The 56,752-nt window shown below is 47.6% G+C and carries 58 protein-coding genes, 1 tRNA gene and 2 riboswitches (2 of these 61 cut by a window edge); of the genes, 18 read left to right on the plus strand and 41 right to left on the minus strand.

Annotated elements, in window-relative coordinates:
- Positions 1 to 270: the 5' portion of a hypothetical protein gene (locus tag KNP62_RS12465; protein WP_074033021.1), read on the minus strand. 102 nt of this gene lie to the left of the window's left edge; the window shows 270 of its 372 coding nt (coding positions 1-270); the start codon lies at positions 268 to 270; the stop codon falls past the left edge of the window.
- A gap of 102 nt (positions 271 to 372) precedes the next feature.
- Between KNP62_RS12465 and KNP62_RS12470 the strand changes: the two genes are divergently transcribed.
- Positions 373 to 786 (plus strand): VOC family protein, encoded by a 414-nt coding sequence (locus KNP62_RS12470; protein ID WP_371743058.1) that lies wholly within the window; start codon positions 373 to 375, stop codon positions 784 to 786.
- A gap of 12 nt (positions 787 to 798) precedes the next feature.
- On the opposite strand, the gene KNP62_RS12475 is transcribed toward KNP62_RS12470, so the two are convergent.
- Positions 799 to 1,845 (minus strand): NAD(P)/FAD-dependent oxidoreductase, encoded by a 1,047-nt coding sequence (locus tag KNP62_RS12475; protein ID WP_214785731.1) that lies wholly within the window; start codon positions 1,843 to 1,845, stop codon positions 799 to 801.
- Positions 1,846 to 2,024: 179 nt separating this feature from the next.
- Here KNP62_RS12475 and KNP62_RS12480 point away from each other — a divergent pair, with 179 nt between their 5' ends.
- Positions 2,025 to 2,579 carry a methyltransferase family protein gene (locus KNP62_RS12480; RefSeq protein ID WP_214785732.1) on the plus strand — a complete coding sequence of 185 codons (555 nt, stop codon included), beginning with the start codon at positions 2,025 to 2,027 and terminating at the stop codon, positions 2,577 to 2,579.
- Between the two features lie 34 nt (positions 2,580 to 2,613).
- Here KNP62_RS12480 and KNP62_RS12485 read toward each other — a convergent pair whose 3' ends face one another.
- Together KNP62_RS12485 and KNP62_RS12490 are read right to left on the minus strand one after the other, a co-directional pair.
- Positions 2,614 to 3,423, minus strand: a complete 810-nt coding sequence (locus tag KNP62_RS12485) for a DUF368 domain-containing protein (RefSeq protein WP_074033017.1) — start codon at positions 3,421 to 3,423, stop codon at positions 2,614 to 2,616.
- 73 nt (positions 3,424 to 3,496) lie between these two features.
- Positions 3,497 to 4,072, minus strand: coding sequence for a GNAT family N-acetyltransferase (locus KNP62_RS12490; RefSeq protein WP_214785733.1), 576 nt, complete (start codon positions 4,070 to 4,072; stop codon positions 3,497 to 3,499).
- Between the two features lie 100 nt (positions 4,073 to 4,172).
- Here KNP62_RS12490 and KNP62_RS12495 point away from each other — a divergent pair, with 100 nt between their 5' ends.
- Positions 4,173 to 4,922: a sugar nucleotide-binding protein gene (locus KNP62_RS12495; protein WP_214785734.1), complete on the plus strand. Its 750-nt coding sequence runs from the start codon at positions 4,173 to 4,175 to the stop codon at positions 4,920 to 4,922.
- Between the two features lie 56 nt (positions 4,923 to 4,978).
- Here KNP62_RS12495 and KNP62_RS12500 read toward each other — a convergent pair whose 3' ends face one another.
- Positions 4,979 to 6,211 carry a cytochrome P450 gene (locus KNP62_RS12500; RefSeq protein WP_214785735.1) on the minus strand — a complete coding sequence of 411 codons (1,233 nt, stop codon included), beginning with the start codon at positions 6,209 to 6,211 and terminating at the stop codon, positions 4,979 to 4,981.
- Positions 6,212 to 6,298: 87 nt separating this feature from the next.
- On the opposite strand from KNP62_RS12500, the gene KNP62_RS12505 reads away from it, so the two are divergent.
- Positions 6,299 to 6,664 (plus strand): potassium channel family protein, encoded by a 366-nt coding sequence (locus KNP62_RS12505; protein WP_015880779.1) that lies wholly within the window; start codon positions 6,299 to 6,301, stop codon positions 6,662 to 6,664.
- Between the two features lie 17 nt (positions 6,665 to 6,681).
- Here KNP62_RS12505 and KNP62_RS12510 read toward each other — a convergent pair whose 3' ends face one another.
- Positions 6,682 to 8,034, minus strand: a complete 1,353-nt coding sequence (locus KNP62_RS12510; RefSeq protein WP_214747338.1) for an alanine/glycine:cation symporter family protein — start codon at positions 8,032 to 8,034, stop codon at positions 6,682 to 6,684.
- Between the two features lie 129 nt (positions 8,035 to 8,163).
- Complete coding sequence (yidD, locus tag KNP62_RS12515; protein ID WP_015880777.1) at positions 8,164 to 8,433, minus strand: membrane protein insertion efficiency factor YidD; 270 nt, start codon at positions 8,431 to 8,433, stop codon at positions 8,164 to 8,166.
- 192 nt (positions 8,434 to 8,625) lie between these two features.
- Here yidD and KNP62_RS12520 point away from each other — a divergent pair, with 192 nt between their 5' ends.
- Complete coding sequence (locus tag KNP62_RS12520) at positions 8,626 to 9,414, plus strand: pyrroline-5-carboxylate reductase family protein (protein ID WP_251125704.1); 789 nt, start codon at positions 8,626 to 8,628, stop codon at positions 9,412 to 9,414.
- Positions 9,415 to 9,448: 34 nt separating this feature from the next.
- On the opposite strand, the gene KNP62_RS12525 is transcribed toward KNP62_RS12520, so the two are convergent.
- The 6 genes from KNP62_RS12525 to KNP62_RS12550 form a co-directional block, all read right to left on the minus strand.
- Complete coding sequence (locus KNP62_RS12525) at positions 9,449 to 10,147, minus strand: DUF554 domain-containing protein (protein ID WP_214785737.1); 699 nt, start codon at positions 10,145 to 10,147, stop codon at positions 9,449 to 9,451.
- Positions 10,148 to 10,296: 149 nt separating this feature from the next.
- A tRNA-Val gene (locus KNP62_RS12530) sits at positions 10,297 to 10,369 on the minus strand.
- Between the two features lie 86 nt (positions 10,370 to 10,455).
- Positions 10,456 to 11,013: a GNAT family N-acetyltransferase gene (locus KNP62_RS12535; protein ID WP_214696843.1), complete on the minus strand. Its 558-nt coding sequence runs from the start codon at positions 11,011 to 11,013 to the stop codon at positions 10,456 to 10,458.
- A 71-nt stretch (positions 11,014 to 11,084) separates the two neighbouring features.
- Positions 11,085 to 11,399, minus strand: coding sequence for a DMT family transporter (locus KNP62_RS12540; RefSeq protein ID WP_074033008.1), 315 nt, complete (start codon positions 11,397 to 11,399; stop codon positions 11,085 to 11,087).
- A complete protein-coding gene (locus KNP62_RS12545) occupies positions 11,396 to 11,740 on the minus strand; it encodes a DMT family transporter (protein WP_214747352.1) in 345 nt (114 codons plus the stop codon). The genes KNP62_RS12540 and KNP62_RS12545 overlap by 4 nt, the downstream gene beginning before the upstream one ends.
- The gene (locus KNP62_RS12550; protein ID WP_353047534.1) at positions 11,733 to 12,323 is read right to left on the minus strand and encodes a TetR/AcrR family transcriptional regulator; all 591 of its coding nucleotides are present in this window, start codon (positions 12,321 to 12,323) and stop codon (positions 11,733 to 11,735) included. The genes KNP62_RS12545 and KNP62_RS12550 overlap by 8 nt, the downstream gene beginning before the upstream one ends.
- A gap of 105 nt (positions 12,324 to 12,428) precedes the next feature.
- Here KNP62_RS12550 and KNP62_RS12555 point away from each other — a divergent pair, with 105 nt between their 5' ends.
- Positions 12,429 to 13,211 carry an alpha/beta hydrolase gene (locus tag KNP62_RS12555; RefSeq protein WP_214785738.1) on the plus strand — a complete coding sequence of 261 codons (783 nt, stop codon included), beginning with the start codon at positions 12,429 to 12,431 and terminating at the stop codon, positions 13,209 to 13,211.
- Positions 13,212 to 13,248: 37 nt separating this feature from the next.
- On the opposite strand, the gene KNP62_RS12560 is transcribed toward KNP62_RS12555, so the two are convergent.
- The gene (locus KNP62_RS12560; RefSeq protein ID WP_214785739.1) at positions 13,249 to 14,487 is read right to left on the minus strand and encodes an aminopeptidase; all 1,239 of its coding nucleotides are present in this window, start codon (positions 14,485 to 14,487) and stop codon (positions 13,249 to 13,251) included.
- A 113-nt stretch (positions 14,488 to 14,600) separates the two neighbouring features.
- Between KNP62_RS12560 and KNP62_RS12565 the strand changes: the two genes are divergently transcribed.
- From KNP62_RS12565 to KNP62_RS12575, 3 genes are all read left to right on the plus strand, one after another.
- Entirely contained in the window at positions 14,601 to 15,008 is a 408-nt protein-coding gene (locus KNP62_RS12565) for a YkvA family protein (RefSeq protein WP_074033005.1), read from the plus strand.
- Between the two features lie 75 nt (positions 15,009 to 15,083).
- Positions 15,084 to 15,950, plus strand: a complete 867-nt coding sequence (locus tag KNP62_RS12570; RefSeq protein ID WP_214696834.1) for a YitT family protein — start codon at positions 15,084 to 15,086, stop codon at positions 15,948 to 15,950.
- A 106-nt stretch (positions 15,951 to 16,056) separates the two neighbouring features.
- The gene (locus KNP62_RS12575) at positions 16,057 to 18,672 is read left to right on the plus strand and encodes a putative bifunctional diguanylate cyclase/phosphodiesterase (RefSeq protein WP_353047535.1); all 2,616 of its coding nucleotides are present in this window, start codon (positions 16,057 to 16,059) and stop codon (positions 18,670 to 18,672) included.
- A 31-nt stretch (positions 18,673 to 18,703) separates the two neighbouring features.
- On the opposite strand, the gene KNP62_RS12580 is transcribed toward KNP62_RS12575, so the two are convergent.
- Complete coding sequence (locus KNP62_RS12580) at positions 18,704 to 20,773, minus strand: alpha-amylase family protein (protein WP_214785741.1); 2,070 nt, start codon at positions 20,771 to 20,773, stop codon at positions 18,704 to 18,706.
- Between the two features lie 151 nt (positions 20,774 to 20,924).
- Between KNP62_RS12580 and KNP62_RS12585 the strand changes: the two genes are divergently transcribed.
- Complete coding sequence (locus tag KNP62_RS12585; protein WP_214785742.1) at positions 20,925 to 21,548, plus strand: hypothetical protein; 624 nt, start codon at positions 20,925 to 20,927, stop codon at positions 21,546 to 21,548.
- A 41-nt stretch (positions 21,549 to 21,589) separates the two neighbouring features.
- Here the strand turns inward: KNP62_RS12585 and KNP62_RS12590 are convergent, their stop codons facing one another.
- Together KNP62_RS12590 and KNP62_RS12595 are read right to left on the minus strand one after the other, a co-directional pair.
- Positions 21,590 to 23,635: a heavy metal translocating P-type ATPase gene (locus KNP62_RS12590; RefSeq protein WP_214785743.1), complete on the minus strand. Its 2,046-nt coding sequence runs from the start codon at positions 23,633 to 23,635 to the stop codon at positions 21,590 to 21,592.
- A 108-nt stretch (positions 23,636 to 23,743) separates the two neighbouring features.
- The gene (locus tag KNP62_RS12595; protein WP_214747369.1) at positions 23,744 to 24,106 is read right to left on the minus strand and encodes an ArsR/SmtB family transcription factor; all 363 of its coding nucleotides are present in this window, start codon (positions 24,104 to 24,106) and stop codon (positions 23,744 to 23,746) included.
- Positions 24,107 to 24,258: 152 nt separating this feature from the next.
- Between KNP62_RS12595 and yhfH the strand changes: the two genes are divergently transcribed.
- On the plus strand, positions 24,259 to 24,417 hold the full coding sequence (yhfH, locus tag KNP62_RS12600) for a protein YhfH (RefSeq protein WP_214747372.1): 159 nt from the start codon (positions 24,259 to 24,261) through the stop codon (positions 24,415 to 24,417).
- A 36-nt stretch (positions 24,418 to 24,453) separates the two neighbouring features.
- Here yhfH and KNP62_RS12605 read toward each other — a convergent pair whose 3' ends face one another.
- The 3 genes from KNP62_RS12605 to KNP62_RS12615 all read right to left on the minus strand — a co-directional run bounded on the left by KNP62_RS12605 (position 24,454) and on the right by KNP62_RS12615 (position 26,469).
- Positions 24,454 to 24,795 (minus strand): fluoride efflux transporter FluC, encoded by a 342-nt coding sequence (locus KNP62_RS12605; RefSeq protein WP_214785744.1) that lies wholly within the window; start codon positions 24,793 to 24,795, stop codon positions 24,454 to 24,456.
- Positions 24,792 to 25,184, minus strand: coding sequence for a fluoride efflux transporter CrcB (crcB, locus tag KNP62_RS12610; protein ID WP_214785745.1), 393 nt, complete (start codon positions 25,182 to 25,184; stop codon positions 24,792 to 24,794). The genes KNP62_RS12605 and crcB overlap by 4 nt, the downstream gene beginning before the upstream one ends.
- An 82-nt stretch (positions 25,185 to 25,266) precedes the next feature.
- Positions 25,267 to 26,469 carry an ornithine--oxo-acid transaminase gene (locus KNP62_RS12615; protein WP_214785746.1) on the minus strand — a complete coding sequence of 401 codons (1,203 nt, stop codon included), beginning with the start codon at positions 26,467 to 26,469 and terminating at the stop codon, positions 25,267 to 25,269.
- 155 nt (positions 26,470 to 26,624) lie between these two features.
- Here KNP62_RS12615 and KNP62_RS12620 point away from each other — a divergent pair, with 155 nt between their 5' ends.
- Positions 26,625 to 28,679: a sensor domain-containing protein gene (locus KNP62_RS12620; protein ID WP_214785747.1), complete on the plus strand. Its 2,055-nt coding sequence runs from the start codon at positions 26,625 to 26,627 to the stop codon at positions 28,677 to 28,679.
- Between the two features lie 18 nt (positions 28,680 to 28,697).
- Here the strand turns inward: KNP62_RS12620 and KNP62_RS12625 are convergent, their stop codons facing one another.
- Positions 28,698 to 30,101 (minus strand): basic amino acid/polyamine antiporter, encoded by a 1,404-nt coding sequence (locus tag KNP62_RS12625; RefSeq protein ID WP_214785748.1) that lies wholly within the window; start codon positions 30,099 to 30,101, stop codon positions 28,698 to 28,700.
- 223 nt (positions 30,102 to 30,324) lie between these two features.
- On the opposite strand from KNP62_RS12625, the gene KNP62_RS12630 reads away from it, so the two are divergent.
- Positions 30,325 to 31,950 (plus strand): peptide ABC transporter substrate-binding protein, encoded by a 1,626-nt coding sequence (locus KNP62_RS12630; protein ID WP_214785749.1) that lies wholly within the window; start codon positions 30,325 to 30,327, stop codon positions 31,948 to 31,950.
- A gap of 364 nt (positions 31,951 to 32,314) precedes the next feature.
- Here the strand turns inward: KNP62_RS12630 and KNP62_RS12635 are convergent, their stop codons facing one another.
- The 3 genes from KNP62_RS12635 to ade form a co-directional block, all read right to left on the minus strand.
- A complete protein-coding gene (locus KNP62_RS12635; RefSeq protein WP_214785750.1) occupies positions 32,315 to 33,907 on the minus strand; it encodes a Na+/H+ antiporter NhaC family protein in 1,593 nt (530 codons plus the stop codon).
- A gap of 112 nt (positions 33,908 to 34,019) precedes the next feature.
- Positions 34,020 to 34,194: riboswitch (Lysine riboswitch) on the minus strand.
- A gap of 57 nt (positions 34,195 to 34,251) precedes the next feature.
- Positions 34,252 to 34,536, minus strand: coding sequence for a hypothetical protein (locus tag KNP62_RS12640; RefSeq protein ID WP_015880753.1), 285 nt, complete (start codon positions 34,534 to 34,536; stop codon positions 34,252 to 34,254).
- Between the two features lie 118 nt (positions 34,537 to 34,654).
- Positions 34,655 to 36,364: an adenine deaminase gene (gene ade, locus KNP62_RS12645; protein WP_214785751.1), complete on the minus strand. Its 1,710-nt coding sequence runs from the start codon at positions 36,362 to 36,364 to the stop codon at positions 34,655 to 34,657.
- Positions 36,365 to 36,483: 119 nt separating this feature from the next.
- Here ade and KNP62_RS12650 point away from each other — a divergent pair, with 119 nt between their 5' ends.
- Both KNP62_RS12650 and KNP62_RS12655 read left to right on the plus strand, forming a co-directional pair.
- On the plus strand, positions 36,484 to 37,020 hold the full coding sequence (locus KNP62_RS12650) for a gamma carbonic anhydrase family protein (RefSeq protein WP_214785752.1): 537 nt from the start codon (positions 36,484 to 36,486) through the stop codon (positions 37,018 to 37,020).
- Between the two features lie 109 nt (positions 37,021 to 37,129).
- Positions 37,130 to 37,315, plus strand: coding sequence for a hypothetical protein (locus tag KNP62_RS12655; protein WP_214696806.1), 186 nt, complete (start codon positions 37,130 to 37,132; stop codon positions 37,313 to 37,315).
- A gap of 98 nt (positions 37,316 to 37,413) precedes the next feature.
- Here KNP62_RS12655 and KNP62_RS12660 read toward each other — a convergent pair whose 3' ends face one another.
- From KNP62_RS12660 to KNP62_RS12710, 11 genes are all read right to left on the minus strand, one after another.
- A complete protein-coding gene (locus tag KNP62_RS12660) occupies positions 37,414 to 37,968 on the minus strand; it encodes a nitroreductase family protein (RefSeq protein WP_251125705.1) in 555 nt (184 codons plus the stop codon).
- Positions 37,969 to 38,061: 93 nt separating this feature from the next.
- Positions 38,062 to 39,354, minus strand: coding sequence for a diaminopimelate decarboxylase (gene lysA / locus KNP62_RS12665; protein WP_214785754.1), 1,293 nt, complete (start codon positions 39,352 to 39,354; stop codon positions 38,062 to 38,064).
- Positions 39,324 to 40,412 carry an alanine racemase gene (gene alr, locus KNP62_RS12670; protein ID WP_214747405.1) on the minus strand — a complete coding sequence of 363 codons (1,089 nt, stop codon included), beginning with the start codon at positions 40,410 to 40,412 and terminating at the stop codon, positions 39,324 to 39,326. The genes lysA and alr overlap by 31 nt, the downstream gene beginning before the upstream one ends.
- Before the next feature lie 14 nt (positions 40,413 to 40,426).
- A complete protein-coding gene (locus tag KNP62_RS12675) occupies positions 40,427 to 41,353 on the minus strand; it encodes a branched-chain amino acid transaminase (RefSeq protein ID WP_214747408.1) in 927 nt (308 codons plus the stop codon).
- Between the two features lie 49 nt (positions 41,354 to 41,402).
- On the minus strand, positions 41,403 to 42,110 hold the full coding sequence (dapD, locus tag KNP62_RS12680; protein WP_074032983.1) for a 2,3,4,5-tetrahydropyridine-2,6-dicarboxylate N-acetyltransferase: 708 nt from the start codon (positions 42,108 to 42,110) through the stop codon (positions 41,403 to 41,405).
- Positions 42,088 to 42,837: a 4-hydroxy-tetrahydrodipicolinate reductase gene (gene dapB, locus KNP62_RS12685; protein ID WP_214785755.1), complete on the minus strand. Its 750-nt coding sequence runs from the start codon at positions 42,835 to 42,837 to the stop codon at positions 42,088 to 42,090. The genes dapD and dapB overlap by 23 nt, the downstream gene beginning before the upstream one ends.
- A complete protein-coding gene (dapA, locus tag KNP62_RS12690; RefSeq protein ID WP_214785756.1) occupies positions 42,834 to 43,715 on the minus strand; it encodes a 4-hydroxy-tetrahydrodipicolinate synthase in 882 nt (293 codons plus the stop codon). Before dapA ends, dapB begins: the two co-directional genes overlap by 4 nt.
- A gap of 12 nt (positions 43,716 to 43,727) precedes the next feature.
- Entirely contained in the window at positions 43,728 to 44,723 is a 996-nt protein-coding gene (locus KNP62_RS12695; RefSeq protein WP_214785757.1) for an aspartate-semialdehyde dehydrogenase, read from the minus strand.
- A gap of 12 nt (positions 44,724 to 44,735) precedes the next feature.
- A complete protein-coding gene (locus tag KNP62_RS12700) occupies positions 44,736 to 45,935 on the minus strand; it encodes an aspartate kinase (RefSeq protein ID WP_483299216.1) in 1,200 nt (399 codons plus the stop codon).
- 114 nt (positions 45,936 to 46,049) lie between these two features.
- A riboswitch (Lysine riboswitch) is annotated at positions 46,050 to 46,229 on the minus strand.
- Between the two features lie 77 nt (positions 46,230 to 46,306).
- Positions 46,307 to 46,735 carry a GNAT family N-acetyltransferase gene (locus KNP62_RS12705; RefSeq protein WP_214785758.1) on the minus strand — a complete coding sequence of 143 codons (429 nt, stop codon included), beginning with the start codon at positions 46,733 to 46,735 and terminating at the stop codon, positions 46,307 to 46,309.
- Positions 46,729 to 47,889: an alanyl-tRNA editing protein gene (locus KNP62_RS12710; protein ID WP_214785759.1), complete on the minus strand. Its 1,161-nt coding sequence runs from the start codon at positions 47,887 to 47,889 to the stop codon at positions 46,729 to 46,731. The genes KNP62_RS12705 and KNP62_RS12710 overlap by 7 nt, the downstream gene beginning before the upstream one ends.
- Before the next feature lie 96 nt (positions 47,890 to 47,985).
- Between KNP62_RS12710 and KNP62_RS12715 the strand changes: the two genes are divergently transcribed.
- On the plus strand, positions 47,986 to 48,714 hold the full coding sequence (locus KNP62_RS12715) for a GntR family transcriptional regulator (RefSeq protein ID WP_074032977.1): 729 nt from the start codon (positions 47,986 to 47,988) through the stop codon (positions 48,712 to 48,714).
- 218 nt (positions 48,715 to 48,932) lie between these two features.
- Here KNP62_RS12715 and KNP62_RS12720 read toward each other — a convergent pair whose 3' ends face one another.
- The 4 genes from KNP62_RS12720 to KNP62_RS12735 form a co-directional block, all read right to left on the minus strand.
- Complete coding sequence (locus KNP62_RS12720) at positions 48,933 to 50,036, minus strand: LCP family protein (protein ID WP_214785760.1); 1,104 nt, start codon at positions 50,034 to 50,036, stop codon at positions 48,933 to 48,935.
- 150 nt (positions 50,037 to 50,186) lie between these two features.
- The gene (gene nagB, locus KNP62_RS12725; protein WP_214785761.1) at positions 50,187 to 50,951 is read right to left on the minus strand and encodes a glucosamine-6-phosphate deaminase; all 765 of its coding nucleotides are present in this window, start codon (positions 50,949 to 50,951) and stop codon (positions 50,187 to 50,189) included.
- Positions 50,948 to 52,096: an N-acetylglucosamine-6-phosphate deacetylase gene (gene nagA / locus KNP62_RS12730; protein ID WP_214785762.1), complete on the minus strand. Its 1,149-nt coding sequence runs from the start codon at positions 52,094 to 52,096 to the stop codon at positions 50,948 to 50,950. Before nagA ends, nagB begins: the two co-directional genes overlap by 4 nt.
- Before the next feature lie 116 nt (positions 52,097 to 52,212).
- Positions 52,213 to 53,574, minus strand: a complete 1,362-nt coding sequence (locus KNP62_RS12735; RefSeq protein WP_214696765.1) for an MATE family efflux transporter — start codon at positions 53,572 to 53,574, stop codon at positions 52,213 to 52,215.
- Between the two features lie 39 nt (positions 53,575 to 53,613).
- Between KNP62_RS12735 and KNP62_RS12740 the strand changes: the two genes are divergently transcribed.
- A complete protein-coding gene (locus KNP62_RS12740) occupies positions 53,614 to 54,387 on the plus strand; it encodes a CHAD domain-containing protein (protein WP_214785763.1) in 774 nt (257 codons plus the stop codon).
- On the opposite strand, the gene glsA is transcribed toward KNP62_RS12740, so the two are convergent.
- Both glsA and KNP62_RS12750 read right to left on the minus strand, forming a co-directional pair.
- Complete coding sequence (glsA, locus tag KNP62_RS12745; protein ID WP_074032972.1) at positions 54,384 to 55,325, minus strand: glutaminase A; 942 nt, start codon at positions 55,323 to 55,325, stop codon at positions 54,384 to 54,386. The genes KNP62_RS12740 and glsA overlap by 4 nt on opposite strands.
- A 48-nt stretch (positions 55,326 to 55,373) precedes the next feature.
- A complete protein-coding gene (locus KNP62_RS12750) occupies positions 55,374 to 55,538 on the minus strand; it encodes a hypothetical protein (RefSeq protein WP_214785764.1) in 165 nt (54 codons plus the stop codon).
- A gap of 115 nt (positions 55,539 to 55,653) precedes the next feature.
- On the opposite strand from KNP62_RS12750, the gene hemG reads away from it, so the two are divergent.
- On the plus strand, positions 55,654 to 56,752 hold the 5' portion of the coding sequence (gene hemG / locus KNP62_RS12755) for a protoporphyrinogen oxidase (protein WP_214785765.1). The gene runs 266 nt beyond the window's last position; the window shows 1,099 of its 1,365 coding nt (coding positions 1-1,099); its start codon is at positions 55,654 to 55,656; its stop codon lies off the right edge, out of view.

Below are 56,752 nucleotides of genomic sequence, written 5' to 3' on the forward strand. Positions count from 1 at the left end.
AAATTTGATTTGGCGATCTACGACACTGAACCAATACGTGATGTTCGGTTCATCCTTGAAACGAATCGCATAATTCGATCCATTCAAATGAAAATCGACCTCGGTAGACAGCAACTCTGTCGGACCAATCTGTTTATGGGTGGTTAACCGTTCGAGCACAACTTGCTCTTCATTGATGCGATAATCGACAAACGTCGCAAGCGAGAGTCCAAACACAAATGATACTAGGGCGAACATGCCCACCAATCCCATTGTGATTTTTCCGTTCATTTCGCTGTCCCTCCCTCTCTTATTATATCGGATATGGTCGAAACGTTGTGAAGTGACATTTTGTTCAACTTTAGGCAAACTGAAGATTGAGGAGGAATGTTTATGCAAATCGATCATACTGGAATCGCCGTCCGTGATTTAGACGAAGCAATCACATTTTATACAACTGTGCTTGGTGGAGAACTGATTGACCGTTATACGAATACAGCCATTGGGGTGGAAACCGAGCTAGCTGTCATTCACATCGGTGAAGATGTCATCGAATTGTTGCGACCAACAAGTAATACGAGTCCGATTGCGCGTTTCATGAAAGCACGAGGAAAAGGCGTCCATCACATCGCATATCGTGTAGAAGATTTAGACATCGCCATCGCTACACACAAACAAAATGGCATCACTTTTTTAGAAGATACACTACGTACGACCGCAAAAGGTCGACGTTTGATCTATATGGACCCACGTCATTCAGGTGGTGTCATCACCGAGCTTTGTGATTATCCTACGCAAAAGCAGTAAGAGACGTCTCTCTTACTGCTTCAATAAAGTATCTTCTATGATTTGACGGTTCTTTTCTTTTAGACGTTCGTTATGAGAAGAGACCATTGCCGTAGCGGTCGCATTCGGGTCAATATACGTTTTGGCCCGATTCACCGCATTCGCCGCATCTTGGAATGCCCCTGCAATCAAATGGACCTTTCCTTCATGCGTCAGAATGTCACCTGCAGCATATAATCCCGGAACGGACGATTCACTCCCCGCGTTCCCTTTCACATAAAATCCATTGACCATTTCTACGTTTAATTCACTGTTTCGAAGAAGTTCTGCATCTTGTTCGTACCCATGATTGATGACGACCTCATCGACATCGACCACACTCGTTTCTCCCGTGTCAATCTGTGTTAACAGCACTTGCTGAATCGATTGCCCATCATGAGAAATCAAGTCCGTGACTTTTGACTGGGGGCAACAATCGACTCGGCTTTCTTTAATCTTCTCGACTTGCGCTTCATGACCTCCGAGCTCTTCTTTTCGGTAAACCAAAATGACTTGCTCCGCAATCGGCTCGAGCGCATTGGCCCAATCAACGGCACTATTTCCGCCACCTGAAATCAAGACCCGCTTCCCTTTGAATCGTTCTATTGACTTGACCGTATAATGAAGGTTTGACAATTCAAATCGCTCTGCACCGCTGATTTCGACCTTGTGTGGTTTCAAAATACCGCTCCCGGTTGCGACGATCACCGTTTTGGATACGTGATGACCATTCGACGTGTCGATCCCGAATAATCCATCCTGGCGTTTTGAAATCGACTCCACTTTCTCCCCTAGGATGACTGTCGGCGAAAAGGTGAGGCCTTGTTGGACGAGTTGATCGATCAGATTTGCTCCCGTCGTCGGAAGGAGCCCCCCTACATCCCACACCATTTTTTCTGGATAAACGTGCAGCTTTCCACCTAGTTGAGGTTGAAATTCGATTATTTTTGTTTTCATGCCTCGTAATCCACTATAAAAAGCAGCATATAACCCTGCCGGACCCCCACCGATAATCGTCACGTCGAATTGTTCTTCGCCCATCGTCGTATCCTTCCCTTCTATGTAGATGATCTATTCACCTTAAAAATGATAATCATTCTCATTAGATGATAACCCGTTTCTTTGTCTTTTACAAACTTTTTCCCAACACTATTCGCCTTTGGTTTTTCTTCATCGAAGGTCGGGTAAGGAAAGATGAATCAAAAGGAAGGATGTGCGCTATGGAGTGGATGGATCTTGCATTGATCATCGTGTCCTGTTTTTGGCTTGTGGAGACATGGAAATTTCGTAATCGAAAAGAGGCAACGGACGGTTCCGTCGAGCGAAAAAGCTTTTATTTCGTAGCGTCGACGATGATTGTCATGTTCTCTTTGTCTATCATCTATTCAATCTTTGTTGAGGCGCGTCCATCAATGGCTCAACGCATACTTGCTCTTTCGTTTTACATAGCGGGTGTATCATTACGGTATTGGGGAATTTTCCACCTTCGTCATCAATTCACCCGACACGTTGTCGTTCGTCCTCAAGACGAGCTCGTCAGCTCTGGCCCCTATCGTTTCTTACGGCATCCCTTATACACAGGTTTACTATTCATTACGTTAGGGTTCTCATTGTATTTTCTTCATTGGGCAGTCGCTTTGATCGGTACCGCTCTTACGGCTCTTGCGTTACTATATCGGATTCGGATTGAGGAAGGGATGCTGACCCGTCACTTCGGTCAATCGTATGTATCATGGTCAAAGTCACGCAAACGATTATTTCCGTTTATCTATTAAAAAGGAGTCCGGTGATCCCGGACTCCTTGCTGTTTTATACGGAGTAACGACTGAGCAATCGGACGACAACAATCCCTGCGATGAACGCGATGACACTGAGTGCCCACATGAGACCTGTGGCCGGCACTCCTGGAAATACGACAGCGAGCGAACCCACTACCAATCCGATGATGACCGAAAACGTCATTCCTGGGAAATTCGCCAACAAATAGCGAATCACTTTACTACTAACAATAAAGCCGACCGCAACGCCTGCCCCAACAATTCCGATAATGAGCAAATTGAAGTTCGAGATGGCGCTGATGACTGTCGGGTAGACCCCAATCAGCAACAACACGAATGATCCGCTGATTCCAGGAAGTAACATTGCCATACTTCCTAACCACCCAGACAAGAACAAGAGGAGCGCTGTCCCAAAGGTAACGTCCGTAATGATAGACGAATCAACCGGATTGAGAAACGCCATGCTCGCTACGAGTACCGTTGCTACAATCATGGCAATCACATGGATAGGACGAATCGATGCACGTGACTTAAACTCTACAAAAAGTAACGGAATGATCCCTAAAATCAATCCGATAAAGAAGAATTGTGTCGGCGCATAATATTCGAGCAACAAATACTCGATAATTCGACTTAAGGCGATGATGGCTGTTCCCATCCCAATCGCTAGCGGGATTAAGAAACCAATATACTTTTTCCAATATCGGCTGAATACACCGCTGATTGCTTCAATCAATTGATCATAGATGCCCAAAATAACTGCGATGGTACCTCCACTTACACCAGGAATCAAATCACTCGTTCCCATGGCCATTCCCCGCCAAATATTCTTCCACTCCATAATGTATCTCCTTTACATATATCTTTCCTCAAGCACTTAGTATAGTCGAGAACGAGCGTTTGCGCATCCGCTTTTAGACCGAGAAAGGAGTCGAGCGTGTCTCTTTTTTCATATAGTCAAAACGAGATCCCGAAATCATCATTTCCTTTTCTTTGTGGAATCCGAGTCGCGTATACAAACGATGAGCCGCTTGATTGTCTTGATCCACGTTCAAGGTGACGGCCGGGACACCACGTTCTGCCGCGACAGTACAGATCTGTTCAATCAACTTCGTTCCGATACCACGGCCACCATACGCCTCTAGTACAGCGAGTGAATCGATGTATTGAACGAACCCCTCCGTCTCAACATCTAATTCCACTTTGCTCCCATGCGCTTTTAACCATTCCCGAATCGGGCGATCTAATGCTTCCGCCTCGTCCCCTCGATACGAAATGATCATTCCCGCCACTTCCCCTTCTACATCGGCGACCCATATATTTTCGTGGCTTAAACGATTCTTCGGTTTTTCCACCCACATCGCCAATCGCTCTAATACTTCATCGGTATTCGTTGACCCCGTCAACGTATACGCGATGTCATGAATCGCCTGATACATGAGCGGTGCGATTTGTGTACAATCTTGCTTCGTTGCTTGTCGAATATTCATCATTGATCCCTCCATCACCTAGTCTAGCATAGGCAAACACCTCGATTGTTTGTCCACGCCCGTTTTGTGGCATGATATAGAGAGAAAGGGGCGAAATAAAATGAAAGCAATCATTACTGGAATGAACGGCACGGTAGCACCGGTTGTTGCCGAAGCATTACAGCGTCATGGCATTGAGGGGATTGCATGGAATCGTGAGCAAGTGTCCACGACAGACGAGCAGGAGATGCGACAATTCATTGAAAGCATCCGCCCGGACTATTTTTTACATATCGGTATGGGACCGGTTGAATGGGCCGAGACGCTCGCTCGTTTATGTGGGGAGATGAAGATTCCGTTCTTGTTCACGAGTACAGTGTCGATTTTTTCAGATGATGTGACTGGACCGATTTCACCGGACACGGCGCCAGATGCTGAAGATGACTACGGAAAGTATAAACGTGACTGCGAACGAGCCATCGTTCGTGTCAACCCGGGTGCTCAGATTGTTCGTCTTGGATGGCAGATTGGGGATGAAGCCGGATCGAACAATATGATGGACTATTTTACGAACGAGATGAAACAACGAGGGGTCATACAAGCGAGTGAGCATTGGTATCCATCTTGCTCATTTTTACCGGATACAGCAGAAGCTTTATTTGAAATCTTGACGAAACGCGGGTCCGGTATCTATCAGCTAAACGGGAATGCGAACTATTCGCTTTATGACATTGCCGTCGGACTAAAAGAGCTTCATGACGCCGATTGGCAGATTGAATGCACGGATGAACCGAAACGGGATAACCGAATGATTGACCCGTCCGTCCCAATCCGTCCGATTTCAAAGCGTCTCAATTTACAAACGAAATAAACCGCACTCCATACTAAACGCCTACTCCATCAAGAGTAGGCGTTTGCTTATTCGATTCATTTTACATCAGTCAAACGCAGTTTACTTTTTGGTAGACTCGGCATATCAACGAAACTATAACTCAAGTCTTGAGGAGGAACGGTATACGAGAACTCCTTCGTAAACAACTCAATGACTTGTTCTAGAATCGCAATCGTCACATGCTCCCCTGCACAACGATGTCCAAAATCCACGTCTCCTCCTCCTTGCGGGATAAAATTGAACGGACTCTCCTTCCAGTCCATAAAGCGAGCGGGATTAAATTGATCAGGTTCTACCCAAATCGAGGAGTCGTGGTTCGTTCCGTAAAGATCAAGGAGCGTCAGCGTTCCTTCCGTAAACGTATATCCGTCCCATTCAAAATCGGTTTTGACTCGAGCTGCCGCAACAGGAAAGAACGGATAGAAACGTCTCACTTCTTGGACAAAGGCCTTTTTCGACACCTGTCCTTGCTTTACTTGTTCTCTTTCTTTAGGGAATTGATAAAGCGCTAGAACCGTAAAAAGGACATAGACCGAGATGGCAACAGTCGGTCGTATAATGTTTAACACTTCGACAGCCACTACTTCTTCAGGCAACAACTCACCAGATTCATCTCGATGCCACGCGAACTCATAAAGTGCCGTCTGTTTATTCGGTAATAATCGATTTGACCGTACTTCTTTGACCATCTGTCGAATCCACGCCTCGGCCGAACTTCTTGCCTTCCGCCCTTGCAAATAAGTTGGACCTAACGAAGTACCCGATTCAAATAACAATCTCATTTCATCGGTCCGCTTCGCTACTTCATCTCGCGCAAGTGGAACTCCCGCCCACTCACAGACGGCTTTCATCAATACCTGTTGTGCCTCGTCATATAAAACGATTTCTTCTCCAGCATGTCGGATTTTTTTCCATTCACGGTCCGTCAATCGAAGCAGACGATCGATGTTTTCCTTCGTCATCAATGACATGAACATACGTTTTCGGTGCGTATGTGCCGTTCCATTCAATGTTTGCACCCCATCTTCCCCGAATAGGGTTTTGAGAAGACGTTTCGGCGCGGCATCCTGACGTGTAAATTTGTCCGCATCATAGAACAAGGCAGCAGCGTCCTCTCCTCCGAGACAAATCACGCGTTCTCCGAGCAAACGCGTTTCAAAAATATTCGACTGAAAACTTTTACGTCGATTCGCCACAAACAAATATCCTTCCCGTAGAAAATCGACACTATGGTCGAGCCCTTCTTGCTTTGGAATGACTTTCCCCATCCTACTCACCCTTTCTCTTTTTTCGAACTATAAAGGATGTTCCCCCGTTGTTAGCGAACAAACCTAATATCGAAAGGAGCGAGTGACATGCTACCGTTCTTACTGACATTACGCCGGATTGTCCGCGGAATTTGGCGCGGTCTCCGCGACCCCGAGTTTCAAGTGTTATTTAGCCTTGCCTTTCTTACCGTTCTGTCCGGTACGCTTTTTTACACACGGTTCGAGGCGATGCGTTGGTTGGACGCACTTTACTTCAGCGTCATCACATTGACGACCATCGGATATGGTGACTTCGCCCCACAGACAGATATCGGCAAAATTTTTACAATCGGATATGTGTTAACGGGGGTCGGCATTATGGTCGGTTTCATTACAAAAGTATTTGACCACTTACAAAAAGCACGACTCGATGAATTAGAAGCGAAACAAAAGACGCCACCCTCTGATTCATGAGGATGGCGTCAATGCGTTTAGGATACTTTTCGATTCTCAATTTCAAGCTGTTGATTGAATCGTTTCGTTTCGGCAATGACAACGCCCGACAAGAACAAGAGACCAATCAAGTTCGGAATGGCCATCAAACCGTTGAAGACATCGGATAGCGCCCATACCAAATTCAAGTTTGTCGTCATGGCACCGAGTCCAGCGACGAGCACGAAGGCAATCCGATACGGAAGAATCGACTTTTGCCCAAACAAGTAATGGATGGACCGTTCGCCGTAATACGACCAACCGAGAACGGTCGAGTAAGCGAATAGGACGAGACCGATCGTGACAATGTAGCCACCTGCCGGACCGAGGAACAGTTCGAATGTGGCTGAAGTCAATTCGACTCCTTCTAGTCCTGTCCCGATTTGACCACCCATGACGAGTGTCAACCCTGTCACCGAACAGACGACAAGCGTGTCCAAGAAGACTTGTGTCATCGAGACGAGCGCTTGACGACCCGGCATATCTGTTTTCGCTGCCGCTGCAGCAATCGGAGCGGAACCGAGACCTGCCTCGTTCGAGAAGACACCACGCGCGACACCATATCGAATGGCCGCTCCGATGGCTCCCCCACCGATTGCTTCCGCACTGAACGTACTGCTAAAGATGAGTGCGAACGCATCTGGAATAAGCGAGTAGTTCATAATCATGATCAAGAGACCGCTACCTAAGTAGAAGGCAATCATGACCGGGACGAAGTAGCTGACCACTTTCCCGATCGAACGTACGCCTCCAAGGATGACCGCGCCTGTAAAAATCATGATGAGAATTCCTGATATGTAGAGTGGTACATCGAATGTCGTTTTGAGCGCGAGCGCGACAGAGTTCGTCTGGACCCCATTTCCAATCCCGAACGCCGCAATCGAGGCAAATGCCGCAAACGCTACGGCTAACCAACGTTGATTCAATCCTCGTTCCAGATAATACATCGGTCCACCAGCCATCTGACCGCGTTCATCGGTGACCCGATACTTAACAGCTAGAACGGCCTCCGCATATTTCGTTGCCATCCCAAAGAATCCGGACACCCACATCCATACGATGGCTCCTGGTCCTCCTAATACAACTGCTGTCGACACCCCGACGATATTCCCCGTACCGACGGTCGCCGCAAGCGCGGTCATGAGCGCCTGGAAGTGACTGATATCCCCTTTTGAGGATTGATCCTGATTTTTTGAAAACGCCAACTTCAATGCATACGGTAATTTGGTAATTTGAATACCACCTAGACGCACCGTCAAGTAAATGCCTGTCCCCACAAGCAAAATTAAAAGCGGTGGTCCCCATACAAAATTGGATGCCGTACTCACCCATTCACTAAATGATTGCCCCATACAAAGTATCCCCTTTCCCCGAAAAATAGTGTACATCCCTATTTTTTCAGAATACTTAGAACAATGCAAAAGTATTGTGCTAAAACAACTGTTCGAAACGTACTTCTGTATACAAACAGCGAGACGAACTTAATCGTCTCGCTGTGATTCAGGCTTCTCTCGTTGTAAAGGCGCTTTCCAATCAAATGTATCCGGGACGTAATCGAGCCCACCTGGGTGAAACGGTTGGCAACGGATCAGTCGGCGAGCGGTTAAATAACTCCCTTTGACGGCCCCGTGTTTTTCAATCGCTTCGATCCCATAATGCGAACAGCTCGGATAAAATCGGCATGTCGGCGGCTTTAATGGTGAAATAAAACGTTGATAACCTTGAATCCCTTTTACTAGTACACGTTTCACACGATTTCGCCTCACTCTTTTGAATTAGTGCCATCATAGCGCGATTTGAAACGTTTGTCATGTGCATCGTTTTATGTATCAAATCCTTTTCCATCTCCTTACAAATGAGCAAGATGGGCGATATTCGAGAGCAGGTTTGTTATGATAGTCAACATAACTATTGACCGAATCGAAAAGAAGAGGTGACGGATGATGAAACAATTACTAATGGTCGGCGCAGGATCTATGAGTGAGGCACTCGTTCGAGGATGGATTGACTCTGGGATCGAACCGACAAACATCACGATGACGAACCGAAGCGACCGGGAACGATTGCTCGCACTACAAGACGAACTCGGCGTACACATCGTTGAAGAAGAAAATGTCAACGACTATGAGATCGTCGTATTAGCGATGCAACCGGACGGTGTCATTCCATACGTGGAGTCGAAAGAGTGGAACACCCCACTTCTTGTATCTGTCGCGGCACACATCGAACCGAGTCAATTAGAAGAAGCTTCAGGGCTTCCTGCCGTATGCGCGATGCCAAACACGCCTGTCGCATATCGGAGCGGGATGACAGGCTTATGGTTCGGTCCTGAAACAGATGAGACCGATCGTACAAAAGCGACTGCCCTCTTTGAACGTGTCGGTCGAACGGCCATCACGGATGCGAAGACGATGTCGGCATTCATGGCAGCCGCAGGTTGTAGCCCGGCTTTCTTCTATGAGATTGTCGGTGCGATGACACCGGTCTTGACCGACGTAGGATACGACGAAGCAACGGCTCGTCAAATTGTCGCCCAGGCGATGAAAGGATCTGCAGAGTTGCTGTCACACGAAACACGCGAGACAAACGAACTCATTGCTGACGTCGCTGCTCCAGGTGGACCGACAGATCGTGGAGTCGGCGTGCTACGCGACCGCAACCTTGCCGATGTAATGTCTTCAGCCTTACGCGAAAGTGCCAAAGAAGATCATGAAACAATTGAGAAACCATAAAAAATGGACGGAAGCCACGCTTCCGTCCATTTTTTTACGTCGTCATCTGTATGACCGATACAATAAGTGCCACGATTAAAATTCCCGGCAATAAGTTGGCCACGCGAATTTTCGTGATCCCGACCAAGTTCAAGCCAATCGCCACGATCATCACACCACCGGTCGCAGTCATTTCTAAAATAAAGCTGTCCATGAGCGACTCCGGAATGAACTTCATGATTTGAATGGCGAGTAGTGCAATCCCACCCTGATACAATAACACCGGAACGGCCGAAAACATGACACCGATGCCGAGCGTCGAACTCAACACGAGGGCTGTAAATCCATCAATCAACCCTTTCGTATACAGGACGTCATGGTCGCCACGTAATCCACTATCGAGCGCCCCAATGATTGCCATCGCGCCGATGACGAAGATGAGCGTTGCCGTAACGAACCCTTCCGCTACACTCGATTGACTTCCAAGACGCCGCTCAAGCCGGTAGCCGATTTCATTCAATACTTCATCTAGCTTCCACCATTCCCCGAGCGCAGACCCGACGACAAGACTTCCGATGACAATCAAAAAGTTTTCACTTTTCATCCCCATTTGAATGCCGAGCAAGATGACCGCAAGCCCGATTGCTGCCGTCACCGTTTCTTTCATACGCTCTGGAATGCGGTGAAATAAGAGACCTAACAATGACCCGATGACGATTAATCCGGCATTGACGAGGGTTCCCGTTAGCACCATGTCGCATTCCCCGTTTCTATATGTATTGAGAGGAATATACCAATTGCTTTCGTGCCGTGTCAATATACAAAAAAAGAGCCACTTCTCGCAAGAAGTGGCTTCGCGGAAACCCATGTTCCGGTGGGTTTCTCGAGGGTTTGGCACCCAAGTGATTCTGACTGGGCTCGAACCAGCGACCTCTACCCTGTCAAGGTAGCGCTCTCCCAGCTGAGCTACAGAATCAGGTCGTGTCCTCTCTTAAGGACACTATTAATATATCAAGAAACTATTAAGTTGGCAACAACTTTTTAAAAGTTTTTTGTACTTTTTTAACGCGTCATTTGTTGGCGATCAATATGCCGGCAGAGGCGTTCCAAATCACCCGCATAAACGGAGACGAGCATGTTCTGATATAAGGTGTCACGGTCCCAATGAAGACCATTCGCTTTAGCCACACGCTGAGACGGAACGTTTTCTGGATGAATGAGTGAAATGATTTCCTTCTCTCCTTCAGTGAAGGCATACTGCATCAATCGCGCGGCCGCTTCACGTCCGTAACCCATATGCCAATGCTTCGGTGACAACCAATAGCCAACTTCTAGCTCGAGTTTACCGTCTAACTCATGAAGCAACGTACCTGCATGACCAATCGGTTCATCACTTTCGAACGTCATCAGCTTCAATAGTCCCGTCTGGCGTCCCGTTTCATAGCGGGCCAATTGACGTTCGAACCATTCGATTGTTTGTTCGTCTGTATACGGTCTCCCATCCGGACTGATGAAGCGCATCACCCGAGGATCTTGGAGAAGCGACTTAACAAAATAGAAATCAGAGATCGTGTACGGTTCAAACCGCAAACGTTCGGACTGCAACTCGACAAGATGCATCGTTTTCCGCCCCTTTCTTCCATCTCATAATCTGAATTATTCAATTCCCGTTTTCAGCTTGTTTCAATCCTTTACGATACAACTTTTAAACCGACCACACTGCCGATAATCATCATTAGATAAAAGATTCGCCAGCGGCTTTTAGACTCATTTAAATAGAGCATGCCTAGAATGACGCCACCTGCCGCTCCGATTCCGACCCAGATGGAGTAAGCCAAGCTTAACGGAATGTCTTCAAGCGACTTCGATAGCCAATAAAAACTGAGCGCGAACGACAAAATCGATAAGATTGACCATTTCAAAATTTGATACCCTTTCGATTTCCCCATAAAGAAAACGGCTGTCATCTCAGCAATCCCTGCACCGATCAAATATACCCAACTCATGCTTCTTCTCCTCCTGTCACTTGTTTCAACCCGATGATTCCGATGATCAACGTCGTCACAAGTAAAAGTTTCCAGCCGCTAAGCGCCTCGTCAAAAAGAAGAGCACCGACAATCACCGTTCCAACCGCTCCGATTCCCGTGAAGACGGCATACCCTGTACCTGCAGGTAAAACCCGGAATGCTTTGGCGAGTAAGCCGAAACTGACAACCAAGAGTACAATCGTCCATAACGTCGGACCAAGAACGGTAAACCCTTCAGACAATTTCATCGTCGTTGCCCAAATGATTTCAAGCAATCCTGCGAACAAAAGAGAAATCCAGGCGACTTTTTCCTTATCCATTCCAACCCACACCTTTCTTGAAGATTCGGAAAGCGGCTTGTTGTCGCATCTCCCGCTCATCTTCAAATGTAAATAGAGACAATAAGGCACCATCTAGAAAGCAATAGTACGCAGCATAGAGCTCATCGAGTGGTTGCGATGGTAAGTCTCCACGCTCCATCGCGAGACGAAACTGTTCTTTTTCAAACCGCTTTAACTCCGTCTCTACCTTTCCGATGACTTCTTCAATATAGTCCCGAAATTCTGGGGGTGGTACGAGGAGCATCCGTTTCGTCAACATCCACGTCTCGTGATCGCTAAAGAATGACGTGAGCGTACGAACGATCGACTCAATCCGTTCTAAAGGTGGTCGTTCCTCGGTATCCTCACATATCTGTCGCCATGCTTCTTCATAACGATTCGCCATATCGGTCACGACTTGCTTAAACAATTGTTCTTTCCCATCGATGTGAGCATACAAAGAAGCCTTTCGGATGCCAACGTCTTCGGCAACCGCCGCAAGTGATAATCCTTCATATCCTTCACGGGCAAACCGTGTCCGAGCGGATTGCATAATTTTCTCTTTTGTATTCACGCGTCTCACTCTCCTTCCTCCTCACTTTACCTAACGAACGGTAGGTAGTCAAGATTTGTGTTTGTCTTTTCGCTCATGATTCTCCACAATACAAGGTGAAAGAGGTGATGAAGAATGATTGATCAATTGAACGTATCGATTCCAACGGAGAAGGTCCGTGGTCAAAAACGGATTGTCCGCGTGTTTCGACCAGACTGGGTCAATGCCGACACCCCACTTCCTGTCCTTTATATGCATGATGGGCAAAATGTATTCTCAGGAAGCACGGCTACATATGGAGAAGGATGGGAAATTGACCGCTGCATCGATACACTCCAGCTTCCACTTATGGTCGTCGCCATTGCAAGTGCTCCGAACTGGTTAGATCGTTATGACGAGTATTCATATGAAGAAGATGAGATGTTATATCGCCGTATCGGACCAGAACTTGCGAAAACGCGCCCAACCCTTGGTGGTCAAGGTCGTTTGTATACAGATTGGCTTATGAACGACTTAAAACCACGAATCGACAAAGAGTATGCGACAAATCCAGAAGATGTCGGCGTCATGGGGAGCTCGATGGGAGGTGTCATCTCTTTATATATGATGGCAACCTACCCTTCCATCAAAAGAGTCGGATCCCTCTCCACCGCTGCATGGGCGAATCTGGATCCATTGATCCAGGCTATTCAGGAAACCGATATCTTTGGAAAACTGTATATGGACATCGGAACGAATGAAGAGAGCGGACCGATCACAGCGAAGGATTACTTGTTCACGAATGCAAAACTGATTGAAGCCATCGCTAAAAAGGGTATCGCTTTCCGATATGAAGTGGAACCGGATGCGATTCATCACGAATCATCCTGGCGCCGCCGTTTACCTCACGCTCTTCGTTATTTGTACGACGTCACATGAAAAGAGCGAATTCCGATTTCGGAATTCGCTCTTTCGTTTAGATGACCCAGTTGCCGTCACGCATGATTGCTTCGCGCGTGCCGTCTTCCCGTTCACCATCGATATTCATTTCAGCTGACCCAATCATGAAGTCAACGTGTGTCATCGAGTCATTCGCGCCGTTCGCCGCGAGTTCTTCTTGCGACATCGAAGGACCACCTTCGAGACATGTCGAGTAGGCACGACCTAATGCCAAGTGGCATGATGCATTCTCGTCAAACAACGTGTTGTAGAAGAGAAGACCTGAGTTTGAGATTGGCGAATCATCTGGAACGAGCGCCACTTCACCGATGCGGCGTGCTCCCTCATCCATGTTCAATAACTCATCAAGAGCCGCTTGTCCTTTTTTCGCTTCTGCCTTGACGACTTTCCCACCTTCAAACCAAAGCGTGAACTCGTCAATCAAGTTCCCGCTGTAGCTGAGTGGCTTCGTGCTCGACACGTGACCTTCCACAGAATCTTTATCCGCGAGCGTGAACACTTCTTCTGTCGGCATGTTCGCGATAAAGTCGATGCCATCGACGTTTGGACCGCCACCGCCAAGGAAGACGTGCTTTTTCGGAAGCCCGATTGTAAGTTCCGTGCCTGGTGCTTGGTAGTGCAACTTCGCGTACTTCTTCTCTGTCAGCAACTTCGCGCGGCTACGGAGTGATTGATCATGTGTATCCCATGCCGCGACCACATCTTCTTGATCCATACGTGTTGCTGCGAAAATCGCTTGCCATAAAGCTGCGACTGCATCTTCACGCCCCGGGAATACTTTTTCAGCCCACGCTTCTGACGCACCTGCAACGATTGACCAACTCACGTTGTCACTCATCACATATTGACGCCATTTCGCAAGTGCTTGTCCGGCTGCACGGTTCGCATCCGAGATGCGTGACGATTCGACACCATTCAAGGCATCTGGGTCATCACTGACGATGGACAAGAATGCTGTCTTCTCTTCAGCCAATTGTTCAAAACGAGCCTTTAACCAATCTGGAAACTCTTTGAACGAGTCTGCTGGTGCATCGAAATAACGAATCTTCGATGTCTCCTCATCGCTCCAATTGACAAATACTTGTTTCGCACCTGCCGCATACGCAGCTTTCACCACGTGACGGACAAGTGGTGCCTGACTGATATCGGCACGTACCTCTAGCTGTTGACCTGGTTGAATATTGACACCTTTTTTCACAGCTAGCTCTGCATAGCGTGCGAAATCTGCCTCTGTCGGCATAGAAATCATAGACATATGTATCGTTCCTCCTTTTCAGTTATCTTTATTTTCTTAAATTTCAGGAAAAGTTGCAACCGATGCGCAAAAACGGGCATATTAGTAGATGAAGAATGAAGGAGGAATCTACTATGGCAGATTGGAAATCAACCTACACACACTTTTTGAAACAAGCGAAAGAAGATATCCACGACCGAGAACAACTCGGCGACCTACTCGTCCAAGGTGAGCGCGCCCTCGCAAAAGTGACCGTAGACGTGGCATCCAATGAAATCAGCAATATCGAGCGCGAAGAAGAACTGACGCTCTACTTCCAAATGAAACAAATGCTGAATATGTTGCGCGCGCTATACAATGATCAATTTGAAATGCAACCTGACAAACAAGAAGAGCTTGTCGCGGCAATTCTATATTTCGTCTCACCGTTCGATGCGATTCCGGATGATGTACCGCTCGGACTATTCGATGATGCTCAGGTGATCGATTATGTACATGAACAATTAGCGAGTGATATCGACCGATTCCATAACGAATTGTGACTTGAAATGATGAACGAGTAGCAGTACGCTAGCAGAAGACTTACCAAAAGGAGGCGTAAGGCCTAGCCATTATCTATGTATGCTAAATCTCGAAAACGGGTTGCCCTTGAAACGGTACTGTTCATCATTGCCGGGACAATCCTTCAGTCTGTCTTTGTCAGTTTACTGCTCAAACCTAATGAAATCGGTTCGGGGGGAATCGTCGGAATCACGTTGATTACGAACGAACTATTCGGAACGCCAATCGGGATGACCCAGCTCGTGCTCAATATCCCACTCTTCATCTTAGGGTTAAAATACTTGGGACGTCGCTTTATTTTGATGACGGGAATTGTTGTCGTGCTCTCTTCTATCTTAATCGATAGTTTACCTGTCCTTATTCCGCCGACTCCACTTGACGATCCGCTCGTCGCTTCCGTATTCAGCGGAATCGTTTCGGGTCTCGGACTTGCTCTCCTCTTATTCGCAGGCGCTTCTACCGGCGGTCTCGATATTTTAGGGAAAGTCATTTATATGAACAACCGAAACTTGTCGTTACCTAAAATCTTTTTGACACAAGATATCATCGTTTATGTAATGGTCTTCATCGTCTTTGACATTAAAGCGGTCATGTATGCCCTTGTGTTAAGCTTTGTCCGGTCACGCACGTTACTCACGATTCACAAGTTCTTCTCCGCTCAAAAGCAATGTTTCATCATTTGTCAGAAGGCGGATGAAATCAACTTGGTCATTAAGCAGAACTTAAAACGTGGCGTCACCATCATGGATGCGACAGGCGGATATTCGAACGATTCGAAAAAAATGCTGTACGTCGTCGTCCAGAACAATGAAATCCCTCGACTTCGTCAGATTGTTTCCGAGATTGACTCTGAGGCATTTGTCACCGTATCAGAAATCGATTCCATCGTAGGGAACTTCAAAGAACACTCGTATACACTCTAATATTTACCTGTTCGACAACAATCTCGTATTGTTGTCGATTTATTTGTGTAATCTTCGGTCACCTGTTCCGATAATAAATAAGAGACCCCTATATATAAAGAAGGAGGTGCATGAGTTGTCAGTTCACTCGTTGCGCCAATACGTTCCGGCGATTCTCATCGGAACGTTTTTGACCGGACTTTTATTGTTATTTTTGACCCCTCATGATCTGCGAAACAGCACGTTGCTCATCTATTATCTCGTCATTTCAGGAGCAGCCATCTTATTTAGTGGAGTAGCAATTTTTAAACATAGAGGGATGAGAAGATTTATTCATGTTTTGATTACTGCGGGAAATGTGTGCTTCGCATTTTATTTACTAATGCACTATGATTCGACAGGTGCGAATACTCAATACCTCTTGTTTTTACAAAATTTCTTTTACTTAATCATGGCTCTGATTGTCATTACTCAATCCATTGAGATTCGCACGTTGAAATTACGTACGTTTGACTTGTTCGCCTTATTTAGTTTCTTTGTGATTGGTGCACTACATATATGGTTTTATTCCACACAAGACGTGTCACTCGTATCTCAGTTGAGTGGCTTTGAAGAGCAGATGCTCCTGATCAGCCTGTACATGATGCTATCCTTCTTGTATTTAAATCGCGTCGTCTCGGCTGGACAGCAATTCCGGATCCTTGTACTCGTCGGAATTTTAAGCTTCACGGTCGCCTCAATCGCGAACACGCTCTTTGTGTTTTCAGGCATCACACATGAACTAGTTCATCTCGTTCAAGTCAGTAGTATCCTTATGATTTCCATCAGTTATTGGGTCGAGGATATATCGGAAGACGCCCTTGCTTACGATTCCATTTTGGATTATATTCTGTACAGTATCGTCGTCATGCTATTTTTACTCGCTTCAGACCGCCTTCTCGGTACGTCTGTAACCGATTCGATGATTGCGAATGCCGTGCTTCTCTTGCTCATTCGCCAGTTCGTCGTTTCAAAACAGAACGCGCTCATCAGCCATCGTCTTCATTCAGTCAATACAGATTTAGAAGTGGCCGTGTCGACAAAGGCGCATGAACTCGAGATTCGTGAACAGCAATACCGCTCGCTTTTCGCCTATCATTCAGAACCAATTTTCTTATTCGATTTGCACGGCGAAGTGTTGTCGGTCAATGAGGCAGGAAGTTCGATTCTTGGATTGACGACGGACAAGTTACTTGGGTCAAATATCCTCGACATCATCGAATCGAAAGATCGTGCACCGTATACGATTATTCTTCAAGAGTTATCAAACGGTCGACCGAGAACGATTGATGTACGGATTATGACCGAAGAAGGCGAGACACGTGTTTGGCAACTCGTCAATGTTCCGATGATCATCGACGGGGAAGTCGAAGGTATTTACGCTATCGCGAAAGACATCACGCAAATGATCGAGCAGCAAGAACAAATTTTATACCAAGCCAAATTCGATAGTCTGACAGGGCTTCACAACCGTTACGCGCTACAAGAGCAAATTGAACGTTTGATCGAAGAAGGTCGCACGTTCACGCTCATGTTCTCTGATTTAGACGGCTTCAAAGAAATTAACGACCAGTTTGGCCATCATATGGGAGACGAGCTTCTGCAGCATATCGGAAAACGACTGCGGACCGCACTCCTTCCAAACGAATATGCAGGACGTCTCGGTGGTGATGAATTTATTGTCGTCGCCGAGCACGGTGATGATGAAATGTTGACAGAACGCTTACGGCGTCTCGTCTATCGCCCACCTTATTATATGGCTGGGACACTGGTTGAAGTGCATGCCTCGATTGGAATCGTCCGCTTCCCGGAGCATGGTAAGAAATTGAAACACCTGCTCTCGAACGCCGATCTCGCCATGTATCGCGCAAAAGACAAAGGTCGTGACGAAACCGTCATGTTCGAACCAGAATTACGGGAAGACAAGGAAGAACGGAAAGTATTGATGGAAGGACTTGATACCGCACTTGAAAAAGGAGAGATTTCACTTTTCCTCCAACCTCAAGTCGATGCGTCTACGAAGGCAGTGATTGGAGCGGAGGCGCTCATGCGTTGGCAACATAACGGGACGTTCATTCCCCCGAGTCAATTCATTCCGATTGCTGAAGAAACCGGTCATATCCACGATTTAGGTCGCTGGATGATTCATGAGACGTTCCAACTGATTCACGTATTCGAACAAGGAGATATTCATTTGCCGAAGCTTTCGGTCAACTTGTCCGTTCGGCAATTGTTTGATGAGCATTTAATTGATTATTTGAATACGTTGTTCGAGCGATTCCCAATTGATCCGTCCCGACTCAATTTTGAATTAACCGAAACGGTCGCCGCTCACCATTCCGATCGCGTCTTGAATCGAATCCTAGAATTAAAGTCGCTCGGTATCAAACTTTCGATTGACGATTTTGGGACAGGTTATAGTTCGCTGGCCTATCTCGTTCGTTACCCAATCGATGAATTGAAAATCCCTCGTGAATTCACGATGCAACTTGAAGAGAATCGTGAATATCAGATGGTCACGACGACCATCGTCGCCATGGCACGACAACTTGGTATGGCACTCGTCGCCGAAGGTGTAGAAACTGAATATCAAGAGACGTTCCTTCGTAAAATTGGATGTGACTCCATGCAAGGCTATCGCTATGCAAAGCCGATGCCACTTGATGAGTTCGTCATTTATTACATGAAACACGCAACGCCCTGAACCGAATGATGTATTGGTTCAAGGCGTTTTTTCATTTCATCTCATATACTTTGACTTCACCAGGTTTTAAATCGACGTGGAGATTCCATTGTTCATCAAACGCATGTTCCGCATATGGCCATGAAGTTGGTGAATAGACCATCTCCGCAAAACGACTCGCATTCCAATTTCGACGACGTACACCATCAAGGGAAACCACGCCTCGTAACGACTCCCACATATTTGTGTTCGCTACAACGAGCAACGTATCGTTCGTCTCCGGACGTAACCACGCGAATCCGATAAACGGTGCAAATGGCTCGTCTAAAATAAGTGGTTCAAAATGGTTCGGATCAACGAGTACATCAAGCCAACGGCGACGAATCTCTGCCACTTGATGCATCACTTCAATCATCTCATCTCGCTCTGGATGATCCCAATGGAACTGATACGCATCAAAGAACGCGAGTTTTCCGAAATACGGGTCGGTCGGGAAGAGTTGATACGCTTCTTCAGGACGGCAATCGAGTCCGGTATTCATCGGCTGCGTTTCATATAATTCAAGTCCAGAGTTTGTCATCGGGACGCCATTCGGCATAAAACCGTTCAGGACTGTCAACAATCGACTTGCTTGTCGTCCCCCTTCTCGCGTAGCAAGGCGACGTGTATCCGCTGTTTCCCCTGCCGCGAATACTGGAAGTGGTAAAAAGCGTGAGTCGTATAAAAATTGATGGGTCTCATGCGTCTCGAATCGAGGTTCTTTATAAAAGCCATATCCGATAATCATGTTATAACCGGCATCTTTCGCCGCCCATGCTCCTGCTTCAATCAATTCTTCCGCGATAAAGCTGAAATTCGAATCGAGCGATCGTGGTTTTGCCAAAATGCGTTGTGCCAAATCGACAGGAAGTGCATGGCCCATATCGATACGTGCGCCGTCGATGCCATATTCGCGTTGATAGTGTGGAATGATATCGGCGAGCATCTCCCAGAGTGGCTCGTTAATCACATTTCCCCGGAATTGATTGGACTTGATTGAATCAAACAGAATATAAGGAGCGATGTTCGCATCGTTCACATAAGGTGCCGCCGCAAGCGGATGGTCTAAGAAGAGGCGGAAGTAAGTCACGTCCGACCAAGGCGGTTGCGGATCGTTGATACAATCTGAAAAGGCAGGTGCTGTCGTCAATCCGAACTCCTGTTCAATCGTCGCGAGTACGTTTTTTTCTGGATGTTCGATTAGAAAAGCACGAACACGCTCCCACTTTTCGGCATCGATCAAGTTCGGAGCCATCGAGAATCGTCTTAAGTGTTGCCAGACATCTTCTGAATTGTACACCATTGGTAAGAAAGCAAATTCTGGTTTTACATTCTCTCCAATCCCCGGCACAGATGGTGGATGATAATAATCGACTTCGGCCAGCGGAATCCAGTAGAACCACTCCGGATTTTCAAGAATGAGTCGATTGTCTCGTGCACATGTCCGAGGGATGACATCGATGACGACACGAATCCCTACCATGTGACAAGCTTCCACAAATGCAGAAAACTCTTCTTCGACAGTCATCGCATCGCCTGTCAACGTTTCCTTTAACTCTTCATCAATGGCAAAGAAATCTTGAACGGCATAAGGAGAGCCAAATTCACCTTTCTTGTTTTTATGGCTATGCTGAGAAATCGGTAACAGGAATAAGGTATCAATCCCCATATAAAGGAGATGTGGAATGAGCGTAAGCGCTTTCACAAATGTGCCTGTGTCTTTCATCCCTAGTGAGTTCTGCATCTCCACATAACCCGATCCATCATGATCCCAGGAAGTTGATGTACGAACTTGCATCGAATAGACAGAGGCACGCTTAATCCAATCGCCACCCGTCTGTAAATGGCCATCTGCACTCGCGATGGACGTATGATATGCTCGATTTTCTACCGCATATGGAAGAATCGCTTTCTCTATTGTTTCTACTAAAAAATCATACGGATTTACACGCTCGACCCCGTCACGAATCGGTTCAGAAGGAAAACGCATTCGATTCCATAGACTCGGAATCTCGTAAGTAAGGTTCGTACGCTGATCTTGTAACACCTGGTACAACTTGTGTAATGATGAATTCTCTGACATATTGACTCTCCTTAAACTTCTAATGGTCTTCTGTTGTATAAAGTTCTTACACTAATTGATTATACATTTACCCGTTTTTTCCTTTTTCAAAAAAATATTTTCTGTCGATTTTTCCAAAATCATGTACGATGGAGTAGAAAGGAGGGTCACGATGTCACATCGAAAGTGGATTTTACTATGGATCAGTCTATCCGTGCTATCTATCTCGATCATTGGTATTTTTATTTTTCAATTGAGAGAGACAAATGAGCGGCTAGAAATCATACAAGATGAACAACTCGGCTCTTACGAGGCGATTGAGGATATCATGTATTATAATATTGAACGCGCAAACGCAATCCGTGGTTTACTCGCCTATGAAGATCGACATTTTTTAGAGATGTACTATAGCATGTCTCGGCAAGCAAAGGCGTTGAAACAGTCCGTCATCGCTGACCCAGACACACCGAGTTCCGTCCTCGATTTACTCGAGCGAGATGCCGTATGGGAAAAAGAAGCCGATCGTGTGCTCGTCATCTATGAAGAAGGCGACCTTGTTAAAGCAACAGCAGTAGCCGAGACGATGACGCAACTACGACAGACTATCCTAGAGGATTTAAGGTCTCTAAAGCAGATGCAGTATAAAGATATCCAGAAAGAGCTGATTGCAGCTGAAAATCAAGTCTCATTCTTAACTCAAATACTGTTTACCATCACGTTTTTATTGATTGCGATCATCGTCATCCTAACCATTTTGCTGTTGCGCATTAAACACGAACATGAAACGATCGAATAGAAAAAGGAGTGTCTCAGACTGATGCTGAAACACTCCTTTCTTCATGATGAAGTCATTCGTAATAATCTCGTCGCATTCGCAATGGCAAGTAGTGCCACACCGACGTCCGCGAAGACAGCTTCCCACATGGTCGCAATTCCGAATAACCCTAATACCAAGACAAGCGCTTTCGTCCCGAACGCAAAGAAGATATTTTGCCAGACGACACGTTTTGTCTGTTTCCCGAGCTTGATGGCTCGGACCACATCGTTCGGGTCGTCATGCATCAAGACCACATCTGCTGCCGTGACCGCCGTATCACTTCCGACTCCCCCCATAACAAGCCCGACATCAGCCCGTGCCAACGCTGCCGCATCGTTCATTCCATCTCCGACAAATGCGACTTTATGGGAAGAGGTCATCTGTTCAATCGCTTCTACTTTTTCGTGAGGAAGCAATTCGCCTCGCACCTCATCTAGTCCGATTCGTTCGCCAATTGTTGTAGCAACTTCGACTCGGTCTCCCGATAACATCACCGTCCGGTATCCGGCTTCTTTTAATGCTTGGATTGCAGTATACGCATCCGGCTTCACCGTATCCATTAATTCGATTCGCCCTAGCCAACGATTGTTCTTCATCACATGAACACTTGTCCCAATCGATACATCCTCAATCGTTTGACCTAAATACCTCATATACCGGGCACTACCCACATAAATATGATCATCACCATCATGGGCATGTAGACCATATCCCGGCTCTTCTTGGATCGATTCGAACGCCTGAACGTCTCCTACTCGATTGACGATGGCTTGAGCGAGCGGATGATTTGATGCTCGTTCGACGCGAGCGGCAAGGTGCAACAATTCTTCAGCTTGTACGCCTTCTGTCGTCACGACATTCGTCACTTCAAACCGTCCTGTCGTCAACGTTCCGGTCTTATCAAAGACGACAGTGTCCACTTCTGTTAACGCGTCTAAATATTCTCCACCTTTTACAAGAACTCCTTGTTTAGAGCCCGCTCCGATTCCACCAAAATACCCTAACGGAATCGAAATCACGAGCGCACACGGACAACTGATGACGAGGAAAATGAGCGCACGGTAGACCCACTCCGATAAGTCTCCGACAAACAGCGGTGGGACAAATGCGACGATTGTCGCCATGACGACAACAAAAGGCGTATAGACTTTCGCCAATCGGGTGATCATCTGTTCTGTCTTTGCCTTTTTCCCGTTCGCCTCTTCTACGAGGGCAATCATCTTTTGAAGGCTCGATTCGGCAGCGAGCTTCGTCGTTCGGATGACGAGTCGTCCCTCTAAATTGATCATCCCCGCCAACACCTCTTCACCCGCTCTAACTTGACGAGGGACCGCCTCACCTGTCAACGAAGCCGTATCAAGTGAACTCGCACCACTGAATACAACTCCATCCATCGGAACGAGTTCTCCGGCACGGACAATCAGATGTGAACCGACCGATACATCTTCTGGCAATCGCTCCACTTCTTCCTCTCCAACTAGTACGCGAGCGAGCGTTGGTCTCATATTTAACAAAGACTGAATCGACTTCCGTGAAGCGCGCACCGCACGCCCTTGTACGTATTCTCCAAGTTGATAAAACAGCATGACTGCTACGGCTTCCGGATATTCAGCAATCGCGAATGCACCGATGGTCGCGATGGTCATTAAGAATTTTTCGTCAAACCATTCCCGATGCCATACATTTCGGATGGCACCGTATACGACGTCATATCCAGCTAGCCCATACGCCACAATATATCCTGGGATGGAATCCATCCAAAGGGCAATCGAAAAGATAAAGGCAGCCGCAAGGAATCGCCATAGGATGGTATCTCGTTGTTCGGTTTGATCCTCATCTGTTTTGATAAACTTCGCACCCGGTTCGATTCTATTCATCGTCTGCTCGATTGACTCGAGCATCGCTTTGCGCTCAGAAACATCAATCCATTCAATCACCATTCGACTCGTCGCGAAATCAATTTGGCAAGATGCCACTTCTTCGCGTTTCGTGACATCCCGCTCAATTTTTGCCGCACAGTTCGTGCAGGTAATTCCAGACACAGGTAGCACGTCTCGATTTTTCATTCCGCTCCCCCTAACATTCAAACGTTCATTTGAATATATCGTAACGCGAAATGATTTTCATGACAATAGGAAAAAATGACCGAATCCTAAAAGGATCGGTCATTGGATTCAAACATCTTTCTGTTCTTCGCTATGGGCCAGCGCAATTTCAACAAGCTGTCTGACATGTTCGTCGTCTAATGAATAATACACGACTTTTCCCTCTTTTCGATATTTCACTAGTCCTTGTTCGAGTAACGTCCGTAAATGATGGGATGCGGTCGCATTTGAATGACCGATGACGGCGGCAACATCACAAACGCAAAGTTCATGTTCGAGCGTCAGGACATACAGTACTTTCAAACGAGTCGGGTCAGCGAACGCTTTAAACAACCGACTGACACGCGGGGCATCCAATTGTGCCAAGGCAGTTTGTAGCGTCGGTACGTCTTCTGATTGGATCCCAATCGTCTCACATTGGGGCACTTTCATATTTCTCACCTCGTCTTTTATGTGTATATAGTGTAGCAAAAATTCATCGATATATCTGTTATATATTATAGTTGACTTATACACTTCTGTTATAATACAATCATGACAACAACCTAAACTGTCAGACATTTTACCGAAGGAGGCATTTTCATATGAATGAATGGGCGAGCCGACTCGAATCATCTGTCGAGTTTTATCAAAAATTACCGGATAAGACATGTCAGGAATGCGGGAACCATATGGACGAACAGTGCGAATCATACGAAACGACATGTGCTTCATGCACAGAAAAGCTTCAACACGCAGAATAAACACAACACCCCTTCGATTGAAGGGGTGTTGTGTTATTACATCGACCAACCGATGTAAGCCGCAATAAGTCCGAACAGATAGGTCGCAAGCAAATAGAGGCCGAATCGAACCCAGTCTTTTGTCGCAAACCGCATCAATTCCAGTTTTAAAGTCGAGAACGTCGTAAACGATCCAAAAAATCCGATGCCTAAAAAGAGGATGAGCGATTGGTAATCGGTGTGCGCGTACAAGTACCCGAGACCAAATGACCCTGTCACGTTGACGAACAACGTCTCCCAAGGAAAAGTTGAATCAAACCACTTTTTCATGACCTGACCGATTGCGAAGCGGAGAATCGCACCGATGAAAGCGCCAGCTGCAACCCAAAGAAGCGTCATTTCACTTCACCTCTTGTCGACGTTTTTGTTCCAATGTGATAACCAAACCAGGAACTCCATAAACCGAGTGTGATGCTGAGGAATACATATGTAACAGCGAGAAGTACATGATCATGTTCAACTAATTGAATCGTTTCTACACTAAACGTGGAAAACGTGGTAAATGATCCAATCATTCCGGTTCCGATAATCGTGACGATTTGAGGAGAAGGTTTTCCCCTTTGAAGGAATCGATGCGTCAGCCATCCTAACAGAAAGCTTCCAATTAAATTGATGAGGAGTGTCGCGACTGGAAACGGGCTCGTTCCGAAAGAAGCGACTAGTAATCCAAGTCCGTACCGTGCCAACGCTCCAACTGCACCAGCTACCCCAACGTATACGTACAGCATCTCATTCCCTCCTCCACGAAAAAGACACCTGCAACATGCAGGTGTCCATTCAACTGAAGTTATTATACCAAGCTGTCGCTGTTTACGAAATAGCTGCCGGAGCAAGAACTGCTTCGATTGCTTCAAACGCTTGATCGAGCTCTTCTTTCGTAATGACGAGAGGTGGTGCCAATCGAATGACTGTCTCATGCGTTTCTTTGCAGAGAAGTCCACGTTCTTTCAGTGCTTCACAATATGGACGAGCCGCTTCGGTCAATTCGATACCGATAAATAATCCACGTCCACGGACGTCACGAATCATCGGATTATCGATTGATTTCAAACGTTCCATGAAGTATGTCCCTAGCTCTAGTGAGCGCTCGACAAGTTTCTCTTCTTCCAACACTTCGAGCGCTGCGACCGAGACCGCAGAAGCGAGCGGGTTTCCACCAAATGTCGAGCCGTGGGATCCTGGATTAAACACAGAAAGAATTTCTTGATCCGCGGCAACGCATGAAATTGGGAAGACACCGCCTCCAAGCGCTTTTCCGAGAATGTACATATCCGGTGTGACATCTTCCCACTCGATGGCAAACCATTTTCCTGAACGACCAAGCCCAGACTGAATCTCATCAGCCACGAACAGGACGTTGTGTTGTTGACAGAGTTCAGATGCACGTTTCAAGTAACCTTCTGGTGGAATGATGATTCCTGCCTCACCTTGAATCGGTTCCACGATGAACGCTCCTGTATTCTCTGTGATTGCCGCTTCAAACGCATCGATATCGCCATATGGTACGACTTTGAATCCTGGTAATAATGGTCCGAACCCACGTTGGTACTCTGCTTCAGTCGACATCGACACAGCAGCCATCGTACGTCCATGGAAGTTTCCGGTGCAGACGATAATTTCGGCCTGCCCTGGAATGCCTTTTACTTCATACGCCCAACGACGGGCTGTTTTTACCGCTGTCTCTACGGCTTCTGCGCCCGTATTCATCGGCAACACCATTTGTTTTTTTGTAAGCGTTACCACTTTGTCGTAAAAGCGTCCGAGTTGATCGTTGTAGAAGGCACGTGACGTCAACGTAATCTTATCTGCCTGATCTTTGAGTGCTTGAATGATTTTCGGATGGCAGTGTCCCTGGTTGACTGCAGAGTATGCACTTAACATATCCATGTAGCGATTCCCCTCAGGATCGGTTACCCAAATCCCTTTCGCCTCCGAAATAACAATCGGTAATGGATGATAGTTGTGTGCCCCGAATTTTTCTGTCAGCTCAATCACATCATGTGTTTTTGACATATTGCTTCCCCCTTATTCAAAACTATCTTACTCTTACAGTATATGATGTCCGCCTTTCTTTTGACAATGACGTACTTAAGCATTCCTTGAATTGGCAAAATCAGGTACACTGACATTAGAATATGCATTGAGCATGACAGATTGGAGGAAATGATGTGGCTTCATTGCGTGATTTATCGGTAGACCAATTCATCGATGCTTTGTCTGTACCGTGTTGTTATATTTCTCAAGATGGTACGGTTCTGTTATGGAATACACATGCCGAAGTATTGTTCGGGTGGAAACGTGAAGAAGTCCTCCATCAACCACTTCCTGTCGTTCGGCAGTTAGGACATGCTTTAAAAACATGGACACCGCTCCTCCTTCAGTATCCGTTTTCGACGACGGCGATGACGCCGTTCCAACATAAAGATGGGTCCGTCATCTATGCGACCGCATACTTGCAATCTTTTTCGCTCGAAGGCATTTATGGCTATTTCCTCGCCTTCCTTCCAAAAGGGTTTGGCCCGCTCATTAGTACAGAGCAATTCAATTTGCTCCACCATTTTCAAGAAATGATTAAACAATCGACCCATTACTTGGCGACGAACGCAAAAGGTGAAATCGTCGATATCAATCCATCCTTGTGTCGTTTGCTCGATACAACGGAACAACAATTAATCGGGAAAAACTGGTTCGAGCTCATTCATGACGCAAACGATCAAGATGGTATTTCACGTGACGTCTTAACGTCGTTGGCGACGAACCGCATCTGGAACGGGGAAATGCCGATTTCATGCAAAGAGCACGATGATGAGCCTTGTTGGCTTAATTTGACCGTCGTGCCGATTGTGAGTGAAAAAAGTGATGTGATTCAGTATACGGCGTTCGGATTCGACGTTTCAGAAAAGAAACGCCTCGAAAAAGAAGTTCGATTCTTAGCCTACCAAAACGAGTTAACAGGACTCTACAATAAAAAAGGCTTCTTACGTCAATACGATTCAATCCTTCAACAAATCGATGAACGGGAAGGGTTTCTCCACATCGCCTTATTTGACATCGATCGTTTCAAGATCATCAACGAATCGTTCGGATCTCGTGTCGGGAATGAGCTCCTCGTCCAAATCAAGGAACGTGCACTTCACCTCATTCCAGAATCCGCTTTATTGTTCCATCCGACGGGCGGACTGTTCGGTGTCATGTTCTTTGAAGAGTCGAAAGAAGAAGTGTTTCAATCACTTCGCCATTTGCAACACGAGTTGCAACGTCCATTCCGAATCTACCATCACTCGATCATGGTCTCGATTTCGGTCGGCTGTGTATTTTATCCGTCTTCTGCGAGTTCACTCGAAGAACTGTATACACGTGCTGAAAGTGCCCTCTTCAAAGGGAAACAGATCGGGGTCGGTACGATTCAATTCGTGACAAAAGATATGGATGCCGCATTCTCAAGACAAATTCATATCGAGAAAGCCTTATATCGCGCGCTAGAAGAAAAACATTTCTATCTCGAGTATCAGCCCAAATATGAGCTGGCGACAGACCGTCTTATTGGTTTTGAAGCGCTCCTTCGCTGGCATCACGAAGAATTGGGACAAATCCCGCCTTCTGAGTTCATTCCGCTCGCAGAAGAGATGGCGCTCATCGTTCCAATCAACAATTGGGTCATTTTAGAGGCGACAAAACAATTGAAGACATGGAAAGCTGAATTTGACCAGCCTCTCTCGATGGCAATCAACATTTCACCAAACCAGTTCCGAAGCGACAGTTTCTTAAATACGCTTCGAAATATCAAGCAACAACTCCAACTCGACACATCAGATGTCATTTTAGAAATTACGGAGAGCTTGGTCATGCAACAAACCGATGAAATCATTGAACGCATGGAGCAGATCAAGCGACTGAACTACCGACTGTCGATTGACGATTTCGGAACCGGATTCTCATCCTTGCAGTATTTGAAGTCATTCCCAGTCGATGAACTCAAAATTGATAAAGTGTTCCTCGACGATTGGATGACATCCAAATCTCACTTACTCGACGTGATCGTCTATCTCGGGAAAAGTTTAAACCTTCACGTTGTGGCCGAAGGAGTCGAAGACGAAGAGATGCTTCAGCATTTAAAGTCTACCGCGTGTGATTCATTCCAAGGTTACCTGTATGCAAGGCCTGCTTCTCCAGAGGCAATCGAACAATTACTCCGGTCATCAAAAAACTCACCGAACGCATGAAGCGTTTGGTGAGTTTTCTTATAATGCAATCGATGATGTCGAAAGACCATATATGCCATACGTGGCACACAACAAAATAATGACGGCGATGATCGACTGCGTACGTGTTAAGAACGGGCGTCCCTGTTCCCGCTCTGCTAAAAGAAAGACAAATACACCAGGTGCGTAAAGAATCATCGCAATCAGGACGTATTCGATTCCCGATGCATACAGTAGCCATGTGGCGTATAACGAGGCGATGGCAGAGATCACCATCATCCGTAACGATGCTGTCCGCTTCGCTTCCATCCATCCATAAAGTGCCGAGAAGAGATATGGAACGAGTGCTGCGATCCCGGCGATACTCGACAAGACAAGATACGTCTGCTCCGAGAATAATGCAACAGCTGTGACGATTTGCGTAAACACTTGTGTGATGAATAATGCGTTCACTGGCGTGTCGTTTGCGTTCAGTCGATTGAACACTTTCGGGAAGACACCATCTCGACTGGCGACATACGAAATTTCTGTCGCCAAAATCGTCCATCCGAGCAAGGCGCCTGTCAATGAGACGAGCAACCCGATATTGATCAATGTCGCACCAAACGGTCCAACGACCGCTTCTAATACATATGCCATCGACGGTTCCGGTAATGCTGCAAGTTGCTCTTGTGTCATGACACCGAACGAGAAAATCGAGATCATCATATAGATCAACAATGTGCCAATCAACCCGATCACTGTCGCTCGACCCACATCTTTTTTCTGACGCGCGCGCGAGGATAAGACGACTGCCCCTTCAATACCGACGAACGCCCATAATGTCACGAGCATCGTAGACTTCACTTGAGGGAAAACATTTGCCCAAACAAATCCCGACTCGCCCCAAAAGTCGACCTGGAACGTGTCAATCTGGAAAGCAAAGAGGATGAGCACGATGAACAAGAAAATCGGAACGAGCTTCGCGATTGTTGTGACAATGTTCAACAGTGCCGCCTCCCGCATGCCGCGGGAAATGAGCCAAGATAATCCCCACACCAAAATCGCACTGACAAATAAACGGAACAATCGATGTTCTGCCGAGAACACAGGGAAAAAGTATGCCAACGTGCTAAAAATCAATGTAATGTTTGCCACTGTCCCAATCCAAGCAGACATCCAATAACCCCAGCCACTATTAAACCCGACGAATTTACCGAATCCTTCCCGCGCGTAGGCGTAAATGCCACCTTCTAACTCCGGACGTGTGTCCGCTAAAAACTGAAAGACGAAGGCGAGCATGATCATCCCGACCCCCGTAATCCCCCATCCGATTAAAACTGGTCCTACTCCTGCCCCTTGCGCCATAGCACCTGGGAGATTAAAGGCACCTCCACCAATCATTGTCCCGACGACCATGGCCGCAAGACCGAAAAAGCCGATTCCGGCTGAATGTTGTTTCAAATTAACGCCTCCACCAATCTATAATCTTACCGAATAACTATACAAATATACTGTATAATCATTCGTCGATTTTTCTATTCTACTTCCTAAAAGGATTCAGGGATAGACATTCTAAATAAGTTTATATTTTCGAATAATTTGAAAAATTCCATTGCATATTCATCCTAGATGTAGTTTAATTACAACATATTCTAAATTATCAGAATTTTCGGGAGGTTGTATGATGCGTAACAAAAAATGGCTAGCTTTATCGGGGGTCGCTTTATTAGCGACAGCAGCTTGTAGTACAGGAGACGACTCATCGAGTTCGGAGGATTCATCTTCAAGCGATGCTAAAAAAGAAATTACGATGGTATCGGCGACAGATTTGCCACAGCTCGATCCAACACTTACGACGGACTCGACATCGATTATCGTGACGAACAACGTGTTCGAAGGGTTATATCGTCTAGACGAGAACAACCAACCGACACCAGGGATCGCCGAAGATGTCGAAGTATCAGAGGATGGTCTTACATACACGTTTAAACTACGTGACGCGAACTGGTCAGATGGCTCACCGATTACAGCTGAAGACTTTGTCTACTCTTGGAAACGCGCACTCAATCCAGAAACAGGTGCCGAGTATGCGTATATCCTTCAAGACTTAAAAAATGCAAACAAAATCCTTGCAGGCGAAGCGTCTCTTGACGATCTCGGTGCGAAAGCAATCGACGAGAAGACACTTGAAGTTCAGTTGGAAGCACCAGCACCATATTTCTTAGGATTGACTGGTTTCCCAACATACATGCCGCAAAAACAAGAGTACGTCGAAGAACAAGGCGAAGAATTCGCGACTTCTGTCGACAAGACGCTCTATAACGGTCCTTATGTGTTGAGCGAATGGCAAGACAATGCAGGATGGGTCTATAAGAAAAACCCAGAGTATTGGGATGCTGAAAACGTGAAGATGGATACGATCAACGTCAAAGTCGTAAAAGACGTATCGACGGGTGTCAACTTGTTCGAGTCAGGCGAAGCGGACTACACGCTTCTCTCATCTGAATTCGTTCCACAATTTGAAGACAGCGATGAATTTAAGACGCGTGCCGATGCACGGATCAACTTCCTTCGTTTCAACCAAAAGAACGAGGCGCTTCAAAACGTCAACATTCGTGAGGCACTTGCCAAAGGATTTGATAAACAAAGTGTGACAGATGTCATCTTGACGGACGGTTCACAACCAGCGAACTACATCGTGGCGAAAGATTTCACGTTCACAGAAGACGGCGCTGATTTCCGTGAGAAGCATCCAGACCTCCTCAGCTACAATGTTGATGAAGCGAAAGCCGCTTGGGAGAAAGGTCTTGAAGAGTTAGGAGTCGAAACAGTCGAGCTCGAATTCCTCTCACGTGACGAAGAAGCGTTCAAGAAAGTCAACGAGTTCATCAAAGGTGAACTCGAGAAGAACTTGCCTGGTTTGACACTTAACATCAAACAGCAACCGTTCAAAAACTTCCTTGACCTCGAAGGAAAAGGTGAATATGACGTTTCTGCTGCTGGATGGGGCCCTGACTATCAGGATCCAATGACATACCTCGACATGTGGGTCACAGACGGACCATTCAACCGTATGGAGTACTCAAACGACGAGTATGATCAATTGATCCAATCAGCGAAGAAAGAAGCCGATCAGATGAAGCGTTGGGAAACAATGCAAGAAGCTGAACGTATCCTTCTTGAAGAAGACTTCGCAATCGCTCCGATTTACCAAAAAGGTGAAGCATACTTAGAGCGTTCAAACATCGAAAACATGTATCGTCACCCGTTCGGTGCCGATGCGAGCTTCAAGTGGCTTGACGTCAAATAATGAGATAACATCCTTGATACCTATACGGATCAAGGATGTTTTTCTGTGGTGAAAGGGATTTAACTGATGAAGAGTTGGACGCTATGGCTCACCTTATTGGCTACCGTAATCTGCATCCTCAATATTTCTGGATTGGATGACAAGAACATCTTATTGTTTTTATCTTCGCCTCCATTCTGGTTGCTTGAGACACCCTGGTTTTCCTCACACATCATCCATCCGACCTCCCTGCCTCAGTCAGCACTTTACATCATGACAGTCTCCTTCTGGTTCATTCTCGGTAGACTGTTCGACCGCCTCATTTATGTAGTGACAATCACAAAAAAATGACTTCCATCAAATCGATGGAAGTCATTTTCATCTATTAAGCCTCACGCTGTGCGCGAATGTCAGCAGGTACTTTTCCACGTTTTGAAATCACTTGCGCGATTCCCACTAGTACCACAAACGAGATCAATGCCGCGAAGAACCCAATCCAAATCGATGCTGTGATTCCAAGTACCAAGTATCCGATTGCTGAGACGATTGCTGCAAGGATTGCATATGGTAATTGTGTCACCACGTGATCGATATGGTGTGAGCCAGCTCCTGTCGAACTGAGAATCGTTGTATCCGAGATTGGCGAACAGTGGTCACCGAACACCGCACCGGCCAATACAGCAGCGAGTGATGCAAGAAGAAGCTCTGGTTCAACTGCCATGATCAAGTCTGCCCCGATCGGAAGCATCAAACCAAACGTTCCCCAGCTCGTACCTGTCGAGAATGCCATGATCCCTGCAATCAAAAAGAGAAGAAGTGGCAAGTACGAAGCGGCGATGGTATCTGTGACGAAGCTCGCCAAGTATTCACCTGTCTTCATGTCACTGATGACTGCAATGATTGTCCAAGCAAACAAGAGGATGAGGACGGCTGGCCACATCGCACGAACGCCTTCCCATGCCGCTTTTCCATAGTCACGCGCCGGGATTTTACGACCGACAAGAAGAAGGAGTGCGACAATCAAGCTGATGACGACACCTGCGACGAGTGAACGCGTTACATCTGTTGATTCGAACGCCCCAATCAATGAGAAGTTCTGACCGTCTGCTGCAAGTGCTTGTCCACCTGTGTAGAGCATTGCCGAAACAGTTGCAATGATGAGTGTGATGATTGGAACGATCAAGTCGCGAACTTTCCCACCTTCGTGTTCATGCAAATCTTCGCTCATTCCCATTGGCTTCCCTTTTGCTGAATCATACAATTCACCTTGTAGGGCACGGAGTTCATGCGTACGCATCGGTCCGATTGCAAGCCCAGTGAAGGCCACATACGCTGTCAACAAGAGTGCAAAGACGGCATAGAAGTTCATCGGAATGATTTGAATGAACGCAGAGAATGATGAGTAGCTATCAATCGAATATTTTGTCAAAATTCCAGCGATGATGGCGATGATGTACGCCCCCCAACTTGAAAGCGGGCTGATGACACAGACAGGTGCTGCTGTTGAGTCAATCGTGTACGCAAGTTTCGCACGTGAGATATTTTTACGGTCTGTGAGTGGGCGACTGATGTTCCCGACCGCCAAACTGTTAAAGTAGTCATCGATAAAGATCAAAATACCAAGTCCAAACGATACGAGACGCGCACCGCGTGCCGTCTTGACGTTTGCAGCAGCCCATTCACCGAATGCGCGTGCCCCACCCGACGTTTGAATGATGGATGATAAAATACCGAGAAGGAGCAAGAACGCAATCAACAAGACGTTCCATTCGTTAATGGCTCCATCCGACCAGAATAAGGCGATAATGTTCGACCACAAGTATTGAATCGAATCAAGTGGATTGAAACTATGCAAGAGAAGTACCCCTGCGATAATCCCGACACCGAGTGATGGGATGACCTTTCTTGTTGTGATGGCCATAATAATTGCGAGTAATGCCGGTACGAGTGAAAGTACCGAAGTTGAATAATCTACCATGCTGAATTCCTCCTTTTTTATTAGGATGAGGCCCCCCTATGCTTAAAAAAACGCAAAGCGAGGGCATCGGCAACAAAGCCGACACCCTCGCTGGATGTTCCGTCTTTCTTAGCCGACTTGGAGCGCTCCATACGTAAATATGTATGGCAGTCCGACGGGTGTTTCCCGTCAGCCCAGCACAACCCCACGGACATGGTGTTGCACTTCGGCGATCCTGCCTTTTTGTAGTCCTCATCGTTGTCATCCTCCGACTACTTACTCATCAGCATCGCACCTCTACCTCATCGATAGCACGAATATTCATTTAAAGTTACGTCTAAATTATCACAAGTTGACGTCACATATCAATAGTTTTTTTCATCACGAATGATTCGCTTCAAAACAGCAAGCGCTTCTTGGTCATTCGTCTCTACTGCTTTAAAGAAATCGTTGAAGAAGTGGTATAACACGAATCGGTCAGCGTGAGACTTCGTCTGTTCTTTAATCGTAGAAAAGATGAGTCGCCGTAAACGGCGTTTCGTCTGTGTTTCTTCTGGCAGTTCTTCACATCGGTCCTTGAAAGCACGATATACAGAATTGATCAATTCCTCATGTTCATCATACGACCGATTGTAAGCAACTTGTTCCATCTGTAATATCCCCCCTTTCAAATTTGACCCGATGAAACTTGTCGTAACTATACCAACTTCCTGTCAGTCATTCAATCGTTATCGACCGTTCTTAACAAAAATCATACGTTAGACCGAGTCAAGCGTTGATGAATGAGAAAGTGGTCACGTCGAACAATCCCATGTCGGTCAATTTCAAATCTGGAATGACCGGTAAGGCAAGGAATGACATCGTCAAATATGGGTTAAAGTGACGGTGTGCACCGACAACGTCGAGCGCATCATTTAACTGTTCGAGAATATCTGCGACTTCACGATAAGGACGTTTCGTCATGAGACCACCGATTTCAAGCGGGAGAACGGCGAGCACTTCCCCTTCCGATACGGCAACGACTCCTCCGCCTACTTTTTCAAGTGTTCTCGCTGCGAGTAACATATCTTCCGGGCTGACTCCAGCGATGACCAAGTTGTGGCTGTCATGGGCAACAGTAGCTGCAAGTGCACCTCGTTTTAACCCGAATCCTGTGACAGGAGCTAGCGCCATGTGACCTGTCCCATGATGACGTTCGATGACGGCGAGCGTGGCGATATCCTGAGCTAAATCTGCCCCTGACGCATCCGGTTGGAACGAGAGACGTTGTCGTTTCGTCAACAAGCTGTTCGGAAGCACTTGAATGACATCCACTTCCTCGTCGCTCGGGGCAAGGCGGAACGAGTCGGCAGTCAATTCAGGTAAAGCGAGTTCACCTTTCATCGGTTTTGGCACTTCAATCCCATTAGCGTCAAATGTCGCATTCCCCGCTTCGGCGACGAGCGTACCGTTAACGTACACTTGCTCGATTTTTACCGATTCGACGTCTGACAAGATGACGAAGTTCGCTTTCTTCCCAGGTGCGATGGCCCCGATCTCTTTTAATCCATAGGCTTCTGCAGCGTGTAAACTCGCCATCGCATAGGCCGTCTCTGGCTTAACGCCTTGCTTGATTGCTGTGCGAATGTTGTAGTCAATCCCACCTTCTGCGACCAAATCATCCAAATGCTTATCGTCTGTACAGAAGAGGAAACGATGGGCATTGCTTTCTGTCACGGCCAAACTGACCTTCTCCACATTACGCGCGACAGAGCCTTCCCGAATCTGAACGTAGAACCCACGTCTTACCCGTTCAATCGCCTCTTCCGCAGTCGTACATTCATGGTCCGTCATGATTCCTGCTGAACGATATACATTCAATTGATCAGGGTTGAGACCCGAAGCATGGCCATCCACTACTTTGCCCGCTTGTTCCGTCTGTGCAATCTTTTGAAGCATATCCTCGCTTCCTGCTTCGACCGAAGGATAGTCCATGACCTCACCTAATCCATGCACCCCAGGGTCTCCTAAAAATGGTGCCAAATCCTCTGCGTACAACTTTGCACCCGCATGTTCAAATGGCGTCGCCGGCACACAGCTTGGTAACATCATGCGGACATCGAGTGGTAGCCCTTTCGCATCCGCTAACATATACTCAATCCCAAGCGCCCCATTCACGTTCGCAATCTCATGCGGGTCCGCAATGACCGTCGTGACCCCGAGCGGCAAGACCGCTTTCGCAAACTCATGAGGTGGGACCATCGACGACTCAATATGGACGTGCGAATCGATAAAGGACGGGGCAAGCGTCCAAGTCGGGTCGTGGTATTCGACCTCTCCATCGTATCCTTCCCCAATTGCCACAATATACCCTGCATCGATGGCGACGTCCGTACGAATCGTCTCACGACTGTACACGTCAATCACAGCGACATCTTTAAAGACGACGGCCGCTTTCTTTTTCTTTGCGGCGATGTCAATCAAATGTTGTTTCTCCATCTTTTGATCTCCTTATTCAACGTATTTTAACTATCTTACCAAGAATATTCTTTTCGTTGCAATTTCTTTTTCAAGTTGTGCGACAATGATAGCATATCGATCTGAAAGGGGTTACAACGATGCAATACAAACTAGGAGAACTGACACCACACGTCGATTCGACGACTTATCTTGCACCAGGATCACATGTCATTGGTGATGTGACAATCGGGGCACACTCAGGAGTATGGTTCAACACCGTCATCCGTGGAGACGAGGGTCCGATTCGAATCGGTTCTTATGTCAATGTTCAGGATGGTTCGATGATCCATCAATATGAGGGTTCACCTACCATTATCCATGACCGTGTCTCAATTGGTCATATGGCGATGATTCACGGGTGCGAGATTGAAGAGGATTGCTTGATCGGGATGCACGCTACCGTGCTCGATGGTGCAAAAATCGGGAAAGGGTCATTCGTGGCTGCGGGTGCGCTTGTGACACCGAATATGCAAATCCCTGAAGGGGTGATGGTGATGGGCGTACCAGCAAAAGTCGTCCGTCCTCTGAACGACGAAGACCGCTTCATCATGGAGAGAACGGTTAAGAAGTATGCGAAACGTGCTGAGCAGTACCAACAGTCGTGCGTACCTGTAAGCGAAACACACAGTTTTTGAAAGCGTTTACAAGATTCATAAAATGTTAACGTTTCTCTCGAATTTTCTACACAGTTCCTTTGTATACTAATAGTGTAGCCAAGCTGACGTATTGAAAGGAGCCCACTCTATGTATCCGAACCATGATCAACTCATGTTAGATTTGTATGCCTCATCGATTAACCCAAGTTATGGCCTTCATATCGATGATTCTTTCGATGACACACTCCATGGTGCACATCGTGAGGTTTGGGAACGTATGCATTTGGATAATAGTAGAGAAGAAGATTCTAAAAATGGAGGAACGGCTGGATGATTCCAACACCTGTGATTCAAGATTGGCTCGCAACTAAATTAAAAAAATGAGCGATATATAGATGAAGCGAGCGAAGGATTCTCCCTTCGCTCGCTTTTTTATTCGAAAATGGTCAGGTGTGCATCAATTGGCTGTCGTGCTTTCGGTGCAGGGATATCTGCTGTGTCATATTTTCCGATTTGCAGAAGACCGATAAACGTCTCCCCTTCCGCTCCAATCATTTCTTTCAAACGCGCATCGTCAAATAGTCTACCCGTACGCCAGACCATTCCAATCTCACGTTCACTGAATAAGAGTTGAACATTTTGAATAAATGTCGCCGTCGCGAGCAACGCATCACGATTCCCTTTTTCCGTCTCAAATCGTTTTGCCGTCACATACATACACGTTGCTGCATTCAAGATGCGTCCTGTCACTTTTTCACGCTGTCCTTCTGACGCCTCCGAGAAGGCTGGCTCAAGCGCATCGAGTAACACTTGTTTGCCATCCCCGTTGAACACATACACGTTCCATGGCTCGACTTTATTATGAAACGGTGCGTGGTGTGCCGATTGCAACACCTCATATAGCACCTTCGTATCAATCGGTTCTTCTTTGAACATACGAACGGTGCGTCTTTCTTCAATTAACTGTTGTGCTGCTGTCTTTGTCATGACCGTCACTTCCCCTTTTTTTCTCTTCTCTATCATAATTGAAAAACGTTCTCATTTCAAAATCAAAAAAAGACTACAGATTGCTCTGTAGCCTTAAATCGATTGGCCAATGACCTCGCATGCCACCAAGTCTTCAAACGTTTGGCGACGTACGACGAGGCGATGATGCCCATCCTTGACGAATACAACGGCAGGACGAAGCATTTGGTTATAGTTGCTCGCCATCGAGAAGTTATACGCTCCCGTTGCTTTGACGAGTAGCAAATCACCCGGTGTGACAGGAGGGATCAAAGAGCGGTTCGAGATGATGTCTCCCGACTCGCAACACGCTCCGACAATTTTTGCCTCGAGCGTCTTCTCTTCATTCATCCGAGTCGCTGCCACGACTTCATATTCTGCGTCATATAGCGCCGGACGAATGTTATCTGTCATCCCACCATCGACGGACACAAACGTGCGTACGCCACTCACTTCTTTGACGGTTCCCACCTCATAAAGCGTGGCGCCTGCATTGGCGACGAGCCAACGACCAGGTTCAATCCCGATTTTCGGAAGTGGCAATTCACGTGCCTCGACTTCCTCGACCAACGTCTCCATCACACGCTCCATCGTTTGTGCGAAGTCGAGACGCTCGTCTTCATCCAAGTAAGCGACACCGAAGCCACCACCAATGTTTAACACATCCGTCGTATAGCCGGTCTCTTGACGAATCGTATCCATGAAGCGCACCATCGTCTTCACCGTGTTGATGAAGAGGGTCGGATCTTGAATTTGAGAACCGACGTGACAGTGAATGCCCTTCAACTGTAAATGTTCCGCTTCCAACGTCGCACGAACAGCATCCAAATACGTATCGTCATGCGTCGGAAAACCGAATTTTGTATCAACCCCACCCGTTTGAATCGCCGCATGGGCACCTCCAACGACTTGAGGCACGATGCGGAGAAGAACATCGACTTCACGATTATATTCAGCCGCAAGTCCTGACAAGATGCTGATTTCACGCATGTTGTCGATGGTAAAGTGTGTAATCCCCTGTTCGAGTGCGAACGTGATATCCAAAATCGTTTTGTTCGACCCGTGGACGTGAATGCGCTCTGCCGGTACACCGGCATGCATTGCCACGTACATCTCACCCCTTGAGACGACGTCGACACTTAAACCTGCCGCCATTACTTTTTCATACACGGCCGCAATCGATAACGCTTTTGACGCGTATAACGCATACGTGTTCGGATACTTGTCTAGGAACGCATCCTGGACAATCCCGAGGCGACGCTCTAGTTCTGGCTCACTCATGATGTATAAAGGTGTCCCGTACGTCGCTTGAAGTTCACGGACGGACACACCTTCGATCAAACATTCTGATTGATTGGTGGTGTACATACAATTCCTCCTTCAAAGCGATGGGGGACACGCCATGAACGAGCACAGAGCTGTTCTGAATTGTTGGCGTAACCAACACGTGTCACGTCATCGATTTTCGTTTCTACCCCATACAGTGTGACCCGATCGCCGATTTGTACGTCGTCGTCCACTTTGATGAAGCTATGACTCATAAAGATATTGCTGACGAACGGATAGGCTTTCCCTTCAATATGAACAGGCAAGTGACGTCTCGCTCGCATTAACCCATCTCCGTATCCGACAGGAAGAACGGCAATTCGCTCCTTCGTTTCGGCTGTGTATCCCGTCCCATATCCGACATGAGCCCCCGCTTCGATGTCATGGACCGCGACCACTTCCGTCTCCCAATAGAAAGCGGGAACCAACCATTCCACCGGTTCGACCGATGAATAGCCATATAAGAAAATTCCGACACGCACATGTGTGCAATGATGCAAGCGCGCGTCATCTTGAAGCGTGGCTGCACTATTTGCCGCATGGATCAATTCAAACGTATGACGTTCCATCAAACGCGTCGACCAGTCGGCAAAACGTTCGACTTGCACGCTATGCTCGACTTCCGCGTTATCTGCATCCGCAAGCGGGAAGTGCGTACATAATCCGACGAGGTCCAATCCTTCATTTTGACAGAAGGCGACGATTTGTAGCGCTTCTTCAAACGTTTTGGCACCGAATCGGTTCATCCCGACATCTAGTTTTAAGTGTAGGCGAACCCCATCGAGATGCTCTCGCTGTGAGACGAGCCATTCATATGACCCGATGGCGACATCAAAGTCATGGGCATGGACGTGTTGCCACGTATAGACCGGATTCATGACGAGGACACGAGCCGATGCTGCATGCGTTCGAACTTCGATCGCTTCTTCGATTGTTGTCACCATGAAGTGACGGACCCCTTCATCATACAAAGTCGTCACAACTGGCTCCATCCCTAGGTTATAGGCGTTGTTTTTCACGACCGCAAACACGGGGCGCCCGAGCGCTTCAATCCGACGTTTGTTCTCGCGAATCGCATTCAAGTCAATTGTGACTCCCATCGTTCAAAACTCCTTTACTCTTTGACTGCTGATTTTACAAACGTAACCCAATCACGGTGTTCCGGAAGTTGTCCTGATACGGCCTCACGATAGCGTGTCAACATTTCTGTCGCGACCGACTGGACGCCGCCACCGATTGAGATGTGATCGACCTCGATGACGCTCGTCACCTCGGCTGCCGTTCCCGTCAAGAAGATCTCATCGGCTACGTATAGCTCATCGCGCCCGATGTGACGTTCCACGACTTCGTAACCTGCTTCACGCGCAAGTTGCATAATCGTCTGACGCGTGATGCCATCGAGTACGGAGCAATCGAGCGACGGTGTCGTGATTGTCTTCCCTTTGACGAGGAAGATGTTCGCGACGCTCGCCTCACTGACGTTTCCGTTCATATCGAGGGCGATCGCTTCATCAAATCCATCACGAAGCGCTTCCCCTTTTAGTAACTGAGAGTTCATATAGTTCGATGCGGCTTTCGCTTGCATCGGCATCATCGTAGAAGATACGCGGCGATACGAGGCTACTTTCGCCCGAATCCCGACTGTTTTGCTGAAATATTCGCCGAGCGGCCAACACGAGATGGCAACATGTACCTTCGTCTCTGCTGTCGGCATAAGTGCTTGCCAAGGTGTCCCGAGGAAGACGAACGGGCGGATATAACATGCTTCAAATCCATTTCGTTCAATCAATTCCATCGTTGCTTGTTCGAGTTCGTCTACCGTGTAAGGTAGCGTGACGTGGTAGTATGCACACGAGCGAACGAGTCGCTCCAAGTGTTCACGTAAGCGGAAGATGGCTGGGCCTTCCTCCGTGTGATACGCGCGAATCCCTTCAAAGAACCCGCTTCCGTAGTGAATCGCGTGTGTCATAATACTCGTGTTTGCGTCAGTCGGCTCAATCCAAGCCCCGTCTTTCCACATCCATTGTCCATACTGTTCCATAATGCAACTCTCCCATTCCTCATTGTTTATATTTTCTGTCTATTATACGTTAGAGAGAGCGTAAGTCATCAACAAGTTGCGTTTTTTCAGAAGTTTTTTCATCTTTCTGTTTGATGACTCGTGCCGGTGTACCCGCGACGACCACACCTGGAGGCACATCTTGCGTGACGACACTTCCAGCTGCGACTACCGCATTTTCGCCGACGCGAACCCCTTCCAAGATGACAGCGTTCGCTCCAATCATGACTCCATCTTCGATGATGACTGGATCTTTTGAAGGTGGCTCAAGGACACCGGCGACCACGGCACCTGCTCCGAGGTGAACATTTTTTCCGAGCGTACCGCGTGCTCCGATGACGGCGTTCATGTCGACCATCGAACCGTCTCCGATGACTGCACCGATATTGACGACAGCCCCCATCATGACGACAGCGTTGTTTCCGATTTGAACGTGGTCACGGATAAACGAACCTGGTTCAATTCGTGCGTTGAGTTGTGTCGTATCGAGCATCGGAACGGCACTGTTGCGACGATCATATTCAAGGTGTGAATCGGTGATGACAGACGCATTCGCTTCTAAGAAAGCTGCTGCGCGCTCCGCCGTCGTCAAGAACAGTTTCGACTCGTCTGTACCGAATGCTTTCGCTTCTTCGATTTCAAGACCTGCCAATTGGCCGTTGACGTAAAGTTTTACCGGTGTTTCCTTTTTAGCATCTTTAATATATTGTGCGATTTCATAAGCGTTTGTGAGTAACATGAGTAGCCTCCTCGTATAAGTTCGATAGATTATAAAGTCCTGCTGGGCGATCGATAATCGTTGCTGCTGCAGCAAGGGCCCCGTTTGCAAACACGCGTTTGGATAACGCGGTATGTTTCAATTCAATCATTTCATCATCTCCAGCGAAAAGCACCGTATGCTCCCCGAAGATTGTGCCCCCACGAATCGAGTGCATCCCTAACTCTTCGGCGCCACGCGCTTCCCGGCGTGATGTTCGTTCGTAAATCGGTGTCACCTCTCGCTTCGCTTCGATGGCGCGGGCCAACAGCTCCGCAGTGCCACTTGGTGCGTCTACTTTCTTTCGGTGGTGCGCCTCGATGACCTCGATATCATAGCCGAGCGTGAGCGGAACGAGTTGATCGAGTAACTGCTTCAACAGAGCAATCCCATACGATGTGTTATACGACTGAAAAATCGGGATGTCTGATGATGCTTCTTCAATCGCTGCAAGTTCCTCAGGTGTGAATCCTGTCGTCGCGATGACGAGCGGAATGTTGCGTGACCGTCCGAATGCAAGCAAGTCAGGAAGTAATGCCGGATTTGAAAAATCAATGACGACGTCGATATGAGCATCTACCTCGTCTAATGATGCCAGATGCTCGTCACTTCCCGGTGATACGATTGCCGAGACGTTCACGCCTTGCGCGTTGGCGACTTCTTCGACGATTCGTCCCATCGCACCAAACCCGTGGATGAGTACATTCATTGTCTCACCTCGTTAAACTGCTCCATCGCCGATAGCAATTTCGCTTCGGCCGTCGCGCTCATCGGGACGAGCGGAAGGCGTGGCGCACCAAACTCAAACCCTCTCGCTTGAAGTGCAGCCTTCACAGGAATCGGATTCACTTCTGCGAAAAGTTCGTCGATGACGGGGAGGAGGCGTAATTGCCATGTGCGCGCCGTCTGAAGATCACCTGCTAAAAGTGCTTCTGCTAAGGCGACGGTCGCACCCGGGTAAACGTTTGATAACACTGAAACGACCCCTTGAGCGCCCCAAGCCATATATGGCAAGATCTGATCGTCATTTCCGCAATAAACGGTGAACCCTTCCGGAAGGTGAGCCATCATCTGTGCCATGACCGAAATATCTCCACTCGCTTCTTTCAAGGCCGTGATACGCGGATGTTCTGCGAGCTCCCCGACCGTTTCAGGTGCTAAGGCGACGCCAGTCCGTGACGGGACGTTGTAGAGCATAAGCGGAATCGGTGATGCATCTGCGATTGCTGTAAAGTGAGCAAGGAGCCCAGCTTGTGTCGACTTGTTATAGTACGGGGTAACGACCATCGCCATTTCCGCTCCAAGTTCTGCGGCGCGCTTCGTTTTTTCGATACTGACAGCCGTGTTGTTCGATCCCGTTCCCGCGATGATGACCGCTCGACCGTTAGCGACCTCTACTGCTCGAACGAGCAAAGTCTCGAATTCCTCATTCGTCAGTGTCATCCCTTCACCGGTCGTTCCGCCGATGACGAGTCCACTGACTCCCTCTTGAATTTGGTCTTCAATCAACGCCGTCCATGCCTCTATGTTTAACTGCCCATCTTCTTGAAACGGTGTCGCTAGTGCTGTTGCAACTCCTGTGAACATGTCATCTCCTCCTTATTTTGTCGCTGTTTGACTGATCATGCATTGTGCGATTTGTACCGCATTTGCCGCTGCCCCTTTTCGAACATTATCCGCAACACACCACAAATGGAATGTATTCGGCTGTGAGTCATCCCGGCGGATCCGACCGACATACACCTCATCGGTTCCGTTTGCATCAAGTGGTGTCGGATACGAAAGTTCGGCCGGGTTGTCCATAACCACGACACCAGGTGCATCCGCGAGTACGGCTTTGACTTCTGCTACTGTCGCATCTCGTTCGAGCGTCACCGTGATGGATACCGCATGGCTGTTTCGTACTGGGACTCGGACACAAGTGGCCGTTACACCAAGGTTCGGCGCATTCAAAATTTTACGCGTCTCTTCTATCATTTTTTGTTCTTCTTTCGTGTAACCATTTTCTAAAAACACGTCGATGTGCGGCAACACGTTATCATAAATCGGATACGGATAATTCGTCGGATCCTCACCACGAGCACCGCGCTCGAGGTCATCAATCCCTTTTTGACCCGAACCGGATACGGCTTGATAAGACGTATAGGCGACTCGCGTCAATCCATATACTTCCGATAGTGGCGCGAGCGCGACGACTGATTGAATCGTTGAACAGTTCGGGTTCGCAATGAGTGTCTTCTCCGGGCTGAGTTCGACTCGATTCACTTCCGGTACGATGAGCGGAATTCCTTCTTGCATTCGGAATGCGCTTGAGTTGTCGATGACGATAACCCCTTGTTCGCTTAAGCGTGGCGCATACTGTTCGCTGATACTCCCACCGGCAGAGAACAAGGCGATATCGATTGGATCGGCATAGATCGAATCGTTCAACTCACGAATCACGACCGATTGTCCGTTCACTTCGACCGTCTTTCCTGCCGAACGGGCTGAAGCGTATAGTCTCAGTTCACTGATTGGAAATTCGTATTCGGTTAAAACCTCAATCATTTTTTGTCCGACGGCGCCCGTTGCGCCGACGACAGCTACGTTATACATCGTGCTACCCCCTTATAAGTTGAAGCGAGCCGCAATGGCTGCGACTGCCGCTTCCACATCTTGTTCTTGAATCGTGTAGGAAATGCTAATCTCAGATGTCGTGACTTGATAGAACGGAATCCCCATCTCGCGGAATGTCGCGAAGAGTTCTGATGCGACGCCGGTCGCGTCTCGCATGCCAATTCCGACGACCGAAATTTTTGCGTGTTCCGTATGACGATCGATTTTGATTTGTGGCAAGGTCGCTGTTAATTCTGCGAGTGCCTCTTCTAAGAACGCCTCTTCGTCGAGTGGACATGTGAACGAAAGGAACACTTCGCCATCGAACGCCGTCTGTGAAATCATATCGATATTGACGTGACGTTCAGACAATCGTTCAAAGATGTCCGCGACTCCGGCTGCCGTGTGCGGGATGTGTTTAATCGAGACACTGAGTACGTTTTTGACGACACTCACACTCGTGACTGCTTTCTGTTCCATTGCTTGCGTCGTATCCATGATCCATGTTCCTCCTTCGCTCGAGAGCGTCTTTCCAACAAAAATATTCACGTCATACTTTTTCGCGAGCTCGACGCTTCGCATTTCCATGACTTTAGAGCCGAGTGCACTCATCTCCATCATTTCATCATAAGAGACCGTGTCGAGGCGCTTCGCCGTCGGATGAATCCGCGGGTCCGTCGTATACACCCCAGCCACATCCGTATAAATTTCACAACGTTGACTGAGGACGGCCGCAAGTGCGACTGCTGTCGTATCCGAACCGCCACGCCCGAGTGTCGTAACGTCTCCCGCTTCATTCACACCTTGGAAACCAGCGACAATCAAGACGTCATGTTGACGCAACTTCTCATGCAATACTTCTTTACGAATCGCTTTGATTTTGCTCTTCGTATGGATGCCCATCGTATCAATTCCGGCTTGTTGTCCGGTGAGTGAAATGGCAGGTACGCCTCGCGAGTTCAAGGCGATACTGAGTAGACTAATCGTCTGTTCTTCCCCGACGGCGAGTAGCCGATCGAGTTCACGAATCATCGGGCGCTCCGTGATTTGTTTAGCGAGCGACAGGAGCGAGTCCGTCGTCTTGCCCATTGCTGATACGACGACGACCAATTTTTCACCGGTCGCCACACGTGTTTGTAAATAGTCTGAAATGGCTTGTATTTGTTCGATTGTGGCAACAGAGCTGCCTCCAAATTTCAGTACGGTTGTCATCAAGTTCCCCACTTTCAAGATGTCCACCAACAGAAAAAGCGGCAGACCGGTAGGAAGCACTCTCCCTACGGCCTGCCGCTTGTACGCGCAGTTGAAAAACGATTAAAGAATCGTTCCGTAGATAGCGCTCCATGGTAGTTGACCATGGCAGTGTAGGCGTTATTCACGACTACCCCAGCCTTCGTTCACACGCACGTGAACGTCGACTTCGGCGAATTTCCCCTTTCGGCTCGGTCCGGAGTGCGTCCGTTTCAACCAAGCTTACTCATGTCATTCGCAACCTCTATCTGTCAGTTGTTAGTATTAGTTATAACAAAACGAAATCTTCTTGCCAACCTTTTTTTAGAAAAATGGGATATTTCAAAAAAGAGTTACCTCGTTTTCCGCATCATACGGTGTGGGATATTGGCATCTAAAAATTCATCTCCGAACGCCTCGTACCCGAGTTTTTCGTAGAACGGAAGCGCCGTTAACTGTGCACCTAGGCGCAGTTCACTTAATCCTTGCTGTTTTGCGACACGTTCGACTTCGTCCATGATCTCTTTTCCATATCCATGACCTCGGGCCGTCTGAATCGTCGCCACCCGCTCCACTTTCCCGACAGTCGAGTCTACCGGGCGAAGACGTGCTGTCGTCACCGGTTGCGCATCAAGGAGACCGACCACGTGCGTACAAACATCATCTAAATCATCGTATTCGAGACTCGCATCGATTCCTTGTTCCTGAACGAATACGATTTCCCGTACTTGCTTGGCCAGCTCGATTAACTCAGCTTCTTTTCCCGATTGAATCGTCAACATGGTAAGACCCCCTCTTGTAATCGTCTCACGATTTCTTCCATCCCTCGTTCAAGTTCCGTGACCGAAGTGAATCGTGCTTGTGCCTGCTTATGATTCCCACCACCGCGACCAATCTTCATCTCTTGAAGGGCCGCACGAAGAAATGTTCCGACCGCGATATCATGAGTCCCATCATGCATGACAAATAATTTTTGCGTACTATAGTTGGCTCCGACAGCGATTCGTCCGGTCGCTGCGATTCGTTCAATAATTGCGGTCGTCAATGTTTCCGCTTCGGTCCGTCCCACGTGTAACGCCACATAATTGTCCTCTTGTAAGACTGCCTCCACTTTCGCTTTCGCAATCCGTTCTTCGAGCGTCTTGATTTCTTTTTCACGTTCAAGACGAATCGTGTGCTCTTCAATCACACGTGCTGCCACCGATTCATTCGTTGTCGAGAACGTGTGGTGGATTGTCCGTAACGCTTCCCGTGCTCGTTGTGTCGCTTTCAACGCCCGATTACCGGCTACATACGTCAAGCGGATGTTTCCTCTCACTTTTTTGAGCGTCGTCACGTGAATCGTACCAAGTTGCCCTGTCGTTTCCATGTGTGTCCCACCGCACGCGTTATAATCAAGCCCTTCGATTTCGACGATTCGAATCATCCCTGTTCGATCGGTCGCTTTCCGTAAGCGCGTCCGGTCCACTTTTTCTTCTGCGATTTCATACACATGAATCGGATAATTCTCAAAGATGAGTTGCTGCATCTCTTGCTCAAGTGCTTCAACTTGAGCCCAGTCCATCCCTGCCGTCTCAATCTCAATGGACGAATCTTCTTCACCAATTCCAAAACTGAGCGTACGAATGCCATGACGATCTTCTAAAATCGCCGTTAACAAGTGTTGGGCAGTATGCTGGATGGAATGGTCTCGTCTCACATGTTCATTGATTCGAGCCACTACTGGTGTTCCGATAGGTAATGCTGCTGACAACAGATGCCACACTTCACCTTCCTTGAGTTGCACGTCTAATACGTCGTGCGAATCAATCCATCCCCGGTCTGCCGGTTGCCCCCCACCTTCCGCATAAAAGGGACTATGCTCGAGTGTATGCCAATGACCTTTTCCATCCTCACTTACTGAGGTCACGATTGTATTGACTGTATGTTGATTCATCTTGTCCTCCACCTTCTCTCTATAAATCTGTTCAGACAACTAGTCTAATTTCGTCTATAATGAAACATACATCTTCTCAGTCAGGAGCGAAATGATATGTTAGAAATCGATAAACAATCTCCGTTACCTATTTATTATCAAATTGAAGCGTACTTAAAGCAACAAATTGATGACGGATTGTTAAAGCCAGGAGACACCTTACCTTCAGAACGTGAATTCTCCGAACAATTTCATGTCAGTCGCATGACGATTCGTCAAGCAATCATGAACCTCGTCAACGCCGGTTATTTGAGCCGTCAAAAAGGACGAGGGACATTCGTCGCGAGTCAAAAGATTGCCATGACATTGTCCGGACTGACGAGTTTTTCTGAAGAAATCAAACATCGTGGCATGCGACCACTCAGTCGTCTTTTGTCCTACGAGGTCATCCCGGCAACGGATCGAATCGCCCAACAACTGAGCATCCCGAATCAAACACCCGTATATGAAATGAAGCGGCTCCGACTCGCAGACGACCATCCGCTCGCGCTCGAGACTGCCTACATTCCTGTCCGTTTATTGCCTGACCTGACGAAAGAAGACGCAACCGGTTCCATTTATGCGTACGCCGAACAGCACGGTTTACGTTTGAAAAATGCAACACAGACACTTGAAGCCCGTAGCGCCGGCCCCGAGGAAGCGAAACTGCTGACCATCTCTCCAAACGCACCGGTATTGCTGATTGATCAACGTACTTATCTCGAGAACGGTGACATGTTTGAATATAGTCGCTCGCTCTTTCGTGGAGACTCGTACTCCTTGACCGTCGCGATGGATCGCATATAACGCACGAAACAGAAATATGATTTGACCATGACACTGATGTGGAGGATGTAAATCGCTGACCTAACTGTGAGACCAAATTTTTGAGTGGGAAAATCATTGACTAAATCAATTTTCAAGCAATCCCACACAAAAAAGCAATCTGACCTGAAATACATTGCCACATAAAAAACGCTCAGAAAATGAATTCTGAGCGTTTTGCATTTTTCGTAAGTGAAACTTTATTGCGCTTCGTACGTGACCCCACTCGGATCTAACGTGTAAGACTCTAATTCCGTATCCGTCATCGGTTCCACAGGATTGCCTGCGTCCGCCTGTTGCACACGGTAGCGTACTTCTTCAAGAAGCGGTTCATTTAAGAAATAGTAGAAGTGGCCGTCATCTGCACGGGCGCCTTCACCTGTCAATTGATATTGCACCGTATTGTGTAGCGCGCCGACGTCTTCAATCAAACGCATATAGTCATTCGGTCCAAGCGTCGTCTGCATGTTATCGCCCACGGCTTTCAAGACCTTATCATAGTTATTGATGAGTGACGTACCAAGTGACTGTTCGAGCACGGCATTGATGACTTCCATCTGGCGTTGTCCACGCCCGATGTCTCCACGTGGGTCGTCATATCGGTTACGGACATAGGCGAGTGCCTCTTCACCAGAAAGTTTCTGAAGTCCCTCTTCGATTTGTACGGTCTCACGTGAGGCGTCATAGCTGTTTTGTTGTGATGAGAATGGAACGTCGATTTCAACACCACCGACTGCATCGATGAAATCCACAAATCCTTGGAAGTTGAGCGAGACGACATGGTCGATTTCAACACCGACCAAATCCTCAATCGTGTTTGTTGCCATACGCATCCCGTTGTTCGGGTTCGATTCATCCATCGAACCGAAGTAGTAGGCATGTGTAATCTTATCTTGATCAAGACCCGTCTTTCCATAAGGGATATTGTATCCTGTGTAATCGATATTGACGTACGAGTCACGCGGGATACTGAGCATCGTCGTCTGCTTTTCTTTCTTGTTCAAAATGACGACGATCATGACATCCGAGCGTCCATACTCTCCACGTGCTTTCTTTTGTGGAGAAAGGTCTGTACCTAAAATCAAAAATGACTCCGTATCTTCTTTGTCAAAGCGAGTCGGTTCAACCGTCGGGTCGTCCTCTAGCGTGACTTGAGTGCCGGACAACATGTTGTGGGCTTTATAAAATGCGGTACCGTAAATGCTAGACCCAGCAATAATCGCAATCAGCACAAGGGCACTAAAGACTTTATAAAACGCAGACGGACCTTTGCGCTGTCTACGAGTATGTGTTCTAGAATTCATAATGGTCTCCTTCGAGTCAAAGTAATGAGCTTCACTCATTATAGAGGAAAGTGTGAAATTTGTCGAAAACGTTTTGATGACAAATTCATTTCTTTACATTTTCCCACAGTTGAAAACAGAAAAACCCACGGAGATGTCTCCGCAGGTTGATTAAGCCCGGATGGTGAAAAATCGTGTTGCTGCCTCTTGTCCTCGTGATTGAAGGGCTTCCGCACAGCGCGATGCTGCCGCTTCGTCGAGTACAACCGTCACACCTGGATGCGCTTGAAGGATCGTCGCCGGCCAGTCGACCGTCGGTACACTTTCAATCATATGTTGTACGGCCTCTGCTTTTCGCTCGCCCGTCGCCACCAGGACAATCTCACGCGCATTCATGATTGTATCGAGTCCCATTGTGATCGCATGCGTCGGCACGTCTTCCAATCGGTCAAAAAAGCGACGGTTTGCCTCTCGTGTGGATTCGGTGAGTTCGGTCACATGTGTCTTCGCATCAAGCGCCGTGCCCGGTTCATTAAATGCGATGTGACCATTTTCCCCGATACCAAGAAGTTGTAAGTCGACACCAAGCTTCCGAACGAGTCCTTCGTAGCGAGCCGCCTCCGCTTCAGGGTCTGGCGCATCGCCTTGAGGGAGATGGCTTTGTTTGAACGGTACTTCGTCAAACAAGCGATCTTTCATAAAGCGGTTGTAGCTTTGTGGATGCTCTGGTGATAGACCGATGTATTCATCTAAATTGACGCTCGTCACATGGCTACAATCGAGCGCGTCTTGTTTAAACATTTGATACATCCCGACCGGCGTGCTGCCTGTCGCGAGACCGAGTACGAAGTCATGCTTCCCTGAAATCCGTTCTTTAATGAGCGAATAGGCGATACGTTCCGCGTCATTCGCTGTCTTTGCGACTAATACGTTCATCGTTGTTCCTCCCGTTCATATGCAATGTTTCCTTTGACGATTGTCATTTGAACATGTGCACTGTCATCCCAAACGACAAGGTCCGCATCAAACCCCGATTTGATGTCTCCTTTTGTCGTCAATCCGAATTCTTTTGCCGCATTCGTCGAAGTCATCTTGACCGCTTCTTCCAGCGTACATCCCGTATACGCTTGAATATTTCGGAACGCCGCATCCATCGTCAAGACACTCCCAGCGAGATTTCCTGCTTCAAGACGGGCAGCGCCTCCTTCTACGCTGACGGGTTGACCCCCAAGTTCATACTGTCCGTCAGGCAGACCTTTCGCCCGCATCGCATCCGTGATGACGACGAGTTCATCCGCTCCTTTTAAGCGGTAAGCAAAATCGACCATCTCCGGACTACTGTGAATCCCATCTGGAATGATTTCGGCCATGACCCCTTTCTCTAAGAGACAATATCCGACCGTTCCCGGTTCCCGATGATGCAAGCCACGCATTTGGTTATATAAGTGTGTTCCATGTTTGACGCCCGCCTGCTTATTCTCTTCAAACGTCGCATTCGTGTGTCCCGCAGAACCGATCGCACCCGATTCACGAAGGGCTGCTTCAAATGCTCGGGCTCCTGGTCGTTCCGGTGCATACGTGACGAGTCGGATATGACCACCGGCAAGCTGTTGCCATTTTCGAAATTGTTCCGCATCCGGGTCAATGATATGTTCTGCTGGTTGTGCACCCGCCATCTCCACATTGACGAATGGTCCTTCCAAATGAATCCCGACGATGGTCGTATCCTCTGATTCAATGACATTCCGAACTGCTGTCAACGCCCGTTCAATCGCTTCTTTCGACTGGGTAATCGTGGTCGCAAAGAATGACGTGACGCCCTCTTGAAGCATGTCTTCACTTAATTGACGAAGCCGTGACTCGTCCGCGTCCATCGTGTCGACTTCATATCCCCCGTGTATATGAACATCGATGAGGCCAGGCGTGACGAGCGCACCCGATACATCAATGACGCTCTCGTCTCGTTGCTTAAATTGTTCCATCGATCCGATTTCTTCAATCGATTGACCATTCCACTTGATATATCCTCGCTCCCACGTTTGTTCCGCTGACACGATATGAGCATTGATCAATGTCCCCATCGCTTCACCACTCCTTTTTGTTTTCCTCTATGTTATCATATCCGATAAAAGTATAGTTGTATAGACCAATTTCTTTATAAATAAAAGATTGTTCACAATTGTGAACAACCTTTGTATCATGACGTCGACTGAAGCGTACCGAAGCGACGGACAATCCACACTAATCGGAGGAATAATAAGACCGCTCCGGCAGCCAGTCCAGCAATCAATCCAATCCAGTAGCCATCCGGTCCAAATCCAGCATGCTCCGCCAACACATAACCGAGTGGTAAGCCGATGACCCAATAGGCGACGAGAGAGAGGACCAACGTAATGTTGACGTCTTTGAACCCTCGTAAAATTCCTTGAATCGGTGCGGCGACAGCATCTGATAACTGGAAGAACACGGCGAAAATCATGAAGTGTGCCGCAAGGTCCACGACTGTCGGGTCATTCGTATAAATGGCTGCGACCCGTTCATTTTGCCAAAACAAGAAAGCACCCGAGAAGATGGAGACACCTAGACAAAGCGAAATCCCAATCTTCGCATATCGAACGGCGTCCTGTAGTCGTTTCGCACCAAGTTCATACCCGACGACAATCGTCAACGCGCTCGATGCCGACAACGGGAGCATGTACACAAACGACGCAAAGTTAATGGCCGCTTGGTGTGCCGCGACGATTTGGTCACCGTATGAGCTGAGCAGTAGTGTGACTGCCGCAAAGATGCTGACCTCGGCGAAGATTGCTAGCCCGATTGGTGTCCCGAGTTGTAACAACTCTTTTTGTCTGAGCCAGACGATTCGCTCCGATGTCCGTAAGAACTTGTACTCGCGGAACGGTTTTCCGTTTCGGACGAAGAAGAATGCCATGAAAAAGAGCAACCAATAGGTGATGCTCGAGGCGATTCCTGCTCCGACGCCACCGTACGCCGGAATCCCGAGTTTTCCAAAGATGAAGATGTAATTTAAACCGACATTAATGGGTAACCCTAATAGTATGAGGATCATCGAGACCCTCGTCTTGCCAAGCGCATCCATGAGCGTGCGAAGCACGTTGAACAAGAACATCGGTAAGACACCGAAACCAAGCGCAAGTAAGTATTGGGTCGCGATTCGCTTCCCTTCCGTACTAAGCCCCATCCCTTCGATTGCGAGTGGCACGAGGAAAGATCCTAATGTCAGCGTGATAACACTGAGCATGATGGCTAAGTAGATGCCTTGAAATAACGTGCGTTGAATTTGTTGACGGTCCCGCGCGCCGAGCGCTTGCGACACAATCGGGGCAACTGCCAACAAGATTCCGCTAAGCCCGGTGTAAACGGGCATCCAAAGACTCGAACCGACACCGACACCGGCCAAATCGACGGCGCCTGCGCGTCCGGACATGACGGTATCAAAAAAGCTAATCAAATAAAAAGACACTTGCGTGACTAGGATTGGAAAGAAAATCGTAAAGAACAGTTTGATTTTTTCGTTCAATGAATGTGTTTGGTACATGGACAACCCTCATCTCTTTTTCAGAAAGGAAACAATATCATGAATCAACGGCATGCAGAAAAACTTAAATTTGAGCTATTAGAAACGTGGAATACATTCAACCACTACGTGACCGAGGCCCTCTCGTTCAACAATTCCGAGGACATTCATCGCGCCCGCGTTCATTTACGAAAGCTGATCACGTTCATGCAGATTTTTGAGACAAAGCCGGCGACGTTCCGGCAACTCAAACAATTGATGGAGGCACTCGGTCATGTGCGTGACTTCGATGTCCTCATCGAACAGTTTGATGTAAAAACTGAGCTTGATGAAGCATTTCTACAAACCATGGAAAAGCAACGGGCCATCGAACGAACCATTCTCTCGACACGAGTCAGTGAAAAGATGACCCCCTCACTCGACCAACAAATTCGTCGTTTCATCGGCGGACCGTTGTTTCGTGCGTTTAAAAAAACGAACGCCTCTCCGATGTTAGAAAAGGCGAAAAGCGAACGCAAACAACGAATTCGCATCTATCATGAACAATCGAGTGGAAAAGAACAAATCGAAGCGCTCCATAAAGTTCGCTTAGCCGTGAAACGTGAGCGATACTTGCATGAATATTTGTTAAACTACGAGTCGGACGCGTCAATCGACACCGTCCGTACGTTAAAAAAGATGCAAACCGAACTCGGTGAGATGAATGACCATGATCAACTGTTGAAGCGTTGGCTGGCCTTCACCCCTCCTACCGACCTGCAATCCCCATATGACAAAAAAGTTGAAGTCTTACAGCAGGAACTTGATGAATCCGTGGAGCACCTATCAATTTAACGCGATGTATACCGTTCAATCAATAGTTCAAGCAACTTCATCCCCGCGATCGAATTCCCTTTTGAATCAAGCGCCGGACCGAAGATGCCAAACCCGACGTTATTCAAATCCAGTTCGTGGTTCCCGACTGCTAAAATCGCACCCGACACCCCACTCTTTCCGGGAAGACCGACACGGACGGCGAACTCGCCTGATGCATCGTACATGCCACATGTCGTCATGATGGCTTTGACGATCCGGACGACACGACGGGGAATTAATTCTTCACCTGTCTCCGGGTCTTCCCCGTTCCCTGCGAAGACACGCCCGATTCGTGCTAAGTCAAAACAGTCGATTTCAATGGCACATTGTTTCGTATATACGTCGATAATCTCATCGACGTCTCCTTCTACAATTCCATGATGGCGCATGAAATAGAGGAGTGCGCGATTCAAGTCGGTCGTCTCGTATTCAGAGCGAGCGACTTTTTCATCGTACGTAATCTCCTCTACGGGTCGATTCAACAAGGTCGCTAAAAATTGGCGGAACTGATAAATCTTTAAGTCAGCCGTCTCCCCTAAAATCATACTCGTCACCGCTAACGCTCCTGCATTGATCATCGGATTCAATGGTTTTGACGGGACCGTCTCCTCGAGTTTCGCAATCGAGTTGAACGCATCTCCCGTCGGTTCCATCCCCACTTTTGAAAACACATAGTCTTCCCCAAATTCCATCAATACATAACAAAGCGTCAGCGCCTTCGATACACTTTGAATCGTAAACTTGTGATGAACGTCCCCAGCGTGAATATACGTACCGTCCGGCAAACAAATCGCCACCCCGAGTAAATCGTTTTTCACATGCGCCAGTTCTGGGATGTAGTCCGCCACTTTCCCCTGAGCCGTATACGGACGACACTCATCAATCAAGTGGTTCAATTGTTGTTCGAGTACATTCATTCGATCACCTCATGTTCCATCAAATTTCAACCGGGTCATCTTATCATATTACCCGTCTGGCGGTCCATCTTCTTTATACCACTCTTCGTCCGCCCAAATCATCGGTGGACTTTCTTCGTCCCCGACCAACTTTTCCCCATGCCGATTCATCGTCACAATAAAACCAACCACACCTGACACGATGACCGTCGCGACAATGATGAAAACCATCATTTCATCGTCCCCTTTCGAATTCGTGACAAATTTGTCTAGAACTACGTGACACTTATCCTATGTCTGCGTCTATATTCTCGGTACCGTTAATACGACAAGAACTTTATAGAAATGGGTGAATCGATTGAATCAGATCGCAATTATCGGAGGTGGCATCGCCGGGCTGGCCGCAGCGCATTATGCTAAAGAAGCCGGCGCACACGTCACACTGTTCGAGGCACAAGACCGTCTCGGTGGAAAAATCAAAACCATCTATCAAGATGGATTTACGTTAGAGACCGGCCCGGACGGTTATATGGCGCGTAAGCCGACCTTGACGTCTCTCATTACCGACCTCGGTCTAGAAGACCAACTCGTCCGCTCTAAAACCGGGACCTCTTACATTTACGTACGTCAACAACTGAGACAGATGCCCGCCGGATCGGTCATGGGTATTCCGACCGAGTTTTGGCCGATGGTAAAAACGGATCTCTTTACGTGGAGAGGGAAATTTCGTGCCGGACTCGACCTTGTCATTCCGCGTGTGTATGAAGGAGAGGACATCTCGCTCGACCGCTTCTTTCGGACGAGACTCGGATCAGAAGTCGTCGACACGATGATCGAGCCCCTTCTGTCCGGGATTTATAACGGAACGCTCGACGATATGAGCATCGAGTCTACTTTCCCTCAGTTTATCACGATTGAACAAAAAACTCGCAGTCTGATTCTCGGGATGAAAGCACTCACACCGCCTTCTCAGGCTGGGGTGAAGCCGTCAGAGACCGGAAAGTTTTTATCCATCGACCAAGGACTCGGTGCACTCGTCGAAGCGCTCCGCCCTTCCATTGACCGGCTCGTACTGAAGACAATCGTCAAGTCCGTAAGACCGCATGAAATCACATTGGCGGATGGAACGGTCGAGCAGTTCGACGGGATCATTCTTGCGACTTCCCCAAACATGCTCGGACCGCTGCTCGGTTTTCCGGAAGCCGAGCGTTTGTCGACTCGTAAGCGAACGTCCTCGATGACCGTTCTTGCCGCATTCGACGAATCAGAGGTCGAGGCGCTAGACGGGACAGGTTACGTCATCGCCAAGTCGGAAGGCAACGCCTTGACCGCTTGCAGTTGGATGCATAAGAAGTGGCCACATATGGCACCTGAAGGGAAAGCGTTGATTCGGATGTATATCGGTTCTGATTATGTTTCTTCTTTGTTGCACGAAGATGATGATACGA

Origin of the sequence: Exiguobacterium sp. s183 (assembly GCF_018617655.1) — a bacterium.
Lineage (GTDB): Bacteria > Bacillota > Bacilli > Exiguobacteriales > Exiguobacteriaceae > Exiguobacterium > Exiguobacterium aestuarii_A.

Excerpts from the sequence above, each read along its gene's own strand:
- KNP62_RS12655 (WP_214696806.1), top strand. The coding sequence starts at position 37,130 with ATGTATCCGAACCATGATCAACTCATGTTAGATTTGTATGCCTCATCG.
- dapB (WP_214785755.1), bottom strand. The coding sequence starts at position 42,837 with ATGAATGTACTCATCCACGGGTTTGGTGCGATGGGACGAATCGTCGAA.
- KNP62_RS12490 (WP_214785733.1), bottom strand. The coding sequence starts at position 4,072 with ATGAATATTCGACAAGCAACGAAGCAAGATTGTACACAAATCGCACCG.
- KNP62_RS12695 (WP_214785757.1), bottom strand. The coding sequence starts at position 44,723 with ATGTATAACGTAGCTGTCGTCGGCGCAACGGGCGCCGTCGGACAAAAA.
- KNP62_RS12525 (WP_214785737.1), bottom strand. The coding sequence starts at position 10,147 with ATGGTGCTAACGGGAACCCTCGTCAATGCCGGATTAATCGTCATCGGG.
- KNP62_RS12555 (WP_214785738.1), top strand. The coding sequence starts at position 12,429 with ATGATTGATCAATTGAACGTATCGATTCCAACGGAGAAGGTCCGTGGT.
- lysA (WP_214785754.1), bottom strand. The coding sequence starts at position 39,354 with ATGTACACCACCAATCAATCAGAATGTTTGATCGAAGGTGTGTCCGTC.
- KNP62_RS12660 (WP_251125705.1), bottom strand. The coding sequence starts at position 37,968 with ATGACAAAGACAGCAGCACAACAGTTAATTGAAGAAAGACGCACCGTT.
- KNP62_RS12475 (WP_214785731.1), bottom strand. The coding sequence starts at position 1,845 with ATGGGCGAAGAACAATTCGACGTGACGATTATCGGTGGGGGTCCGGCA.
- nagB (WP_214785761.1), bottom strand. The coding sequence starts at position 50,951 with ATGAACGTATTAGTCGCAAAGACAGCGAATGACGCGGAACGTATCGCC.
- KNP62_RS12635 (WP_214785750.1), bottom strand. The coding sequence starts at position 33,907 with ATGGTAGATTATTCAACTTCGGTACTTTCACTCGTACCGGCATTACTC.
- alr (WP_214747405.1), bottom strand. The coding sequence starts at position 40,412 with ATGGGAGTCACAATTGACTTGAATGCGATTCGCGAGAACAAACGTCGG.
- crcB (WP_214785745.1), bottom strand. The coding sequence starts at position 25,184 with ATGCTGTACGTATACGTTGGGGTAGCTGGTGCAGTTGGAGCGTTGGCA.
- KNP62_RS12505 (WP_015880779.1), top strand. The coding sequence starts at position 6,299 with ATGCTACCGTTCTTACTGACATTACGCCGGATTGTCCGCGGAATTTGG.
- KNP62_RS12750 (WP_214785764.1), bottom strand. The coding sequence starts at position 55,538 with ATGATGGTTTTCATCATTGTCGCGACGGTCATCGTGTCAGGTGTGGTT.
- KNP62_RS12540 (WP_074033008.1), bottom strand. The coding sequence starts at position 11,399 with ATGAGTTGGGTATATTTGATCGGTGCAGGGATTGCTGAGATGACAGCC.
- KNP62_RS12485 (WP_074033017.1), bottom strand. The coding sequence starts at position 3,423 with ATGGAGTGGAAGAATATTTGGCGGGGAATGGCCATGGGAACGAGTGAT.
- KNP62_RS12495 (WP_214785734.1), top strand. The coding sequence starts at position 4,173 with ATGAAAGCAATCATTACTGGAATGAACGGCACGGTAGCACCGGTTGTT.
- KNP62_RS12630 (WP_214785749.1), top strand. The coding sequence starts at position 30,325 with ATGCGTAACAAAAAATGGCTAGCTTTATCGGGGGTCGCTTTATTAGCG.
- KNP62_RS12740 (WP_214785763.1), top strand. The coding sequence starts at position 53,614 with ATGAATCAACGGCATGCAGAAAAACTTAAATTTGAGCTATTAGAAACG.
- KNP62_RS12570 (WP_214696834.1), top strand. The coding sequence starts at position 15,084 with ATGTATGCTAAATCTCGAAAACGGGTTGCCCTTGAAACGGTACTGTTC.
- KNP62_RS12650 (WP_214785752.1), top strand. The coding sequence starts at position 36,484 with ATGCAATACAAACTAGGAGAACTGACACCACACGTCGATTCGACGACT.
- yhfH (WP_214747372.1), top strand. The coding sequence starts at position 24,259 with ATGAATGAATGGGCGAGCCGACTCGAATCATCTGTCGAGTTTTATCAA.
- KNP62_RS12590 (WP_214785743.1), bottom strand. The coding sequence starts at position 23,635 with ATGAAAAATCGAGACGTGCTACCTGTGTCTGGAATTACCTGCACGAAC.
- KNP62_RS12705 (WP_214785758.1), bottom strand. The coding sequence starts at position 46,735 with ATGTTGACGATTCAATCGGGAAAAGAAGCTGAGTTAATCGAGCTGGCC.
- KNP62_RS12720 (WP_214785760.1), bottom strand. The coding sequence starts at position 50,036 with ATGAATTCTAGAACACATACTCGTAGACAGCGCAAAGGTCCGTCTGCG.
- KNP62_RS12735 (WP_214696765.1), bottom strand. The coding sequence starts at position 53,574 with ATGTACCAAACACATTCATTGAACGAAAAAATCAAACTGTTCTTTACG.
- ade (WP_214785751.1), bottom strand. The coding sequence starts at position 36,364 with ATGGAGAAACAACATTTGATTGACATCGCCGCAAAGAAAAAGAAAGCG.
- dapA (WP_214785756.1), bottom strand. The coding sequence starts at position 43,715 with ATGTTCACAGGAGTTGCAACAGCACTAGCGACACCGTTTCAAGAAGAT.
- KNP62_RS12545 (WP_214747352.1), bottom strand. The coding sequence starts at position 11,740 with ATGGATAAGGAAAAAGTCGCCTGGATTTCTCTTTTGTTCGCAGGATTG.
- glsA (WP_074032972.1), bottom strand. The coding sequence starts at position 55,325 with ATGAATGTACTCGAACAACAATTGAACCACTTGATTGATGAGTGTCGT.
- KNP62_RS12715 (WP_074032977.1), top strand. The coding sequence starts at position 47,986 with ATGTTAGAAATCGATAAACAATCTCCGTTACCTATTTATTATCAAATT.
- KNP62_RS12615 (WP_214785746.1), bottom strand. The coding sequence starts at position 26,469 with ATGTCAAAAACACATGATGTGATTGAGCTGACAGAAAAATTCGGGGCA.
- nagA (WP_214785762.1), bottom strand. The coding sequence starts at position 52,096 with ATGGGGACATTGATCAATGCTCATATCGTGTCAGCGGAACAAACGTGG.
- KNP62_RS12535 (WP_214696843.1), bottom strand. The coding sequence starts at position 11,013 with ATGCATCTTGTCGAGTTGCAGTCCGAACGTTTGCGGTTTGAACCGTAC.
- KNP62_RS12470 (WP_371743058.1), top strand. The coding sequence starts at position 373 with ATGCAAATCGATCATACTGGAATCGCCGTCCGTGATTTAGACGAAGCA.
- KNP62_RS12585 (WP_214785742.1), top strand. The coding sequence starts at position 20,925 with ATGTCACATCGAAAGTGGATTTTACTATGGATCAGTCTATCCGTGCTA.
- KNP62_RS12565 (WP_074033005.1), top strand. The coding sequence starts at position 14,601 with ATGGCAGATTGGAAATCAACCTACACACACTTTTTGAAACAAGCGAAA.
- KNP62_RS12700 (WP_483299216.1), bottom strand. The coding sequence starts at position 45,935 with ATGACAACCGTACTGAAATTTGGAGGCAGCTCTGTTGCCACAATCGAA.
- KNP62_RS12520 (WP_251125704.1), top strand. The coding sequence starts at position 8,626 with ATGAAACAATTACTAATGGTCGGCGCAGGATCTATGAGTGAGGCACTC.
- KNP62_RS12580 (WP_214785741.1), bottom strand. The coding sequence starts at position 20,773 with ATGTCAGAGAATTCATCATTACACAAGTTGTACCAGGTGTTACAAGAT.
- KNP62_RS12480 (WP_214785732.1), top strand. The coding sequence starts at position 2,025 with ATGGAGTGGATGGATCTTGCATTGATCATCGTGTCCTGTTTTTGGCTT.
- KNP62_RS12500 (WP_214785735.1), bottom strand. The coding sequence starts at position 6,211 with ATGGGGAAAGTCATTCCAAAGCAAGAAGGGCTCGACCATAGTGTCGAT.
- dapD (WP_074032983.1), bottom strand. The coding sequence starts at position 42,110 with ATGTTACTCACAAACGCTTATGAAATCGCACAATATATTAAAGATGCT.
- KNP62_RS12675 (WP_214747408.1), bottom strand. The coding sequence starts at position 41,353 with ATGGAACAGTATGGACAATGGATGTGGAAAGACGGGGCTTGGATTGAG.
- KNP62_RS12560 (WP_214785739.1), bottom strand. The coding sequence starts at position 14,487 with ATGTCTATGATTTCTATGCCGACAGAGGCAGATTTCGCACGCTATGCA.
- KNP62_RS12710 (WP_214785759.1), bottom strand. The coding sequence starts at position 47,889 with ATGAATCAACATACAGTCAATACAATCGTGACCTCAGTAAGTGAGGAT.
- KNP62_RS12640 (WP_015880753.1), bottom strand. The coding sequence starts at position 34,536 with ATGGAACAAGTTGCTTACAATCGGTCGTATGATGAACATGAGGAATTG.
- KNP62_RS12595 (WP_214747369.1), bottom strand. The coding sequence starts at position 24,106 with ATGAAAGTGCCCCAATGTGAGACGATTGGGATCCAATCAGAAGACGTA.
- KNP62_RS12605 (WP_214785744.1), bottom strand. The coding sequence starts at position 24,795 with ATGACGCTTCTTTGGGTTGCAGCTGGCGCTTTCATCGGTGCGATTCTC.
- KNP62_RS12510 (WP_214747338.1), bottom strand. The coding sequence starts at position 8,034 with ATGGGGCAATCATTTAGTGAATGGGTGAGTACGGCATCCAATTTTGTA.